Genomic DNA, 56526 nt, shown 5'->3' on the forward strand with positions numbered 1-56526 from the left:
ATCCGAAATCGGCATCATCGCAGAGCCAATGATCCCAAACGCATGTTCAATACCATGCATCTGCAAAACCTTAACAAAGGCCTCTTCCGTCGTCATCTTCATAGGGGTGTTCTCCAAGCAAGAGTGAGAAAACCGGGCACCGGGACCCGGGGGTTGATATGGTTTTGGCGTAAGGGTGCGACCTGCGTTAGGGCCAGACGCGTCTGCGGAATATGTCCAGTGCGATCTCAGGCAGACCGGATGGCATCCGCGATCAGTTCGACGCCGGGGCCTATGCGGTTGGTCGAAATAGAAGAGTACCCGAGGCGGTAGAAATTCTGCGGCCTGTCGGGCCCCGAGAAAAACGGAGCACCCGGTTCGATATGAACACCCTGGTTCTGCAGCTTTAGCGCAAGCTGCGTTGTGTTGACGTGCTCGGGGGCCGACATCCACATTGATGAGCCACCCATTACGCCCCGCCCGGCCACTGTCAGCCCGCTTTCTTCGATGGCTTTGTCCATCGCATCGCGCCGCTCTTGCAGGGCTTTCGACATACGTCGGATCTGAGCGTCGTAATGGCCCAATGACAGAAAATACGCTGCCGTGCGCTGAATATGACCCGGAGGGTGGCGCAGGACCAACGAGCGAAGAGCACGTGCTTCGCGGATGAAAGGCTCGGATCCGACCATGTATCCAAGCCGCAATCCCGGAAACAGCGACTTGGAAAAACTGCCGACGTAAATCACGCGCCCATCCCGATCCATGGACTTGAGTGCAGGCGAAGGTGCGCTGCGAAAGGCCATTTCGAATTCATAGTCGTCCTCGACAACCATTGCATCCAGATCGCGTGCCCGATCCAGTAGCTTGTTGCGGCGGTCGATCGGCATCGTCGCGGTTGTCGGGCTTTGATGGCTGGGGGTGGTAAAGATGACATCTGCTTCGTCGGGGATCGCTTCTGGTGGCAAGCCGTCGCGATCGACGCTCAGGGGGGTCACAGCGCAGTCCCAGTGGTTCAAAAGGCTTCGCAGCGCGTAGTAGCAGGGATCTTCGATTACGGCCGTGCGTTTGTGTGTCAGCAAGATGCGTGAGGCCAGCCAAAGCGCGTTCTGCGCGCCCAGGGTGATCAAGATCTCTTCGGGGCGGGCGACGATACCACGGCGCGGCAGGGTGTGGCGCGCGATGAATTCGATTAGCAACGGATCATCCTGATCCACGTAATCCCCTGTCAGCGAATCGAAGTCTTTGTGCCCCAATGCGCGAACCGCGCATAATCTCCAGTTGGCGTGATCAAACAGGGTTCGGTCGGCCTGACCGTAGATGAACGGATAGCGGTATTCGCGCCAATTGCTGGGTTTCGGCAGGACGTCGCTGTCCAGAAAGCGGCGCGCCAATGCCCTGTCCCAGTCGACAGATTCCGTGCCGCGCTGCACGGGCGAGTATTTGGGCGGAACCGGTGCGTTTTGCGAGACGTAATATCCTGACCGGCCCTTTGCCGTCAGATAATCATTGGCCAGCAACTCGGTATAGGCAAGCGTCACCGTGATGCGGCTGACGCCCAGATGTGCGGCCAGCTTTCGCGAGGATGGCAGTTTTTCCCCCACGTGAAAGCGACCGGACAGAATGCCCTCGGCAATCATCTGCTGGATCTGGGCCTGCAACGTGCCCTGACCGTTGAGCTCAAGAAAGAATGTTTCGACCGATATCCCCATGCCTGCTTATAGGTTGGACTTAAGGCAGGGGCAATCTGGACTTACAGTGTCATGAAAAATTTTCCCAAGGTGGGTTGACCAGGGTCCTTTGTGAAACTACAAAACTAGAGATCTAGTTTAATGGAGGCAACTCATGTGGGAAACTGCTGCTGCCGGATTTTCCGCCATGGGTTCGGAAGCCCGGCTGAAAGTCCTCAAGACGCTAGTGCGGGCTGGTGAGGCCGGTCTGACCGTTGGCGAAATCCAGAACCGGACGGGGATTGCCCCGTCGACTTTGGCGCACCACCTGCGGTTTCTTGCAGCCGGAGGTGTGGTTGAGCAGGAAAAGATCGGTCGCACCACGATCAACCGGGCCTGTTATGACGAATTGAAGACGCTGGCGCAGTTCATTCTTAGCGAATGCTGCGCTGACGCGGTTGGAAAGGCGGCCAACGATGGCTGAATTGACGCAATCCCCCCGAACGACCGCCAAAGGTGCGCTTGAGATGATCAAGACGCCCTGGGCATTGATCGTCGCCATTCTTGTGGCGGTGGCCGTTCTCGACCCCGGCAACCTGCGTGAGGTTGCGAGTTTTGCAGTCAGGGCCTTAGCGCATACAGGACAATACATCTTGTTTGCCGTGCTTCTGTTGTCATATCTCAAGGCAACCGGGGCCGAGGTGATGGTGGCGCGCGCTTTTGAAGGGCGCGAAACCCGGATGATCTTTCTGGCCGCCCTGTTCGGCGGCCTCGCACCATTTTGTTCTTGCGAAGTCATTCCCTTTATTGCGGGCTTGCTTGCACTCGGAGCGCCGCTGTCGGCCGTGATGGCGTTCTGGCTCAGCTCGCCATTGATCGACCCACCGACGCTTTTGATTACGGCAGCCGCGCTGGGGTGGCCCTTTGCCATCGGTAAAGCGGTTGCAGCCGTTGCGCTTGGCCTGTTCGGCGGGTTCGCGGTTCGGTTGCTGATGCGGCAGGGGGCGTTTGCGCAGCCTTTGCGCGAATACAAGCCTGCCGGGTGTTGTGGATGTGGTCCGAAAGCGGATGACACGCCGGTCTGGAAGTTCTGGCAAGAGCCCGAGCGTCGCGTTCGGTTCCGTTCGGAATTCGTGCACAACGGGCTGTTCCTGCTGAAGTGGCTGGCGCTGGCCTATGTGCTCGAAGCTTTGTTGGTCAACTATGTGCCTGCGGACCTGATCGCTGGCGTCGTTGGCGGAGAAGGCGTGCTGCCGATCATTGTCGCCGCGCTGGTGGGGATGCCGGCCTATCTGAACTCTTACGTCGCGCCGCCGCTGCTGGCGGGTCTGATCGATCAGGGCATGACCGCGGGGGCTGCGATGTCGTTCATGGTTGCGGGAGCCGTCAGTTCCATACCGGCGATGGCCGCAGTCTGGTCATTGGTCAAACCGCGCGTGTTTGCCGCCTACCTGAGCCTTGGTGTGGGGGGCGCAATAATCGCAGGTATCATCTTTCAGGTGGTTTGAATGAAAAAGCTGCCCGATGTCAGCATCGGGTGGCCTTATTTCGTTGGTTATCTCGATCAACCGGATTCGCAGAGGCTGGGCAGTTTGAATCGATACCGGGCTTCACCGCTTTTAACGTAAACGCGTTTTTCCACGCAGGCCGTCGTTCCAACGGTTTGTGAAATCTGCGACTCGGTCGACGTAATCGACGTGGCCGATCCATCGGGCAGGCGAACCGAGGCCACGACGCCGTTCTTCAGGTCCCCGTTCACCGGCGTCGCGGACAGAACCGGTACGATCAGGAAAGCCTCGTGCTCGTGTTCGCCTTCGTCCCCCAACAGAAACAAGGTGGTAACGATGGCAATCATGACAATACCGCCCGCCAGACCCAGCCCCCATGTCCTGAGAAAGGCATAGATCGTTACGGCGCGGTGCGGGCCGAAAATCGCAGAAAGTATGTTCAGCATGACAAGTCCGTCAAAAAAGCCCCAGCCGTTCCGACCGGGGCTGATTGCCTGTTACAGACGAGGATCATCCTCGTCTTCATCATCCGCCCCGCCTTTGGGCAGGTTAAAGAAGCTGTCGGCGTCGATAACAGGCTCGTCGTCTTTTTCATCCGACCGGTCATCGGACAGCGAGAAGGTCTCCAGACCTTCGATCGCGGTCGGGATTTTCGGCGCGGCATCCATTTCGAGCGACTGCTCGGTCGAAACCAGCTTGCGACGCTCGTCATCGCTCATCACGCCGCCTTCGGCCGCTTTCTTGGCTGCGGCCTTCTGCACGATCGCATCCAGTTCGGACTGTTTGCACAGGCCCAGCGCAACCGGGTCGATCGGCTGCATGTTCGAGATATTCCAGTGGGTGCGCTCGCGGATCGACTGGATGGTCGGCTTGGTGGTGCCAACCAGCTTGGCGATCTGGCCATCGCTGAGTTCGGGGTGGAACTTGACCAGCCACAGGATCGAGTTCGGACGGTCCTGACGCTTGGACAGCGGGGTATACCGCGGGCCACGGCGCTTTTCTTCGCCGGATGCCGCCGGGTTGAACTTGAGCTTCAGCTTGTGCAGCGGGTTGTTCTGCGCGGCGTCGATCTCATCCTGGGTCAGCTGGTTGTTTGCGATCGGGTCAAAGCCCTTTACGCCTGCGGCCACATCGCCATCGGCGATGCCCTGCACTTCCAGTTCGTGCATCCCTACGAAATCCGCGATCTGCTTGAAGCTGATCGTGGTGTTGTCCACCAGCCATACGGCGGTTGCCTTGGCCATAAGCGGTTTTGCCATCAGCCCGTCTCCTATACATACATCTTTCCCGTCGCCGGAATTCGGCGGCCCCTTGGTCTTGGGGCAGGTTTCCGTTGTCGGGGAACTTGGCCCGTATATAGTCGCCACGCAGCAAGAAGGGAAGAGGCGAATGCGCTGGGTCGTATTGTGGGTCTTCAGCGCGATGACAGCGCTGGCCGAAGGTGAAAAAGCAGGTGAGTTCGACTATTACGTCCTGTCTCTCAGCTGGTCGCCCAACTGGTGCGCCCGTGAAGGGGACGCGCGCGGGTCAGACCAATGTGACGACCGGCACGACCACGGATGGATCCTGCACGGGCTCTGGCCGCAATTTCATCAGGGCTGGCCATCCTTCTGCCGCTCGCCCGAGGCGCCGCCAACACGCCGCATGACGCGGGAAATGGAAGATATTCAGGGTAGTGCGGGCCTTGCATGGCATCAGTGGAAGAAACACGGCACCTGTTCGGGGCTATCTGCGCCCGACTATTTCGCCCTGTCCCGGCGTGCCTATGACGCTGTCGAACGCCCGCAGGTCTTCCGCAAGCTGGACGCATCCGTCAAACTGCCGGCTTCGGTGGTCGAGGATGCGTTTTTGAAAGCCAATCCGGAACTGGAGCGCGATATGATCACGGTCACCTGCAAACAGGGCTATATCGAAGAGGTCCGCCTATGCCTGTCGCGCGACCTTGATCCGGTGCCATGCGGCCGCGATGTAATTCGCGACTGCACCGCCAAGGACGCGCTGTTCGATCCGATTCGCTAGAGCTTCTTGTTCTGGCAGTCCCGCGCATAGTCCAGCGCCTTGGCGGTGCCTTTCAGATCAATCGCCATCACCACCTCACCTGCGGGATTGTAAACCGTCATCGTCTTGTTCTGGGCAATCGCGGTGACGAAATTCCGGTCGGTAAAAAACACCGTCGCACCGGGCACTTTGCGTTCATTGAACCCGATAGCGGTGGCATCAAAGCTCTTGCCGTCCAGTTCGAACCGGATGGGATAGCTCTCACCTTGCTTAATGTCGCCCCAGGCCTTGTTGTAAACGGCGAAATACCCGCGATTATCCAACGCGTCATAGCCCAGCCGCACGACCGAGAGGTCCTGATAGACCGTCTGGATCAGGCACCCGTTCCCAAGCGCGGGGTCCATCATAATGTTCCAGCCTTCGACGAAGCCCTTGTCGACCAGTTCCTGCGACAGGGCAGCGGTTGCGGTGAAGGCGGCGAAGGTAATGGCGAGAAGGCGGGTCATGGGCGGCTCCAAAATAATCGCTGAGTTTACCTATCCTTAGAGTAGTTCCATGGTCATCCAAAGTCGCTTTTTTGTCACCGCGACTGTTCTGACAACGATGATGAGTACAACATGAGTTTCGAACCCAAGCAATTTGTTCAGGTCACTATGGTTTCAACTCCGTTTGAAAGATGAAACACGCAACCCTGAGTTCGGGGTAGCTGTAGCAACTTGTCCAGATCGAGACCCAACCAAAGCCCTCTTAGCACCAAGGACGTGACGCCGTGGGTTACTATGATCGCAGGTTCATCTTGTTCCTTCAGAAATGAGTCTACTCTACCGCAGATATCATCAAAGCTTTCTCCACCCGGGCTGCGGAAGAACCAATGAAAGCTTTCATAGGAACAATCGATTTGCTCTCGGATGAAATCACGCGTTGCGCCTTCCCATTGCCCAAACGCGATTTCCATAAGCCGTTCATCATGTATCAACTCATGATGAGGCGTTGTTGCCAAGCGGGCGGTATGCATTGCTCTCTTTTGCGGGCTGACGAAAACGCGCAAAGGTGCATTCGGTATTCGCCTGAGTATCTCATTTTGTTTCCGGGCCTGAGACTTGCCAATTTCCGTCAACGGCGAATTCTTGCGCCCTTGGAACTTCCCCAGTGTGTTCCATTCGGTTTCGCCATGTCGCAGCACAAAAAGATCTGGATAATTGTTCAAGATGTGTACCTGAATTGAATACCGTTTGAGATGCCGTTCGTGCTGACTCTTTATCAGGGACGTTGATTTATAGATGCTGACCTAAATTTCCTTGCGCGCCCGGAGCGCCGCCGTGATCGTTCCGTCATCCAAATAATCCAACTCTCCGCCGATGGGCACGCCTTGCGCCAGTGAGGTCAGGCGCACCTGACCTTCCAGCTGGTCCGCGATGTAATGGGCGGTGGTCTGACCGTCGACGGTGGCGTTCAGGGCAAGGATCACTTCGGTGATCCCTTCGGCCAGGACCCGATCCTTGAGGCGGGGAATGCGCAGCTCGTCCGGGCCGACCCCGTCCAGTGCAGACAGCGTGCCACCCAGCACGTGATAGCGGCCTTTGAAGACGCCTGACCGCTCCATCGCCCAGAGGTCGGCGACGTCCTCGACCACGCAGAGTTCGCCGGTCGCTCGGGCCTCACTATTGCAGATGTCACAGATATCGGTGGTGCCTACGTTGCCGCAATTCAGGCATTCGCGGGCGGTGACGGCCACTTGCTGCATAGCGTCTGACAGGGGCGTCAGCAGCAAGGCGCGTTTGCGGATCAGGTGCAGCACCGCGCGGCGGGCCGAGCGCGGGCCCAGCCCCGGCAGTTTGGCCATCAGGTCGATCAGATTGTCGATTTCGCTGTTCGTTCCCATGGCCTGTCCTGCTTTGCGCCGGAGGGAGCCTCCGGCGGGAGTATTTGGGAAAAGATGAAGCTTAGAACGGTAGCTTGATGTCTTTGGGCAGGCCCATGCTTTCGGTCAGCTTGCCCATCTCTTCCTGTGAACGTTCGGCAGCTTTGGCCTGAGCGTCCTTGATCGCGGCCAGGATCAGGTCTTCGACCACTTCCTTGTCGTCGCCGTTGAAGATCGACGGATCAATGTCCAGCCCCTTGAGTTCACCCTTGGCTGTAGCTGTTGCCTTGACCAGTCCTGCACCGGATTCGCCGACAACCATCATGTTGTTCAGTTCTTCCTGCATTTCGGTCATCTTGGTTTGCAGGTCTTGTGCGGATTTCATCATCTTGGCCATGTCGCCCAGACCGCCAAGCCCGCCGAGTCCTTTCAGCATCAGTCGTCTCCTGTGTTTCTGTTTGGTTCTAAATACGGACCGCAGGCAGGCGGCACAAGAGGTCTCCCGCCTGTCCAGATCAGAGCGTCGCGGACCGATCATTTATGCGCTTGCATTCCCTCCCTCAGTTGCATGGTGGAGGGGCGTGAGTATGCTGGTTTCTTGAAGCGTGGACCTGCGGGCTGAGGGGCTAATCCTCTTCGAAGGGGTCCCATTCATCTTCGACCTCGGGAAGGGCCTCGGTCTCAACCTTGGCGGCGCGCTGCTCCGGTGTTTCGATCCGAATGATCTTTGCCTTGGGGAATTGCGTCAGAACGGCCTGAACCAGCGGGTGTTCTTCGGCCTCGGCTTTCAGGGCAAGTTCGGCCCGGTCCCGTACTTCCGCAATGGTCGCCGCATCTCCGTCCGAGACAATGGAGACGGCCCACCGATTGCCGGTCCATCGTTGCAGGGCAGAGCCCAATCGCGACGCCAAATCCGACGGTGCCTGAGGCGTCGGGGTGAATTCGATCCGGCCGGGCTGATACGACACAAGGCGCACGCCGCTTTCCACCTCGACAAGCAGTTTCACATCGCGGTTTGTGCGGATCAGTTCCACCACATGCCCGAAGGTTGGATAGCGGGCCAGGGCCGTCTGTGCATCCTGCGACAGTGCGGCAACCGGTGCGCCACCCGCTCCGCGCGGGGGCGATGTATAAGCAGGCGGCGGGGTCGCGTTGGATTGCGTTGCCACCGGGGCCTGTCGCGACATTGACATGCCTCCGCCCGGCCCGCCGGGAGGCGGAGGCGGGGTGTCTTGCAGCCGTTTGATCAGCTCTTCGGGGCTGGGCAAATCAGCGACATGCGTCAGCCGGATAACGGCCATCTCGGCGGCCATCATCGCGTTGGGCGCCGCAGAGACTTCTTCCAGCGCCTTCAGCAGCATCTGCCACATCCGGGTCAGAACCCGCATCGGCAAAGCCTCGGCCATGTGCTGGCCCCGTGTGCGTTCGTCGGGGGAAACCGTCGGGTCTTCGGCCGCGTCAGGTGTGATCTTTACGACGGACACCCAATGCGTGATTTCGGCCAGATCGCGCAGCACGGCCAGAGGGTCCGCGCCTTCCGCATATTGCCCGCTCAGTTCAGTAAGCGCCCCTGCCGCGTCACCGCGCAGGATCATGTCCATCAGGTCCAGAACCCGACCACGATCCGCCAGACCCAGCATCGCACGGACCTGATCCGCCGTCGTCTCTCCGGCCCCGTGCGAGATTGCCTGATCCAGCAATGAGGTCGCGTCGCGGGCCGACCCTTCTGCAGCGCGGGTGATCAACGCCAGCGCGTCGTCGGCGATCTGCGCGCTCTCGGCCCCGGCGATCTTGCGCAGCAGGCCGATCATGTCTTCGGGCTCGATCCGGCGCAGGTCAAAGCGCTGACACCGCGACAGAACCGTGACCGGCACTTTGCGAATCTCGGTGGTCGCGAAGATGAATTTCACATGTGCGGGCGGTTCTTCCAACGTCTTGAGCAGCGCGTTGAATGCGCTGGTCGAGAGCATGTGAACCTCGTCGATGATGTAGATCTTGTAGCGCGCACTGGCGGCGCGATAGCGTACACTGTCGATGATCTCGCGGATATCGTTGACGCCGGTACGGCTGGCGGCATCCATTTCCATCACATCGACATGGCGGCCTTCCATGATGGCGACACAATGTTCGCACTGACCGCAGGGTTCGGTTGTGGGGCCACCGGTTCCGTCGGGTCCGATGCAGTTCATGCCCTTGGCGATGATCCGCGCCGTGGTCGTTTTACCCGTCCCGCGAATGCCGGTCATGATAAAGGCCTGCGCGATCCGGTCGGCCTCGAAAGCGTTTTTTAGGGTGCGCACCATGGCATCCTGACCCACCAGATCGGCAAAGGTTTCCGGACGGTATTTGCGGGCGAGAACCTGATAGGCGGGGCTGGGCGTGTCTGTCATGTCTTCTCGCTCGGATTCGGTGCTTCGGCACAGCGTAGTGGCGGCGGCAGTCCGCGTCCACTGTGGGGCGCGATGATTTTTTGTTTCAGGAACGGGCTGGTTTCCAACTAAACTGGACCAGCGGATTTAATGACTCATTTCTTAAAGAGTACCTTGGGGGAGGACGCACTTCATGTCGCAGTTGGTCATCTTTGCTCTGCAGGTCGGAGGCGGGACGCTTGCCCTTACTTCAATGCCCGGTCGTGGCGGGGATTACGCCACCGATCTGGATACGATTGCGGCGTGGAAACCGGGCCTTGTGATTTCAATGACGACGGATGTCGAAATGCTTCAGGATGGCGCGCAGCACTTTGGCAGCGACATCCAAAGCCGGGCCAGCCGGTGGGTTCACCTGCCGATCGAAGATTTTGGAGCGCCAACGCAAGCGGTTCAGAAGGCCTGGCCAGAGGTCAGCGCCACGGCCCGACATGCACTGTCGGGTGGTGGCCGGGTCCTAGTGCACTGCCGTGGTGGGTGCGGCAGGTCCGGGATGATTGTTCTGCGACTGATGGTTGAATGCGGTGAACGCGCCAGTGACGCACTGGACCGCCTGCGGGCCGTACGCCCGTGCGCTGTCGAAACCGATGCGCAGCTGGCCTGGGCGTCCCGGATCACGCCGGCACAGGTGGAAGTGGGATCAAGCTGAAAGCTGCTGAGGTGCGTAACCGAATTTCGGGGGTCGGATCGTTGAAACCTCGATCATGGCGCAAGGCGGGTTCGCGACAATGCCCGAGGGCAGCGTGCTGAATTTAGGTCCGAAGATCAAATCGGCATAGGCATCCAGATCCCGAATTGCTGTATCAGGGTGCGCCCCGCAGAAAACGCGAACGCTGTCGGATCGCGCTCGGATCGCTGCCATGCACCCCTCCGCGCAATGTGACAGCGCGCTGTAACCTTCAAATTCGAAATCCTCGCTGGTGGCCGAAACCGCCTGCGCCATGGCTTCGGAAATCGAGCGGGCCAGTCGCGCCAAAGCCGGGCAGGTTTTGCCCGTCCGCTGGCACACAGTTGCGCTGTATTCGTGTGATTTTGTCTTCCAGATCATCCTGCGCCCTCCGCGCGTGGTGGGCTGGATATTGGAGCAGGTGGGACAGCATCTCGCTGTCAGGACCTGCCCGGACACCCCGCCCGAGTTTCGGTTTCAGTTCCGATGGCAGGTCTCCTGACTTGCGGGTCATTGCTCTGCCGACCTTCCCAGCCCATGGGCCAGTGGTATTTCGGCATTGCTTACCGCTTACAGTTGCGGGGGCAGTCGCGGACTTGGTTGATATCTGTGTGACCAGACAAACCGCACCGTGTTCCCTTTTCATCCCGACCTCTTGTGGGGGCCGGAAACCATCACACAACCGCTAGCGCCTGATCGCGTTCCGAGTCAAGCCGATCTTTAGGCCGGACGTTTGGTCATGCTGGATGCGGATTATGTTCCGGCTTAGTGTCGTCGGCATCGAAGGCAGGCAAACCGATTGTTTCAGCGAAAGCCGGGGATCATGTTGGATACGGAACAGACGGTGTTGATCGAAGATTTCCGCTTTCCGTCAGGGTCCGTGACCTTGTCGGCGCGGTTGCATCGGCCAGTGGGTGAGCCGGAAACCGTTGTCGTGCTGAACAGTGCCACGGGTGTGCCGCGTGACTATTATCAACACTTTGCGCGATGGCTGGCTACCGAGCGGGGGATAGCTTGCCTGACCTATGACTATCGGGACTACGGGCTTTCTTTGGTCGGCCGCCTGAAAGACGCAACTGCAACAATGGCGGATTGGGCGTTGATCGACATGCCAGCGGCACGGGCCGAAATGCGCAGGCGGTTTCCAAAGGCGCAGCAGTGGACCATCGGCCATTCCGTCGGCGCGATGCTGGGGCCGGTGCAGCCGGATATCGACCAGATCGACCGAATGATCGGTGTGTGTTCGGGGCTGGTGACTTTGAAAGATCACCCATGGCCCTATCGGGGGTTGGCAGGGCTGTTCTGGTATGGCCATGCACCGCTGATGGTGCGGGCGCTTGGGTATCTGCCCGGCAAAGCGATCGGGTTTGGTTCGGACCTGCCCGCCTCGGTCTACTGGCAATGGCGCAAATGGTGTACAGCTCCTCTTAGCTACATTCCCGAGATCGGGCAGAATTTGCCTGATGCGCATTGGGGCAGTTCTGGAACACCTGTGGATCTGTTCACGTTCGAAGATGACCAGATGGCTCCGCCCGAGGCAGTTTGGCGCCTTGCCGATCTGTACGGCCCCGAGGCCAGACGCCACCTTCTGAAGCCTGCTGAATTCGGACTGCCGGAAATAGGCCATATCGGAGCATTTGCCCGTCGCAATGCAGCGGTCTGGCCGCGCCTGATCGCCTGATCAGACGCGACGCAGGTTTTCCTAACACCTTGCAGTTATGGCCGTTTGCGAAGCTTCTTGTCCTGCATGACACCGCGCACCATCTTGCCGAACGCCTTGTCCCGCGCCCGCGATTGGGCAACGGTTTCCGAGTTTCGCTGATCTTCACGCCGCAGCTTGCGCCAACGGTCCAGCCGCGCCGGATCAAGCACGCCTTCGTCGATTGAGTTCTGCACGGCACAGCCGGGCTCGGTCTCGTGCTGACAATCCGAAAAGCGGCAGCTTTGGCTAAGCTCTGTGATGTCCGAGAATACGTCGTCGATCCCGTCCTGAGCGTCCAGCAAGCGCAATGCGCGCATTCCGGGCGTGTCGATCAACCATCCACCGTTTCTCATCGGGTGCAACGCACGCACCGTTGTCGTGTGCCTGCCCCGTGCGTCGTCTTCGCGAATTCCAGACGTGGCGAGGTTTTGATCTGTCATGGTGTTGCTGAGCGTCGTTTTACCCACGCCCGACGACCCGACCAGCGCGCCGGTCTGGCCTTTGGGACACCATGCCAGAACCTTTTCGACATCTGCCGGATCCCGAGCGTTGATCGCCAAAACCGTCAAAAACGGGTCCAGAGATTCCACTTGTCCCGAGAAACTTCCGGGATCATCCGACTGGTCAGCTTTCGTCAGGACAACGACCGGATAACATCCGGCCTGGTGCGCAAGAACCAGATAACGTTCCAGTCGGGGAAGGTTGAAGTCCGCATTGCACGAGCTGACAATGAACAATACATCGACATTGGCCGCAATCAGTTGGGTTGCGGCGCCTGTACCGGCAGCTCTGCGTTGCAGCAGGCTGCGCCGGTCCAGAAGGTGGCGCACGCGGTTTTCGGCGTCTGCAATGACCCAATCTCCGACGGCATATGAACCGGTCGGATTATCCGGTGTCAGCAAAGGGATTTCACCATCCGGGCTCAGCCCGATCAGACGGTCCCGATGTACCGATGCGATACGAAAGGGCGTGTCAGAAGGAAAAGCTGCGTGTTGCGCTGCAAAGTGAGAGGACCATCCCAGGTCCGAAAGCGTATAAGACATTTATCTGCCTGTTTTCAGAAACAACAATGCCAACGGATAGCAATCGCGCATCCGCAGGTCGTGTGTTCAGGCAGTCAGGTGATTCCGGTGAATCAGAACCAGTCTGCCCGAAGGGTTTTCAATACAATCATAAAGCCCTCCTGCGGCTATGGTTCACGAAGTGAGAGGTTGGACATCGACCCAAGCGGGGCTCGTTGTGGCTGCTTCCTTCCGGACCTGACCAGGTTGGCGAGGCGCTCGCCCGCGCCAACCTCTCGACTCCGGATATAGGGAAGGCATCGGGAAAAGACAACCCGTCAGAGCGTCAGGCGGATTCGTTCAAATCCCCTGCCATCCGAGCCCAGCAGCACGGGATCGAACCTGCGTAACTCATCCAGATATTTCAGGGCGCCCGGACCTGTTCGAAGAATTGTCGCCACGCCCCGCTGCGGCATCAGCGAGAACGGGTAGGGCTGCTTGGCGATCGGATCGGGCGGAAGGTGCTGTGACAGGTAATCCCGCACAAGGTCCTTGATGCTCAACGGTGGCAGGCTGATCTGCTCTGTCGTTGTCGCATGCGCAAAATGCCCGCCTCCGCTGGCGCGGTAATTGTTCAGCGCCATAACGAATATCTGCTCCGGTCGAACGGGATGGCCTGCATATGTCAGATCACTGATCCGCCTGTGGTCGGGATGGATCATTTTCCCCTGCGCATCGTATCGCGGCGGCTGCGTGGGGTCGATCTGATAAGACAGTCCAAACACGATGTCGAAATTGTACCCGGCCCGTTCAGGGTTGATCAGTTCGGGTTCGGAACCAGACTTTAACTGGTTGAATACGCTGGCTGACATCTCCAACCAGTCCAGCAGGTGCGCACCGCTGATCCGGATTGCGCGCAACTCGTTGGGAAACACATGCAGATCCGCGACATGGCGTAGACATATCTCTCCGGCGGGTACCTCGGTATAATGGCGGGGTCCTGCGCGCCCGCCGGATTTGGCAGGCGAAACAACCGACAATGTCGGCAGACCCGCCAGATCGGTTCCCTGCAAGAACGGGCGCAGTGCGGCGGCTTGCGCTGCAGCTACAAGGGTCAGCCCGCGATCCGGCGCACAGCAACTGAAATAGCTGTGTAATGTATCCGGGATATGTGCCACCGGTGCGGCAACGGATTGACGGGTCATACGATGCGCCACCTCACACAGGACCGCAATTTCACTGTCTTCCCCGACGGCTGTGCCGTTGCTGATAACCGGACGCAGTTCGACGCGGCTATCCCGGATTTGCACTTTGCCGTCCGGCCCGGCGGTCACGGCCAAATCGATAACCCCCAGGTAAGAGCCCGCTGATCCCGGCATGACAACGGGCGTTCCATGTACCAGCCCCGTCAGGTGATCGACCATCGGGGTATTGGCATGGCCCTCTCCTGGAAGTGTCAGGTGAGTGTGCCCGGCTACAATGGCATCGATGCCTTTGATCGCGGCCAAGGGTATCACGGCGTTTTCCATCCCCGCCACCGGTGCGGTGCCCCCAAGGCCGGAATGAGCAAGCGCCACGATGATATCACACCCCTCGTCGCGCAATGTCTGCGTCAGGGACTTTGCCGCAACCAGGATATCCTCGACGACGATATCGTCATCCAGATTATGCGCCTCCCAACAGGCCGTTTGCGGCGGAAGAACCGAGAAGATGCCGATGCGAACAGGAATGTCTTTACCGTTCAAAGACACAGTGCGGTTCAGAACGATATGCCGCTGCCAGGGCTGAGGTCCGCGCGTGCGATACAGGTTGCTGCAAATAACCGGGCAGGGGGCTTGCGTCAGGATGTTGTCCAATGTCGCCAGCCCGAACCCGAAATCATGGTTGCCCAGCCCGATCGCGTCATAATCCAAGGCTTTGAACGCCTTCATCATCGGATGGGCAGTGCCACTTTTTGCTGCCCAATCGCCCATTGGGGTTCCCTGCAACGAATCCCCGTTGTCAAACATCAGCACCAGCGCGTCCTTGGCCTCTTGCCGGGCTGCGCGGATCAGGCTGGCGGTGCGTGTCAATCCAATCGTCTGGTCTGGCGTGTCAGTGTAATAGTCAAAACCGGTCAGGTTCATATGCAGGTCGGTTGTGGCCAGAATGCGAATTTTCCCACTGTCACCAATGGGCTGTACCTGCGTCGAGAAGGGGATCTTCACTTTGAGTATTCTGCTATTGAATGTGGGTATTGATTAAATCCATCAAAATTCACTCTAGATGATTTTTCCGAGGCCACCATGCGGCTTTTCGGCGGCAGGCTGGCGGATTTTCTGCCCCTGAATAGCCATTGCAACACAGGCCGAGACGTGGCAGCCCTGTGCGCAAGACCAAAAGGAAATCCAATGAAAAACGCAGAGCAGGTAACCTTCGGGGGGTCGGGCCTTGATCGGGCGGCGCAGTATCGCGGAGATGCGAACAAGCTGGCCGAGGCGATGCACAACCCGGCCGCGCAGTGTGTCTTGCTATGGCGCGGAAAGCTGCTGGTACAGGGTGAGGGGCTGGACCAGCTTGCGATGATCCCGATGACGCACCCGCTGATTAGCAATGGTCCCGGCGGCGTCATTGAATCCCCGGTGTTTTTGGGTCTGTGCGCTGACAGTTCCCCCGTGTTTGCCGTTGATATTTCCGCATGGACAGCCGAGGGGCTGGATCTAACAGGTCTGGGCGCGTTCGTGGACAAGTCCGAACAACAGCACCCGGAGTTACCGCAAGGCCACGTGTTTGCCGAGCTGCGCCGGATCATGACACGGCTGTCGGCACGCGACGCGGAACTGGCGGCCACGTCTAAGGCAATAATCGGGTGGCATGAAACACATCGCTATTGCGCCCGATGTGGTGCCGCCAGCGAGGTGTCGCAGGGGGGATGGCAGCGCAGTTGCCCGTCCTGTGGCGGGCAGCACTTTCCGCGCACCGATCCGGTTGTGATCATGTTGATCACGCATGGAGACAGCGTGCTGATGGGCCGGTCTCCGGGTTGGCCTGATGGGATGTTTTCCTTGTTGGCGGGATTTGTTGAGCCCGGCGAAACACTTGAGGCAGCAGTGCGCCGCGAAGTGATGGAAGAGGCGGGCGTGCCGGTGGGTGCGGTTTCGTACCTGTCCAGTCAGCCCTGGCCATTTCCGGCGTCATTGATGTTTGGATGTGCAGGTGAGGCGCTGTCACGCGACATCGTGATCGACCCGGTCGAAATAGAAGAGGCGATGTGGGTCAGCAAACCCGAAATGATGCAGGCCTTTGCCGGTGATCATCCCCGGTTGTTGCCGGCTCGCAAGGGGGCTATCGCTCATTTTCTGCTTCAGAACTGGCTTGCAGATACTCTGGACTGAGGAAACATTGGCTCAGCAATAAAACAGCAAAGGTCATTATGCAGTTTTCAGCGCGAGAAGATATCGAGGCCCCCATCCAATCGGTATTCGACATGGTGTCGGATTTTGAACGATTCGAGCGTATGGCAATGCGCCGTGGCATCGATGTGCGCCGTTTGGGCGGTGGCACAGCGGTGACGGCCGGAACCGAATGGAATACGGAGTTCAAGCTGCGCGGAAAGCCGCGTCAGATGTCGGTGGTGATGACGGATTTCGACAGGCCTTCGCAAATGCGATTTGACGCTGCCAGCAAGGGCATTACCGGGTTCACGACCGTGGATTTTCTGGCCCTGTCCCCGCGCCGGACTCGCCTGAGCGTTGAAATGTCACTCGCCGCCAAGTCCCTGCCGGCACGGTTGCTGTTGCAATCCATGAAACTGGGGCAATCCAGATTTCGCAAGCAGTTTCAGGTGCGTCTCAGCGAATTCGCACGCGAGTTGGAGCAGAGGCACCTGCATGGGGCGTGAACGGCGTCTGCCGGGCTGATTGGGGCAAGGCTTGGGAATGAAACCTCGGATGTCGCACATTATTTTCTGCACGGCGCATCAAGCAGTGGAAAATCGACGATCGCACAGGCATTGCAGCTGAAGACAGAGAAGCCGTTCTGGCATATTTCGATCGATCACCTGCGCGATTCTGGTGTTCTGCCGCTTGAACGCTATCGCCGTGACGAGTTCGATTGGACCGACGACAGATCGGCTGTCTTTGATGGGTTTCATCAGTCGCTGGCTGCTTATGCGGCCTCGGGCAACAATCTGATTTTGGAACATATTCTGGATACGCCGGGGTGGGCCAAAGATTTGCGCGACCTCTTCCGTCCGTTCGATGTTCTTTTCGTAGCTGTCCATTGCCCGGTTCCCGAGTTGAACGCGCGCGAACGATTGCGCGGCAACCGTCCGGTGGGAAGCGCCCAACGTGACCAATCCATGATCCACGCTGGCAGAGTTTACGATATCGAGATTGATTCGACGGACGGCATCGAAGCCAACGTGCAGGCAATTCTTCAAGCATGGCGCAATGACCTGCGCCAATCGGAATTCAGCCCGCTTTTCGCGTGACGCGTCAGCCGCGCGGATGTGCTGCCGGATAGACGCCCAGAACTTCGACATTGGTCGTGAAATGCTCAAGCTCGTCCATGGCCAGCTGCACGTTGCGGTCTTCGGGATGCCCGACGATATCCGCGTAAAACTGCGTCGCGGTAAAGGAGCCGTCGACCATATAGCTTTCCAGCTTGGTCATGTTGATCCCATTGGTGGCAAACCCGCCCATCGCTTTGTAAAGCGCAGCAGGGATGTTGCGGACCTGAAACACAAAGCTGGTGATCATCCCATGATCGCCCCGGCGGGACAAATCCGTTTCGCGCGACATGACAAGAAAGCGGGTCGTGTTGTCGTCATTATCCTCGATATGGCGGGCCAGAACGTTCAGGTTATAGATCTCACCGGCCAGCTCGCTGGCCAGCGCGGCTGAATGCGGATTGCCTTCCTCGGCCACTTCGCGGGCGGCGCGGGCGTTATCGGGGCTGACGCGGCCGCGAATGCCGTGTTCCTTCAGGAAACCCGCACATTGCGGCAGCAGTACCAGATGCGAATGCGCCTCGGTTATGTCTTCCAGTTTTGCACCCGGCACGGCAAGAAGGTTGATATGAACCCGGACAAAGGCCTCATCGATGATATGCAGCCCGCTGTGGGGTAACAGCCGGTGAATATCGGCCACCCGCCCATAGGTCGTGTTCTCGACCGGAAGCATTGCCAGATCCGCATCGCCTGAGCGGACCGATTCGATCACATCCTCGAAGGTGCGGCAGGGCAGGGCTTCCATATCTGGCCGAGCGTTGCGGCAAGCCTCGTGACTGTAGGCGCCGGGTTCCCCCTGAAAAGCAATGCGATTGGTCATTTGGTCGATTCCATGCAACAAGTTCGCGATTTGGTCGTTTCGTCGCGGTGTCTATACCTTGCCTCTCGCAAGGGGAAGCCTTAGACAGCTGCCCAGACAGCTGAAATGGACTCGCGATCAATGTTCGACACGATGACAGTAACCAAGGCCGCCGCAGGCCTGTTCGGCACATTCCTGGTGCTGCTTCTGGCCAAGTGGGGGGCGGATGTCCTCTATTCTTCCGGTGGCCATGGCTCGGCTGAGGCCGCCTACATTATCGAAACCGAAAGCTCGGGCGAAAGCGCGAACGGCGAAGAAGTGGTCTTTGAAGACCTGCTGGCCGCCGCAGACGTCGAGAGCGGCGCAAAAGTGTTCCGCAAATGCACCGCGTGCCACAAGCTGGAAGACGGCGCAAACGGCACCGGCCCCTACCTGTACGGTGTGGTTAATCGCCCGGTCGCCTCCGCCAACGGCTTCACGGGGTACTCGGCCGGTATGCAGGCGCATGGTGGCAACTGGACACCTGAAGCACTGGATGCCTTCCTGACCAAGCCCGGCAATTATATCTCGGGCACATCGATGAGCTTTGCCGGCCTGAAAAAGCCGCAAGATCGCGCTGACGTGATTGCCTATCTGCAGACAATCGGCAACTGATTGCCTGACCGATCAGAACCATTCAAAGCCGCTGCCGCAACGCAGCGGCTTTTTTGTCTGAAGAAACCTTCACAAAGTGCTCACGCATTCTAAACTTGAATCTGCACGTGCTGGCACTTTAGCTAGCGGTAACGACATTGACGGTGACAATGACCGAGAGGATGAGCCACATGATATCCCTGATGCCTGCTGCACGTGATCCTAAGGTAAGGCCATGGGTTGGCATTGTGGGGCTCTGTGCCGCGCTGATTGTTCCGCATACAGCACAGGCACTGGATGAGGGGGTCACCCGCAGCCACGGGTATTCGTATTTCGGAAATCTGGATTACCCGGCGGATTATGCGCATCTGAATTATGTGAATCCCGACGCCCCCAAGGGTGGCGAGCTTTCGCTGGCAGCCTCTGGAACGTTCGATTCCCTCAACCCCTATTCGCGAAAGGGGCGCGCCGGTGCGCTGACCACATTGCAATATGATCGCCTGTTTGAAAGTGCCGAAGACAGTGTCGGGCAGTATTACGGTGTAGTTGCGGAAAGTCTGGAATATGACGAAGGGCGCAATTACGTCATTTTCCATTTGCGCCCCGAAGCAACTTTTTGGGATGGCACGCCGGTCACGGCGGAAGATGTTGTCTACAGCCACCGTTTGTTCATCGAACAGGGCCTGCCGTCTTATGCGCAGGCCGTTGGCCGTATGGTGACAGGAGCCGAGGCGTTGGATGACCATACCGTAAAATTTACCTTCAATCCCGAAGTCACGCGCCGCAGCCTGATCGAAACCGTCGGCTCAACTCCTGTTTTCTCAAAAGCATGGTTCGAGGCGGATGAGACACGGCGATTGGATGAACCGCGGCTGGAAGTGGCGGTGGGCTCTGGCCCCTACAAGCTCGACAGCTACGACATCAATCGCCGCATCGTTTACAAACGCCGGGACGATTATTGGGGCAAGGACCTGCCTTTCAATGTCGGGCGCAACAACTTTGATACAATCCGGGTTGAGTATTTCGCCGATCAAACGGCGGCTTTCGAGGGTTTCAAGGCGGGTGAATACACATTCCGGATCGAAAGTGATCCCAAGCTTTGGGCGACCGGGTATGATTTCCCAAAGCTGGATGAAGGCACAGTTATTCGGGATGAGATCGCGGATGGCAGCCCGCCGACACCTTCGGGCTTTGTCTTCAACCTTGGAAAGCCGCAATTTGCCGACAAGAATGTTCGCAAGGCCCTGGCCCTGGCCTTCAATTTCGAATGGACGAACGAGTCATTGTTGTTCGGCCTGAACACGCCGCGGGATTCTTTCACGCAAGGAACCCCGATCGAGGCGCAAGGCCTGCCCGAAGGGGCGGAGCTGGCGTTCCTGCAGGCGCTTGGCGACGTCGTTCCCGAAGATGTCCTGACGGAACCCGCTGTTGTGGCGCACGAATCAAACCCTGCACGCCTGAATGACCGAAAAAACCTGCGCAAAGCTGCCAACATGCTGGACGAGGCAGGTTGGTCCGTCGGTGAAGGCAATATTCGTCGCAATGCCGAAGGGCAGACTTTGAAGGTGAATATTCCATATCCTTCAAACCTGCCGACCTCGACTGCAACGATGATCGAAACCTATGTCCAGAACCTGCAATCCATCGGGGTGGATGCCTCGACCGAGAAAGTGGATCCGGCGCAATACACGTTGCGCAGCCGCGAGCGGGATTATGACATGGTCTATTCCACGCGCTACGGATCGTTCTTGTCTACCGGGGGCGGTCTGAGCCAGATGTACGGATCGGAAGAAGCGGCCTTTAGCCTGTTCAATCCGGCAGGTCTGGCCAGTCCCTTGGTCGACGCAATCATCGAAGCGTCCTTTGAGACTGACAATCAGGCCGATCAGGACACGGCGTTGATGGCTTTGGATCGCGCCTTGCGGTACGAGTTTTTCGTAATCCCCGTGGGATACATCGCAGAATACTGGACAGCATATTACGATATGTACGAATACCCGGAAAACCTGCCGCCCTATTCGCTGGGTTATCTTGATCTGTGGTGGATCAATCCGGAAAAACAGGCTGCGTTGAAAGCGAAAGGCGCGCTGCGATAACATGGGCGCCTATATACTAAGACGCTTATTGCTGATCATTCCGACCCTTCTGGGTATCATGATCGTCAACTTCACGCTGGTCCAGTTCGTACCTGGCGGGCCGGTCGAACAGATCATCGCGCAAATCGAAGGTCAGGGTGACGTGTTCGCCGGGTTCGCCGGTGGGGGCGACGCCGGAGCGGGTTCCGAACCGGCGGGCGGTGTCTTCGACGACAAATATGTCGGCGCACGCGGCCTTCCGCCCGAGTTTATTGCCGAACTTGAAAAAGAATTCGGCTTCGACAAGCCCCCGCTTGAACGGTTCGTGATCATGATGGGCAACTATCTGACGTTTGATTTCGGCGAGAGTTATTTCCGCTCGATCAGTGTGATCGACCTGGTGCTGGAAAAGATGCCGGTCTCGATCTCGCTGGGGCTGTGGTCGACCCTGATTGCCTATCTGGTCTCGATCCCGCTGGGTATTCGAAAGGCGGTCAAGGATGGATCGCAATTCGATACCTGGACAAGCGGGGCGATTATTGTGGCCTATGCCATTCCGGGCTTTCTGTTTGCGATCCTGCTGCTGGTGCTTTTTGCTGGCGGGTCATACTGGCAAATCTTCCCGCTGCGCGGCCTGACGTCGGACAATTGGGATAGCCTGAGTTTCTTTGGCAAGATGACGGATTATTTCTGGCACATAGCACTGCCGACGATTGCGCTGACAATCTCGGCCTTTGCGACACTGACCCTGCTGACCAAGAACTCGTTTCTGGATGAGATCAAGAAACAATATGTCATGACCGCCCGTGCCAAAGGGCTGAGCGAGCGCAAGGTTCTCTATGGTCATGTCTTCCGCAACGCGATGCTGATCGTGATTGCAGGGTTCCCGGCCGTGTTCATCGGGGTGTTTTTTGGCGGGTCGATCATCATCGAGACGATCTTCTCGCTGGATGGTCTGGGCCGATTGGGGTTCGAGGCCGCCGTGGCCCGCGATTACCCGGTGATCTTCGGCACGCTGTTCATCTTCGGTCTGATGGGGCTGGTCGTTGGCATCATCAGCGACCTGATGTATGTGCTGGTCGACCCGCGCATCGATTTCGAAAAGCGGGAGGGGTAAATGGCTTTGTCCCCGCTAAACCAGCGCCGCTGGAGCAACTTCCGCCGCAACAGACGGGCCTTCTGGTCGCTGATCATCTTCGCGGTATTGTTCGGCCTGTCGTTGTTTGCCGAGTTCATCGCCAACGACAAACCCATCCTTGTAAAGTATCGGGGAGAGTACTTTACGCCGGTTTTCAACTTCTATGCCGAAACCGAATTTGGCGGTGATTTCCAGACCGAAGCGATCTATCGCGACCCCGAGGTTCAGTGCCTGATCGACAGCGGTGGATTGGAAGACTGTTTCGATGATCCCGAAGGCATCATCGAACAGATCGACGCCGGTACATTCCAGGCCGAGGGTTTTGAACGCGGCTGGTCGCTCTGGCCGTTGATCCCTTATTCCTTCAATACCTCGGTGGACCGGCCCGGCGCGGCGCCCCTGCCGCCCAACGGCCAGAACCTGCTGGGTACCGATGATACCAAGCGCGATGTGCTGGCCCGCGTGATTTACGGCTTTCGCCTTTCGATCCTGTTCACTCTGCTTGTGACGGGCGCGGCAAGCCTTATCGGGATTTTCGCGGGCGCCATACAAGGGTTCTTTGGTGGGTGGCTGGACCTGATCTTTCAGCGGATCATCGAGATTTGGTCCGCAACCCCGTCGCTTTATGTCATCATCATCATGTTTGCGGTGCTGGGGCGAAGTTTCTGGTTGCTGGTCGCGCTGATGATCCTGTTCAGCTGGACCGGGCTGGTTGGTGTGGTGCGCGCCGAGTTCCTGCGGGCGCGGAACCTTGAATATGTGCGCGCCGCGCGGGCGCTGGGCGTGGGCAACATGACGATCATGTTCCGCCATATGCTGCCCAATGCGATGGTGGCCACGCTGACCTTCATGCCGTTCATCGTCACCGGAACCATCGGCGGGCTGGCTTCGCTGGATTATCTGGGCTTTGGCCTGCCATCCTCGGCCCCCTCGCTGGGAGAGCTGACCTTGCAGGCCAAGCAGAACCTGCAGGCCCCATGGCTGGCCTTCACCGCCTTCTTCACCTTTGCCATCATGCTGTCGCTGCTGGTCTTCATATTCGAAGGCGTGCGCGATGCGTTTGATCCCAGAAAGACCTTCTCATGAGCTTGCTGGATGTGAAAAACCTCAAGGTCTCGTTCCGTCAGGATGGGCAGATCAACGCGGCGGTCAAAGGCGTGTCCTTCACCGTGGACCGCGGGGAAACCGTCGCGCTGGTGGGTGAATCCGGATCAGGAAAATCCGTGACGGCGTTATCGACCGTTTCCCTGCTGGGCGACAGCGCGTTGGTCGAAGGCTCGGTCACCTATGACGGGCAAGAGATGATTGGCGCCTCGGAACAACGTCTGATGGATGTGCGGGGCAACGACATCAGCTTTATCTTTCAAGAGCCGATGACATCGCTGAACCCTTTGCACACGATCCAGAAACAGATGGCTGAATCGCTGGCCCTGCATCAGGGTGTGGCTGGTGATGTGGCACGGGACAGGATTGTCGAATTGCTGACCAAGGTCGGTATCCGCGATCCTCAAGACCGGCTGGACAGCTATCCGCATCAGTTGTCGGGCGGTCAGCGGCAGCGGGTGATGATCGCCATGGCCCTTGCCAACAAACCGGACATCCTGATCGCGGATGAGCCGACAACGGCACTGGATGTGACCATTCAGGCGCAGATCCTCGAGCTGCTGGCTGAATTGCAGAAATCGGAAAACATGGGGATGCTGTTTATCACTCATGATCTGGGCATCGTGCGCCGCATCGCCGACCGGGTCTGTGTGATGAAAGACGGCGAGATTGTCGAGACCGGCGTGACGGCCGAGATATTCGAAAACCCGCAGCACCCCTATACCCGCAAACTACTGGCGGCAGAACCGTCGGGTCAGCCTGAACCCGTTGCCACAGATGCGGAAGAGGTCGCACGCACCGACCACCTTAAGGTCTGGTTCCCGATCCAGCGCGGGTTTCTGAAGCGTACGGTTGGATATGTGAAAGCGGTGAACGACGCGACCCTCAGCGTGCGCGCGGGTGAGACGTTGGGGATTGTTGGCGAAAGCGGGTCGGGCAAGACCACACTGGCACTGGCCATAATGCGGCTGATTGCGTCCGAGGGTGGCATCACCTTTCGCGATCAGGACGTGCGCAAATGGTCCACGCGGGAACTGCGCCGGTTGCGCAAGGACATGCAGATCGTGTTTCAGGACCCGTTTGGCAGCCTCAGCCCGCGGATGACCTGTCAGCAGATCATTGCGGAAGGTCTGGCCATTCACAAAGTCGACCCGGACCGCGCGCCACGCGAACTTGTGGCCGAGGTGATGACCGAAGTGGGGCTTGATCCGGCAACGATGGATCGATACCCGCACGAGTTTTCCGGCGGTCAGCGTCAGCGCATCGCCATTGCCCGCGCGATGGTTCTGCGGCCCAAACTGCTGGTCTTGGACGAGCCAACCAGCGCGCTGGATATGACCGTTCAGGTTCAGATCGTCGATCTGCTGCGCAATCTGCAACAGAAATACGGGCTGGCCTATCTGTTCATCAGCCATGACCTGAAAGTGGTCCGTGCCATGTCGCACAACGTGATCGTCATGCGAAACGGCGATGTGGTCGAAATGGGCGCGGCAGAGGATTTGTTCGAAAACGCCCAGACCGACTATACCCGCGAGCTGATTGCAGCGGCGGGATAGCATGAAAAAACAAAGAAATGACTACGTCGGTAAGGCATTCTTCGTCGGGATTTCTTGCTTAGTTGCATTCAGCAGCCAAGAGTTCCGAACCTCTTTCAAAGCTCAAGTTGGTCTAGGTCTCGCAGTTTTCGCGGTTTTGTTTGGCGCGTCGCTTTGGGAATGGCTCAAGTCCAAGTGGTGACTGTACAGAGATAGGGTCGAAGGCACTTGTGCCTTCGACAGTCTCAACACCGACTGAGTAAACGTGGGCAAGTTAAGCGCTTGCCTTTTCTTTGGTCGCCGCTTTCGGCACAGGCCCGCGCAGTTCCTCGTAGTGATCAAAGCTAAGCTTGACCCACCCGGTCCCGCGCGTGGCACTGGCAAGGGTGCGGTGCAGTTCGTCCTCGGCAACGGCGGGCAACTGGGCGTTGAATATCTCCCAGCCCGTCGCATTCGGGTTGCCCTCAAATCCCAGAACCTGCCCCTGAAGGGTGCTGATCGTTGGCACAAGATCGCCCACAAAAGCCGAGGGCAAGTGTATCTCGGCGCTCAGGATTGGTTGCAGGACGACAGGTTTGGCTTGTGGCAATGCCTCGCGCACCGCGTTCTTTCCTGCGGTCCGGAAGGCATAATCCGAACTGTCCACATTGTGGTGTTTGCCATCGCTCAGGGTCACTTTGACATCAACTACGGGAAAGCCTTCGGGGCCTTGTTCCAATGCGTCCTTGGCTCCGTGTTCCACAGACGGGATGTAGTTCTTGGGAACGGCACCGCCCTTGACCACCTCATCGAACTGGAACCCCGATCCGCGCGGCAATGGCGCAACCGAAATCACCACATCTGCAAATTGCCCTGCACCGCCGGACTGTTTGCGATGGCGATGGCGATGCTCAACCGTTGTGCGAATGGTTTCGCGATAGGCGGTTTCCACCTGTTCCGCCTCGATCTCGATCCCGAAATCCTCGGCCAGCTTGGCGGTCACGCGGCGCATATGCTGCGGACCTTGCGAGCCAAGGATCGAATGGCCGCTCATCTCATCCTGTTGCAGGTGCAGGCCCGGATCGATTTCGGCCAGACGGCTCAGGGCGTTTGACAGGCGCACATCGTCCCGCTCATGCGCGGGCGAGACGACCTGACGATGCGCAACCGGATGAGAAGACGCCCATTCCGGCAGTTCCGTCGCAGAAGAACTGTCATAAATGTATCCGGGGTTGAGGTGATCGGATTTGACTGCCAGTCCGATCTGCCCGGCCTCCAGCGTGGCGATCTGGGTCTTGGCGTCCAGAGTTGTCAGGTTGCCGACCGTTTCACCGCCCAACGCCTCATGCGCTTTTACCCCGTCCCCAAGGCCGCGCAGAACGATGATCTTTCCGATATGCTTTTTGACATCCGCAAAGCCCGCGATGGCACGGGCGCTTTCGGCGGCCTCGTCCCGTCCGGCGGCGATATCAAACTCGGGGGCCTCATGACGCAGCGCTTTCATCAGGCGCGTCAGCCCGTTGCCGTGGCTTGCGGCGCCCAGACAGGCGGGGATCAACTGATGATTCTGCAGAACTTGCGCGGCCAGCTCATAAACCTCATCGCTTGGGGGCTGTTTGTCTTCAATCAATTGTTCCAGCAGGTGATCATCGAAATCGGAAAGCGTCTCAAGCAACTCGGTCCGGGCTTCCTGCTCGCGATCCTCGACAGATTTGGGTAGCTCAATCAGGGCCGACGGCTGGCCCTCCTGATATTTCCACGCCCGTTCCGAGATCAGATCGACCGCGCCGATGATCGTGTCGCCCTCGCGGATCGGAACCTGACGCAGGGCGATGTGGTGCGTGCAATAGGTTTGCAGCGCCGCGATGATGTCGCGGATGCGGCCATTGGGGTTATCCATGCGGTTGATGAAAAGAAAACAGGGAATGGCCGCCTCTTCCACCAGCCGAAGATAGGGCGCGCACAGCACGGCGGCATTTGGATCGGGTGGTACCACGATAACGGCAGCATCCGAGATTGCCATGGCAGGGCCGACATAAGCGAGGGAATCGCCACCCCCATCCACGTCGATCGCGCACCAGGGCTCGTCCAGGTAAGAAAAACCGTGCAAGTGCACGGTTCCGGAAACATCGAATGTGGTCGGGCGCCCGTCGAGGCGGCTGATGGCCTCGACCAGGGTAGATTTGCCCGACTGGCTGGGCCCGAGGACGGTGAATACGCGCATGAGTGTTGTCCCTCTTTCAGGTTGCAGAATGGCTGCACGAAAAGGGCCATCCGACGCAGTCGCGTCAGCTAGGACTGTCTGTAATTTGCCCGCCTCAGGCCGCAGGGCGAAACATCACCCCACAGCTTGAGTGTGGGAAAAACCGCAGGCGTGCGTCAAGCCCCCGATGTGTTTTGTGCTTTCCGGGCTGAATGTTGCCCGCAAAAAGAGAGGTCAGATCGCCGAGCTGTGCCCGGCTTTGCTGAGGTCGTATGCGTCAAAGCTGCGGGCAACCATCCGGGTCAGCGCGCGCGCCTCGGGGGGGATAAACAGCCCCTCGTCGCTGATTTGCAGCAGCCCGTCGAATGAGGCGTTGGCAGCGCGATACATGTCGTTCAGCGCTGCGACCGAGATATCGTGATCGCGCAGGATTTCAGCCGAATCGATCCGGAAATCGCACATCAGCGCTTCGATCAGACGGGCGCGCAGAATATCCTGACCTTTGAACAGGTGCCCGCGGGATGTCGAAAACTGCCCGTTGCGAATGGCCTTGGTATGAGCAGACGTAGCCGGGGCATTCTGCGCATAGCCTTGTGGAAAGCGCGAGATCGAGCTGGCCCCGACACCGATCAGAACATCGGCCAGGTCGTCGGTATAACCCTGGAAGTTCCGCTTCAGACGACCCGCGCGCAGGGCATGGGTCAGCCCGTCATCCTGCGTGGCAAAATGGTCGATGCCGATCTCGGCGTAGTTGTCCCACAGGAACAGGCGGCGGGCAGTGTCGAACAGTTCCAGCCGTTGTTCGGGCGTTGGCAGTGCGTCCGACGGGATCAGCTGCTGCCGTTTGGCCATCCACGGAACATGGGCATACCCATAAAGCGCCACGCGATCCGGGCTGAGCGACAGAAGCTTCTGCACGCTTTCCGTCATCCGGGCCTTTGTCTGGTGTGGCAGCCCGTAAAGGATGTCCGCGTTCAGGCTGGCAATGCCACGTGCGCGGATCATGTCGATAGCGTCGCGCGTGGTATCGTAGCTTTGAATGCGGCCGATGGTTTTCTGGATTTCATCGTCGAAATCCTGCACCCCGATCGAGGCACGGTTCATGCCCGCCTCTGCCAGCGCATCCAGACGCGCCTCGTCAATCTCGTTCGGATCGATTTCAACCGAGAATTCGGCATCCGGCCCCATGGGGACGATCCCCAGAATGTGCTGTGCCAGATCGCGCATCAGCTGGGCGTTCAGCAACGTCGGCGTACCGCCGCCCCAGTGCAGGCGCGACAGCACCACACCCGCGGGCAGGCGCGCCGCCAGCAGGTCCAGCTCGGCTTTCAGAACATCCACATAGGCAATCACCGGATTGTCGGTTTGTGTGCCTTGCGTTCTGCAGGCGCAAAACCAGCACAGCCTGCGGCAAAACGGGACGTGGATATAAAGGGATATGGCGCTGCCGGGTTTGATTCCCGAAATCCAGTCGCCAAACATGTCCGCCCCCACGTCATTGTTGAAATGGGGCGCTGTGGGATAGCTTGTGTAACGCGGTACTTTCGCGTCAAAAAGTCCAAGCTTTGCCAATTGTGGTTTCACTATCATGACGATACCCTTAGGGGGCAGGCGACTTAGGTGCTTTGACGGAGATCAAGTGGAAACGCAGATGACAATTAAAGCACAGTTTGATCACTCCAATTGCGAAGACTGCCCGATACGACATCGCGCGGTCTGCGCCCGCTGTGACGCGGACGAGCTGGAAGCGCTTGACGGCATTAAATATTACCGCAGTTTCGAAGCGGGTCAGACCATCATCTGGTCGGGTGACCAGATGAATTTCGTCGGCTCGGTCGTATCGGGAATCGCATCGCTGACGCAAACCATGGAAGACGGTCGCACCCAGATGGTCGGTCTGCTTCTGCCCAGCGATTTCGTCGGTCGACCGGGGCGCGACGTTGCACCTTATGATGTACAGGCGACAACAGATGTCGTGATGTGCTGTTTCCGCAAGAAACCATTCGAAGAGCTGATGGACGAAACGCCACACATCGCGCATCGCTTGCTACAGATGACATTGGACGAGCTTGATGCCGCCCGCGAATGGATGCTGGTTCTGGGTCGCAAGACAGCGCGCGAAAAGATTGCCAGTCTGATTTCGATCATTGCCCGGCGGGATGCGTCGATTGGCCAAAAGGGCCTGTCGGGACAGATCGTGTTCGATCTGCCCCTGACCCGAGAAGCCATGGCGGATTATCTGGGACTTACGCTTGAGACGGTCAGCCGTCAGATTTCAGCTCTGAAAAAGGAAGGTGTGATCTTGCTGGAAGGCAAACGTCACGTGACCATCCCCGATCTTGGGCGGCTCATGGAAGAAGCAGGCGACGATTCCGATGGCGGGTTTCTGGTCTGACCGGTCTTTCGCTCGGCAGAACTCGCTTACCGCGACCATCCGGTCGGTTCACGAACTAACATAGGAGTGTGGCATGGGGTTCAGCAGTCTGTTGGCAATGCTGTTCATTGGCGCAATCGCCGGATGGCTGTCGGGAAAGATCATGGAGGGCCGTGGGTTCGGCCTGATCGGCAACATTATCGTCGGCATCGTCGGTGCGTTCCTGTCGGGCATGATCTTTCCGGCGCTAGGATTTTCTGTTGGCGGGGGCCTGTTGTCGTCGATCTTTTTCGCGACAATTGGGGCCGTGATCCTGTTGTTCCTGATCGGCCTCATCCGCCGGGGGTGAAAAAAGCCGCCTGTCGAGGCGGCTTTTTAACTTGATTGGATCAGTGCGCCAGAAACACCGGAACCGAGGATTGTTCCAGCATGTTCCGGGTCGCCCCGCCCAGAATGGCTTCGCGAAAGCGGGAATGACCATAAGCACCCATCACGATCATGTCCGATTCGGTATCCGTCGCGTGGCGATTAAGGATATCCGAGACGCGGGTCATGGTTTTGCTGAGCACGTCGATCTCGCATTTGACACCATGGCGGGCCAGCATCTGGGACAGCATCCCACCCGGGTCTGACCGGTCCGGCCCATGCTGTGGCGGGTCGATGACTACAATACGGACGATCTCGGCCTGTTTGAGGAAGGGCAGGGCCCGCCGGATGGCGCACATGGCCTCGACGCTTTCGTTCCAGGCGATCATGATGTTGCCCGGGGCTTTCAACGGCGCGCCGCTGTCGGGAACTACAAGAACCGGGCAATGTCCTTCGAACATGGCCGCTTCGATAATGGGTTCGGCCTCGGCCCCGCGACCTTCACCATACGGATGTGGCAGGATCACAAGGTCGGAAAACCGGGCCCGGTGCGCGACGTGGCGCCCGATATCGGCAATTTGTGCAACGCCGTGTTCGGCGGACCAACGCACACCGGATTTGCCGAGATAGTCATTGGCAAAGGCCAGCAAATCCTTTGCCTCGGCATTGGCCCGGTTCAGCGTTTCCTGAACGATCAAAGCATTGGCACCCGCATAATAGTAACCTGTCTGACTGCGATCGACGCCCAGACACAGGACTTCGGCATGGGCATCCTGAGCCTCAGCCAGGGCCACAATCTGCGCCAAAGCAGCCTGTGCAGTCTGCGTTTCGGTCATGACTGTGAGAAGAGATTTGTACGCCATTTTGACCTCATGTTTCGGGCAATTGGTCTCATGTGACCTGTTAGCCCTTTTCTACTACCATGCGTGTCATAGAAAACGCTGGACTGTCTTGATACAGATCAAAGCAATGAAGGTGGCCGTGCTTCAGAACGGCAGCCAGTCAAATGGGTTTCGCGCGTCACAAGAATCAAAAACGTGCGGAGCATGGCAAAGGGACGCAATATGTCGAATTACATCAAGCTGATCGTGCTTGGTCTGATCGCGCTGTTTGCAGCGATCGGAACCAATTATGCACGCGATTTGGCGTATCAGGTACATGCGCTGCTGGTGATGCTCATCGCCGGTGGCCTGTTCATCTGGACGCTTCGAAACACTGACGAGCCAGATATTCAGATCGACCGCTCGGGCGAATACATGGATGGCGTGATCCGCTATGGCGTGATCGCAACCGCCTTTTGGGGCGTGATCGGGTTCCTTGCAGGGACCTTTATCGCGTTTCAGCTGGCGTTTCCGGTGCTGAACTTCGAATGGGCGCAGGGTTATCTGAACTTTGGTCGTCTGCGTCCGTTGCACACCTCGGCAGTCATTTTTGCCTTTGGCGGCAACGCACTGATCGCAACCTCGTTCTACGTGGTTCAGCGTACCAGCGCGGCGCGGCTTTGGGGCGGCAACCTCGCGTGGTTCGTGTTCTGGGGCTATCAGCTGTTCATCGTGCTGGCCGCGACCGGCTATGTGCTGGGCGGAACGCAGTCCAAGGAATATGCCGAACCTGAATGGTATGTCGATCTGTGGCTGACCATTGTCTGGGTCGCCTATCTGGCTGTCTACCTGGGTACGATCATCAAGCGGAAAGAACCCCACATCTATGTGGCCAACTGGTTCTATCTGGCCTTTATCGTCACCGTCGCCATGCTGCATCTGGTCAACAACATGACCATCCCGGTCAGCATCTGGGGTTCGAAATCGGTCATCGTCTGGTCAGGCGTGCAGGATGCCATGATCCAGTGGTGGTATGGCCACAACGCTGTGGGCTTCTTCCTGACCGCGGGTTTCCTGGGCATGATGTACTATTTCATCCCGAAACAGGCCGAACGTCCGGTGTTTTCCTACAAGCTGTCGATCATCCACTTCTGGGCGCTGATCTTCCTGTATATCTGGGCCGGTCCACACCACCTGCACTATACCGCGCTGCCTGACTGGGCGTCGACGCTGGGCATGGTGTTCTCGGTGATCCTGTGGATGCCGTCCTGGGGTGGTATGATCAACGGTCTGATGACCCTGTCGGGGGCCTGGGACAAGCTGCGCACCGATCCGATCATCCGCATGATGGTCATCTCGGTCGGCTTCTACGGCATGTCCACCTTTGAAGGTCCGATGATGTCGATCCGTGCTGTGAACAGCCTCAGCCACTACACCGACTGGACCATTGGTCACGTGCATTCGGGCGCGCTGGGCTGGAACGGCATGATTACCTTTGGCGCGCTGTACTTCCTGGTGCCTGTCCTGTGGAAGCGCGAGCGTCTGTACTCGCTGCAAATGGTCAGCTGGCACTTCTGGCTCGCCACGATCGGCATCGTGCTTTATGCCGCGTCGATGTGGGTCACCGGTATCATGGAAGGCCTGATGTGGCGTGAAGTGGATGCAAACGGCTTCCTGGTGAACTCGTTCGCTGACACCGTGGCCGCCAAGTTCCCGATGTATGTGGTGCGTGCTCTGGGTGGCGTGATGTTCGTCGCTGGCGCCGTGATCATGTGCTACAACCTGTGGATGACTGTGCGGAAAGCGCCGGCCAAAGAGGCCAGCCTGACCGTCGCGGTCCCGGCTGAATAGAGGGAGGGCCGGAGCAATGGCAATTCTCGACAAACATAAGATCCTCGAGACCAACGCGACCCTCCTGCTGATCTTCAGCTTTCTGGTCGTGACCATCGGTGGCCTGGTGCAGATCACCCCGCTGTTCTATCTTGAGAACACCATCGAGAAGGTGGAGGGCATGCGCCCTTACACCCCTCTCGAAATGGCAGGGCGTGAGATCTACATCCGCGAAGGCTGCTATGTCTGTCACAGCCAGATGATCCGCCCGATGCGGGACGAGGTCGAGCGCTATGGCCACTACTCGCTGGCGGCTGAATCGATGTATGACCACCCGTTCCAGTGGGGATCAAAGCGTACCGGGCCTGATCTGGCGCGTGTCGGTGGCCGCTATTCGGATCAGTGGCAGATGGACCACCTGCGCGACCCTCAGTCTGTGGTGCCTGAATCGGTGATGCCGAAATACGGCTTCCTCGAACATCGCAAGATCGACGGCAAGTATATCGGTGACATCATGGCGACCAATGCGGTTGTCGGCACCCCATATACCGAGGAGATGCTGGAAAACGCGGTTGCCGATTTCAGCGCGCAGGCCGATCCTGACAGTGACTACGACGGTCTGCTCGAGCGGTACGGTGACAAGGTCAACGTGCGCAACTTCGATGGTCAGCCTGAACTGACCGAAGCCGATGCGCTGATCGCCTATTTGCAGATGCTGGGTACGCTGGTCGATTTCTCGACCTTTACCCCGGATGCAAGCCGTTAACAGGAGGGTGTGATGGAAGAATACACACTGCTTCGACAGTTCGCGGATAGCTGGATGCTGCTTGTGTTGTTTGCCTTCTTCGTTGGCATCGTGATCTGGGTTTTCCGCCCCGGTGCCAGCAAGGAATACAAGGACACCGCCAACATCCCCTTCCGGCATCAAGACAAACCCGCCACACCCAAGGAGGCGCGGCAATGAGCAAGACACCTGATAAACAGCCGGGCGATCCTAATACAACCGGGCACAGCTGGGACGGGATCGAGGAATTCGACAACCCCATGCCGCGCTGGTGGCTATGGACTTTCTACGCCACCATCTTCTGGGGCGTGATCTATACGATCATGTTTCCGGCCTGGCCCCTGGTCCATGGCGCGACAGCCGGTGTGCTGGGATGGTCAACCCGTGAAAACGTACAGCAGGACATGGTTGCCTTCGAAGAGGCAAACGCGCCTTGGAACGCCAAGCTGGTGGAAACTTCGCTGGAAGATATCGCCAAGGATGCAGAGCTTCAGCAATATGCCGTGAACTCGGGCGGTGCGGTGTTCCGGACCTGGTGCGCACAATGCCATGGTTCGGGTGCGCAGGGTGCGCCGGGTTTCCCGAACCTGCTGGATGATGCCTGGCTGTGGGGCGGAACGCTGGACGATATCGTCTACACCGTCAGCTACGGTGTCCGGAACGAAGAAAGCGACGATGCGCGCTATTCCGAGATGCCGGCATTTGGCGAAATCCTCGAACACGACGAAATCACGCAGGTGGTTCAGTACGTCATGTCGCTGAGCAATGCCCAGACCGACGATGCGGCGGCGCAGGCAGGTAAAGTTGTCTTCGAAGACAACTGTGCGGCCTGCCACGGCGAGGATGGCACAGGTGATATCTTCCAGGGTGCGCCGAACCTGACTGACGCGATCTGGCTTTACGGTGGCAGCGAAGAAACGCTGACGGAAACCGTAACTTACAGCCGCTTTGGTGTCATGCCGAACTGGGATACCCGCCTGACCGAGGCGCAGATTCGCGCCGTATCTGCCTATGTCCACCAGTTGGGCGGCGGTCAGTAAAATATAAAGAACACCTTCGGGCGGTTCGCCGCCCGAAGGCTGGGGCACCGGCTGTTCCATCTGTTCGCGCGTTTCCTGAACAGCCGGTGCTTTTTTCCAACAATAAGGCCACTTAAACCTGTGGTCCAGATTCAGGTTTACTGTTCCCTGCGTCAAAAGTTGCTCGGATCCACCTCGCGCGGGTTTTTAATCCACCAATGACCTTCCGGCAGCCAACGGCGTTTGTGGCGACCCGGCTTTGGCGCATCGCGAATATGCGGTGCATTGATCCGGGTTGCGGTCATGAAAGATCTGGCAAAAACAGTCAGCATGGTTGGTCTCCTCTGCATGGGTATCTCTGCAATAAAGATTGACCTTTGAGGTGCTGAATGCGACTCAAATACCATTCCATGGTGTAAGTCAGGGTTACATATGAATTGGTTGTCGCTTCCCCCGTTGGCCGCGCTGAGGGCGTTTGCGGCATTTTCTGAGAAGCGCAATGTGGTCGAAGCTGGGGCTGCGCTAAACGTAAGCCATGCGGCGATTAGCCAACAGTTGCGCGTACTTGAGAAGCATCTGGGTGCTGCCTTGCTGGATCGAACCGGCAAAGCCCTGACCCTGACCGCCGATGGTGAACACCTGGCCCGAGCCCTGCAACTGGGGTTTGGCGCGATCGAGGCGGCAGTGGGGGATTTGGCGCGGTCTGGTCAGGATCGCCCGGTCCACGTGTCGCTGACATCCTCTTTTGCAGCCTCATGGCTGATGCCGCGCCTACCGGCCTTTCGCGATACCCACCCCGAGGTGAACCTGATCCTTGATCCCACCGCGGAAATTGTCGAACTGCGACCGGGTGGGATCGATATTGCCATTCGGTACGGCCCCGGCGGTTGGACCGGTGTGCAATCTGAAATGCTGTTGCAGTCGCCCGTGGTCATCGTCGCCGCCCCGAAACTGCTGGGGGAAAAGACATCATGGACTCCGACCGAGCTGGCCCGGCTGCCCTGGCTTGAGGAAATCGGAACCACCGAGGCGACGACCTGGCTGGCCGAACACGGTGCTGGTCCCGAACGCGGCGCCGGGCGCACCGAGTTGCCGGGAAACCTGGTACTGGACGGACTGAGGGCCGGGCAGGGGGTCACTGTCACAGTGCGACATTTCGTCGAGCCGGACATCAAGGCCGGTCGTATTGTCGAGCTTTATGCAGAGCCGGATACGCGCGGTTACCATATTGTGACGCCAAATTCGGCACTTAGACCCGCAGTCAGGACATTTGTGACGTGGTTGAGGCGTCAGGCTCGGGAAATGTGATAAAAGGTGTCTGTACGATGCGCGTTTTGACCCATGTCAAAGTTGCTATGCACGTGATCTGGAAGAACACACACTCAGAAGAGCCAGTACCGGAGCCAGCCTGTGAGCGATTCCAACCCCACCCCCAGCCTATACGCCGCACGAGAACCGATCTTTCCGAGACGCGTTTCCGGGCCATTTCGAAACCTGAAATGGATCATCCTCATCGTGACACTGGGCATTTACTACGTTACGCCCTGGATCAGATGGGATCGTGGCCCCAGCCTGCCGGATCAGGCCGTGCTGCTGGATCTGGCAAACCGGCGCTTCTATTTCTTCTGGATCGAAATCTGGCCGCACGAGTTCTATTTCGTGGCGGGCCTGCTGATCATGGCGGGGCTGGGTCTGTTTCTGTTTACTTCTGCGCTGGGGCGGGTCTGGTGCGGGTATGCCTGCCCGCAAACGGTCTGGACTGACCTTTTCATTCTGGTCGAGCGCTGGATCGAAGGTGACAGGAACGCCCGTCTGCGCCTGCATCGTCAGGAGAAGCTGGATTTCCGCAAGGCACGGCTCCGGGTGACGAAATGGGTAACCTGGTTCCTGATCGGTCTGGCCACCGGCGGTGCCTGGGTGTTTTATTTTGCGGATGCGCCGACGCTGCTCCGCGATCTTGTGACGGGTAACGCGCATCCCGTCGCTTACACGACGATGCTGGTTCTGACCGGCACGACCTTCTTTTTTGGCGGGTTCGCCCGCGAACAGATTTGTATCTACGCGTGTCCTTGGCCGCGCATTCAGGCCGCGATGATGGATGAAGACACGCTGGTCGTGGGATACCGCGAATGGCGCGGCGAGCCGCGCGGCAAAGGCAAGCGAACAGCCGATTCCGAGTTGGGGGATTGCATCGACTGCATGGCCTGCGTGAATGTCTGCCCTGTTGGGATCGATATCCGGGATGGTCAGCAGCTTGAATGTATCACCTGTGCCCTGTGTATCGACGCGTGTGATGACATGATGGCCAAGATCGGCAAACCGCGCGGGCTGATCGACTATATGGCGCTCAGCGACGAGCCGCGCGAACGCTCAGGCCAACCGCCCAAGAATGTCTGGAAACACATCTTCCGGCCCCGCACGATCCTGTACACCTCGTTGTGGTCACTGGTGGGGTTTGCGCTGCTGTTCGCCCTGTTCATTCGCTCTGACATCGATCTGACCGTAGCGCCCGTGCGCAACCCGACCTTTGTCACCCTGTCAGACGGCACCATTCGGAACACCTATGATGTCAGACTGCGCAACAAGCACGGCGAGGACCGCCTGTTCAAGTTGTCTCTGGCGGGCGATCCGTCGATGCGACTGGAAATTGAGGGAACCAAGATCGATACTGTGAATGTCACGGCGGATACGGCACAATTGACCCGTGTATACATTGTGGCATCCCGCGACAGCGGTCCGGCGGCAGCAGAAGCGACACCAGTGCGGATCTGGGTCGAAGACCTCAGCAGCGGCGAACGCGCTTACAAAGACACCACGTTCAACGGACGGGGGAACTGATCATGGCCGAACGTAAATTCACCGGAAAGCACGCTCTGGCGGTGTTTGTCGGTGCCTTTGGCGTGATCATCGCGGTGAACCTTGTGCTGGCTTATAATGCGGTGAAAACGTTTCCCGGGCTGGAGGTCAAGAATTCCTACGTTGCCAGCCAAGAGTTCAACGATCGCCTGAAAGAGCAGCAGGCATTGGGCTGGACGGTTCGGGCAGAAACCAAAGGTGGCCTTCTGATCCTGCATATTACGGACGCGACCGGTGCACCGGTTCAGGTCAGCGAGTTGCAGGCGGTGGTTGGCCGCGCAACCCATGTGCGGGACGATTTTGCACCGGATTTCACCTTTGACGGAGCGGCCTATGCCACACCTGCCACGCTGGGCAAGGGCAACTGGAACATCCGGTTGGTCGCGCGTGACGGCAGTGGTGCCGAGTTTTCGCAGCGCGTTCCGCTGTACGTGAAAGGGTAGCCGATGACGGCGCAGCTTTCATCCGGTACGGCGGCCTGTCCGGGGTGTCTGGCAACCCCGGCAGAGCCCGCGCGCCCGATTCCGGACGATGTGCAGATCGCCTTGTCGCTGCCGGGCATCCACTGCTCGGCCTGTATCGCGACGGTCGAACGTGAACTGAACGCCCATCCCGGTGTCGAAGACGCGCGCGTCAACCTGACTTTGAAACGGGCGATGATCAAAGCCGCGCCGGATACCCGCGCGGCCGATCTGATCCCGGTGCTTGAACGGGCAGGTTTCGAAGCGCACGAGCTTGACCCCGGCGCTTTGTCGGCAACACAGGCGGACAAGGCGGGACGTGACCTGCTGATGCGACTGGCCGTCGCCGGGTTTGCATCCATGAACGTGATGCTGTTGTCGGTGTCGGTTTGGTCCGGTGCAACAGACGCGACGCGCGACATGTTCCACTGGATTTCCGCTGCAATCGCGCTGCCTGCCATTGCCTTCTCGGCTCAACCGTTCTTTGCCAACGCTTGGAGCGCCCTGCGGGTGTGGCGGCTGAACATGGATGTGCCGATCACGCTGGCGATCCTGCTGGCGCTGGTCACATCCCTGTGGGAGACCGCGCTGAGCGGAGAGCACGCCTATTTCGATGCCGCGCTGACCCTGACATTCTTCCTGCTGGCGGGCCGGTATCTGGACTACCGCACCCGCGCCGCAGCCCGATCCGCCGCAGAAGAGCTTACCGCTCTGGAAGTGCCGCGCGCGATCCGCATCGTGGACGGGGTGGAGGCCGAAGTTGCGGTGGCCGATCTGAAGGTCGGTGATCTGATCCTTGTGCGCCCCGGTGGCCGAATGCCGGTGGACGGTCAGATCGTGTCTGGTCAGTCCGAACTGGACCGCTCGCTGTTGACGGGGGAAACCCTGCCGGTATTTGCCGAAGCCGGCCAGCTGGTCAGCGCGGGCGAGGTCAACCTGACAGGTCCGCTGACCCTGCGCGCCACAGCAGTGGGTCAGGATACGTCGCTGCACCGGATGGCGGATCTGGTGGCCATCGCAGAATCGGGGCGGTCCCGCTATACCTCGCTGGCCGACAAGGCCGCCAAGCTTTATGCGCCCGGTGTCCACATCCTTTCGGCGCTCAGCTTTGTGGGGTGGTACATCTATTCGGGCGATTTGCGCACCGCTCTGAACATTGCCGCGGCGGTTCTGATCATCACCTGTCCCTGCGCCTTGGGTCTGGCTGTTCCGGCAGTGACCACCGCTGCCTCGGGCCGGTTGTTCCGCAAGGGTATGCTGATCAAGCACGCAACCGCGCTCGAACGGTTGTCCGAGACCGACACCGTGGTGTTCGACAAGACGGGCACGCTGACCTCGGGTGCGCCGGAACTGGTCAATCTTGGCGATCACACCCGCGCACAGGTCGAGGTTGCGCTGGCCCTGGCCGAGGCCTCTGCGCATCCCTTGTCGGTATCATTGGCCAAAGCCGCGCGACAGGCCGGGATCAAACCTGCAAATGTTCGGGACATAACCGAAGTGCCGGGATACGGCACCGAAGGGGAATACCGCGGTCAACCTGTTCGTTTGGGCCGGGCCGCATGGGTTGGCGCACAGCAGGGCGCGGAAACGTCCGCCTGGCTTGCAATTGGCGACGATGCGCCCCTAGCATTCCGTTTCTCGGACGCGCTGCGTCCGGGCGCGGACGAGGCAGTGGAAGCGTTGCGCGCGTCAGGCAAGCACGTGCTGCTGATCTCAGGGGATTCGATGGGTGCCGTGCAATCATTGGCCGAGAAGCTGGGAATAACGGATTGGGTCGCCGAGGCTTTGCCGCAGGACAAAGCACAGCGCATTCAGGACCTCAGGGGCCAGGGCCGCAAAGTTCTGATGGTGGGGGACGGCCTGAACGATACGGCTGCTTTGGCGGCGGCACATGTGTCGATCTCTCCGGCCTCGGCGCTGGATGCGGCGCGGGTTGCCTCGGACATCGTTCTTCTGGGCAATGACCTTCTGCCCATCGCGGATGCCTGCGATACGGCCATCAAGGCCACCCGTCGCATCCGCGAGAACTTTCAGATCGCAACCGTTTACAACGTGATTGCCGTTCCGCTGGCCGTGATCGGACTGGCGACACCGCTGATCGCGGCCTTGGCGATGTCGACCTCGTCGATTACCGTATCGCTGAACGCATTGCGGCTGAGGTAACCCTGATGGAAGTGCTTGCCTATCTGATCCCGATTTCCCTGTTTCTGGGGGGCGTTGGTCTGGTCGCCTTTATCTATACCGTTCGTTCCAATCAGTACGAAGACCCCGATGGCGACGCGCGCCGCATCCTGAGTGACGAGTGGGACGACAAACCCAAACCCTGACCAATCGCCCGATACGCACAGAGTTCATCCAAGCGCCCTTGAAATTGCCGCAATGCCCGGCTATGTCCGGCCCATCCGCAAGCAGAGAGAACACGCCAAATGGCCACCACCAACCCGATCCAGTTCATTCAGCAAGTCCGTGCCGAAGTTTCCAAGGTCGTCTGGCCGACCCGGCGCGAAGTGCTGTTGACCACGGTCATGGTCTTCATCATGGCGGCGCTGACAGCTGTGTTTTTTGCTTTGGTCGATCTGGGTATCCGGGGCGGCCTTCAGCTGATTCTGGGCGCTTTCGGCTAAGCCGGTTCAGGCGGCGGCAAATACGACTGCCCCTTGCACCTCGCGCGATGTCAGAGTAGGTGACGCATATTCGGAATGGGCGTGTGGCGATTCGGGTCACGCGCCGCTTTTTATTCCGGATGACGTGACAGGATTTAAATGACGGGTGTGTCCGCAATATGTGATGCCCCGAAGACAAACAAGGACGACAGGTTCATGGCGAAACGGTGGTACTCGGTCAGCGTTCTTTCGAATTTCGAAAAGAAGATCGCAGAGCAGATCCGCACGTCGGTGGCTGAACAGGGCCTTGAGAACGATATCGACGAAGTTCTGGTTCCCACCGAAGAGGTGATCGAAGTGCGCCGGGGCAAGAAGGTCACCACCGAACGCCGCTTTATGCCGGGTTACGTGCTGGTGCATATGGAAATGTCGGATCAGGGCTATCACCTGATCAACTCGATCAACCGCGTCACCGGCTTTCTGGGTCCGCAGGGCCGCCCGATGCCGATGCGCGACGCCGAGGTGAACCAGATCCTCAACCGCGTTCAGGAAGGCGAAGAAGCGCCCAAGCTGATGATCACCTTCGAGATCGGCGAGAAGGTCAAGGTCAACGACGGCCCGTTCGAGGATTTCGACGGCATGGTCGAAGGCGTGGACGACGAGGCGCAGAAGCTGAAAGTATCGGTCTCGATCTTCGGCCGCGAAACGCCAGTTGAGCTGGACTTTACTCAGGTCACGAAGCAAAGCTAAGCGCGCTTCCAAAGAAATTCGAAACGCCGCGATGTGAAAGCATAGCGGCGTTTTCAGTTTCAGCCCTGCACGGGCCTATACAGTTTTCAGATGGGCTTACTGCGACTGAACCATGGCTGCGCGCAAAAGCTGCGGGCGGTCGGTCTGGGACGGCAGGAAGACCGCCTGCGACCCGGCATCCAGCGCCGAAAGGCTTGCATCATACCATTGCATCGCAAGATCGCGGCGCGCCTGAATACCAAAGCCTTCGCGCAGATGGTGACCGACCAGTTCTCCGTATGCGGGTTCACCCATGGCAACCAGCATCAGCGCAGACCCAACTGCGGTATCCATGTTGTCCTGACGATATCCCATCGCAAGGCAGACCTTGCTGGTTGCGGCAAGATCAGCAGGGCTAAGACCCGAATCCAAGGCAAGCTTGCGCACCTGGGTTTCAGCCTCTGATTTCGAGTTGATAGACAGCGCGTCAACTTGCGGTGCCAACATGTCGCCAAAGGCGGCGCACTGGTCTGCGACCTGATCGGGTGTAAGACCCTGAATGCCCTGCATCAGCTCTTCGCCCTGTGCCATCGCATAGCTGCGGGCAAGGCAGAACTGCTCGCTGAGCGCAAAGTCAGGATCGGACATGTTAGACAGGGTCGTATAGCCGCCATTGGTCGACGTTTGCAGCATGACCCCGCTGCACCGATTGGCCAGCGACGGGCCTCCGGTTCCGCCGGAAAACAGGCTCGGCAGGCTGGCTGTCGTGGTTTCAGTGGCGCTCGTTGCCGGTTCGGCCTGTTGAGGCGTGATAACCGGGATGGCCGGTGCCTGGGTCTGAGGTGCCGCCGCCAAGGCAGAGCCGGTTTGCACCTGTTGGCGATAGGCCATCAAGAGCGGTTGACCCGAAAGCTGGGTTGCCGCCTGCCCACCGCTTGTCGCCCAGTAATAGGCCTGCATCAGAAAGTCATACTGATAGGGCTGGAAGTCATAGCCATTCACAGGATAGCCCATGGACACCTGGTAGCGTTCGATCGCCGACCGGGTTCCATGCCCGACCTGCCCATCGACACGCCCGGCGTTATAGCCGAAATAGTTGAGCGCGGTCTGCGTTTGCGCCCCTTGCGAGGTCGATGGAATGCCCGACCGGTAGGTCTGGCTCGAAGACCGGGACTTTTTCTTTTGCTGGTCTTTGCCGATCGCGTATCCGACGACCCCGCCAACGACAGCACCGCCGATAAAGTCGCCCGCATCGGCCCGCGCGGTCTGGGGAACGGCGGCCGCGAAAGACAGCGCAGCGATTAGCATAGTGAATAAACGAATAATCATGACGAACCTCCGAACAAATTTGTTCTGCCCAAGTATAGCATAGCTACGGCATGGCTCGGTCATTTATGCTACTTCAAAGATCGACGCCCTGAGGAGATTACCGCCGGGCGACGGATTCACCGATATTGCTCAAGCGATTTAAGCCTTTAACATCCAGTGATACCTTGGGGTTCATGCCGACTTGTAACTCCTTGGGTTGGCCGGAAAGGGTGGCAGTTTCTTGCCCACGGGTTTCAATGATGTGGTCATCGACTTTAAACTCGATTCGGTGATCCCGAATTGAAAGGCAGGCCACTTGCCAACCCCCATGATCCCCTGTAAACGCCGCCTCTATCGTCTTCGGGCGAGATTCTCTCGTGGGAGGTTACCGGGGTCGCGATCCCGGGCCGGACCACGCAACAAAATCCGGGTGAGACGCGTTTCACCCTAGTTGAAAGGAAAACCAGATGGCCAAGAAGCTTGCTGGTACAATGAAACTGCAGGTTCCTGCAGGTCAGGCGAACCCGTCGCCGCCAGTTGGTCCGGCGCTGGGTCAGCGCGGCATCAACATCATGGAATTCTGCAAGGCGTTCAACGCCAAGACCGCAGATATGGAGCCCGGCGCGCCGTGCCCAACCGTGATCACCTACTATCAGGACAAGTCCTTCACCATGGACATCAAGACGCCGCCCGCGTCTTACTACCTGAAAAAAGCTGCTGGTCTTAAGCCGGTCGGTAAGCGTAACCGCCCCCGCGGCGCGGAAAACCCAGGTCGCGAGACCGTGGCAACCGTGACCTCCAAGCAGGTTCGTGAAATCGCCGAAGCCAAAATGAAAGATCTGAACGCCAACGACGTCGAAGGCGCAATGCAGATCATCCTGGGCTCGGCCCGCTCCATGGGCATCGAGGTGAAGTAAGATGGCAAAACTCGGTAAACGTACCCGCGCTGCGCGCGAAGCCGTCGCTGGCAAGGAAAACCTGTCGGTGGACGAAGCTGTTGCCCTGGTCAAAGCCAATGCAACGTCGAAATTCGACGAGACCATCGAAATCGCGATGAACCTGGGCGTTGACACCCGTCACGCAGACCAGATGGTGCGCGGCGTTGTCGGACTGCCGAACGGCACAGGCAAAGACATGCGCGTTGCTGTCTTCGCACGTGGCGCGAAGGCTGATGAAGCGAAAGAAGCAGGCGCGGATATCGTTGGCGCAGAAGACCTGATGGAAACCATTCAGGGCGGTACCATCGAATTTGATCGCTGCATTGCAACCCCGGACATGATGCCGATCGTCGGTCGTCTGGGTAAGGTTCTGGGCCCCCGCAACCTGATGCCGAACCCCAAGGTTGGCACCGTGACCATGGACGTGAAAGCAGCCGTGGAAGCAGCCAAAGGCGGTGAAGTTCAGTTCAAGGCGGAAAAAGGCGGCGTTGTGCATGCCGGTGTTGGCAAAGCGTCGTTTGACGAAGCCAAGCTGGTCGAAAACATTCGCGCCTTCGTCTCGGCTGTTGCCCGGGCCAAGCCGTCGGGTGCCAAAGGCACCTACATGAAGAAAATCGCGCTGAGCTCGACCATGGGCCCCGGCGTGACTGTTGATGTGGCAGAAGCTTCGGGCGAATAAGCCGGATCTTCGTCAAAGCAATGTTGCGGGCGGTCCCTTGGGGCCGCCCGTTTTCTATTAGCTGAACTGCAACGCTGTATGACTGGCTGTATCGCCGGTCAGGGTGAAAAAGCTCCGGTCTTCAATGGGCGTCCATTTTCCTGTGCCCTTGTCCAGCGGCTCGGACGCAATGACCTTGCCGCCGTGGTCCAGACCTTCCCCGAAATACAGGGACGGGCTGCGCTGATCGCTGGAATACCGAAACGCATACAGGCTCTGCCCATCCGAAAAGGCGACGGCCATGCGATCCGGTTGCGTCCGATGACCTCCAAGCGCATCGATCTGACGCAAAGTTGCGACAACAGCGTCCTGCGGCGCATCATCCAGCCCGTTGGCCAGCAGCAGCAGAAACAGAAGCTCAGAATCCGTCGACCCGCGCCGCGCCGCATAAAGTTCGTCCGGCAGAGAGGATTCAAGCTGTCTGCGCAAACGCCCGAACTCTCCGATCTGACCATTGTGCATGAAGGACCATTTGCCAAATGTAAAAGGGTGGCAGTTCGCGCGCGACACTTCCCCGAACGTCGACGCGCGGACATGGGCCAGAAACAGCGAGGATTTTATCATCCTGCAAAGATCGACCAAATTGCCATCCGACCACGCGGGCAGGACATCCCTGTACAGGCCAGGGCGATCCTGATCCGCGTACCAGGCCATACCGAAGCCATCGCCATTGACGGCAAGTTTTGCCTCGGCGGCGTGCTGGCTTTGCTCCAGCAAGGAATGCTGTGGCCGGATGACGATGTTTTCAAGCGGGATACTTGGTCCGCAATAGGCGGCAATTCTGCACATTTGTCCTGATTCTTCTTGTTTCTGAGAAAAATTGTCGGGTTATAGTCTTGAACTTGGAACAATGTCACGAACTATTTTGCCGTCAGCCCTGAAGTTCGACCAAATCAATTGCTCGTCACCGCACTTTATCTTGTGGTTCTGGTCATCCCTTGTTGCGTCTGATTTATCCCAATTTACCTCTTGGAAACCCCGGCCATCTGTCCTAAGTAGACCTGCGGAATAAAGCGTGCGATTCGTCGTGCGCTTTATTTTGTTTCGTCCAAGACGGTGGGTGGTGCCATCTGGCCCCTTAATTCCCTGCCTGAGACGGGTAAGACCAAAGAATTCTGAGGGTCCCACCCTCGGGCGAATTTTGGCCAATCCCGTAACAACGGACCTGAACGCCGGGGCGCAAGCCGCGGCAAATATGAGCCGGGGTGAGAACTCACCCCTAACTTGGAGAGAACTGTGGATAGAGCCCAGAAAGAGAAAGTGGTCGAGGAACTCGGCCAAATCTTCGAAAGCTCTGGCGTCGTAGTGGTTGCTCACTACGCCGGTCTGACAGTTGCCGAGATGCAGGACCTTCGCGCACGTGCCCGTGACGCGGGTGGCTCCGTGCGTGTTGCCAAGAACAGGCTCGCCAAAATCGCCCTCGAGGGTAAGCCGTGTGCAAGCATGGCCGACCTGCTGACAGGGATGACCGTTCTGACCTATTCCGAGGACCCCGTGGCAGCAGCCAAGGTGGCCGAGGACTTCGCCAAGGATAACAAGAAATTTGAAATCCTCGGCGGTGCTATGGGCGAGAACGCTCTGGACCGCAAAGGCGTTGAAGCCGTTTCGAAAATGCCGTCTCGCGAGGAGCTTATTGCTTCGATCGTGGGCTGCATTGGCGCACCTGCTTCGAACATCGCCGGCGCGATTGGCGCACCTGCAAGCAATATCGCAAGCATCCTTTCCACCATCGAAGAGAAGGCGGAAGCTGCGTAAGCGGTTGGCACTGAATGATCTGCGTAGGGTACCTACCCTGACGTTGGAACACACATTGTAAACGGAAAGAGCTGATAAAATGGCTGATCTGAAAGCACTCGCAGAAAGCATCGTGGGTCTGACCCTGCTGGAAGCACAAGAACTGAAAACCATCCTCAAAGACGAATACGGCATCGAGCCCGCAGCTGGCGGCGCCGTAATGGTCGCAGCAGCTGGTGGCGACGCCGGTGGCGCAGCTGAGGAAGAAAAAACCGAATTCGACGTCGTTCTGAAGAACGCCGGCGCTTCGAAAATCAACGTGATCAAAGAAGTTCGCGGCATCACCGGTCTGGGCCTGAAAGAAGCCAAGGAACTGGTCGAAGCTGGCGGCAAGATCAAAGAAGGCGTGTCGAAAGACGAAGCCGAAGACGTCAAAGCCAAGCTGGAAGCAGCTGGCGCCGAAGTCGAGCTGGCCTAAGCCTGGTCTCAGGCGCATCGCTGATGCGCCGAAAATTTTGGCTGGATCCGGAGAAATCCGGGTCCAGCCGAACCTGTCTTAGAAAGGGCCTCACAGAATGGGGCGTTTTCTAAGACACGGTTTTCGGATCGGGAGGCCGCCTTCGGGACGGTGGCCACGAATTGATCCGGACGTGTTGTCTCGATTGTGCAAGATGCCGGGGCCCGACGGTGTCTTTGCCCGCTGAGAACATCGAAAGGTGACATCTGACATGGCTCAAACGTTCCTTGGCCAGAAACGTCTTCGTAAATATTACGGCAAAATCCGCGAAGTGCTGGAGATGCCGAACCTCATTGAGGTACAGAAATCTTCTTATGATCTTTTCCTGCGCTCCGGCGATGCAGAACAGCCCACAGACGGCGAAGGCATCAAAGGCGTGTTCCAGTCGGTTTTCCCGATCAAGGATTTCAACGAAACCTCCGTTCTGGAGTTCGTGAAATACGATCTGGAAAAACCCAAATACGACGTCGAAGAGTGCATGCAGCGCGACATGACCTACAGCGCACCGCTGAAGGTTACCCTGCGCCTGATCGTGTTCGATGTTGATGAGGACACCGGCGCGAAATCGGTAAAAGACATCAAGGAACAGGATGTCTTCATGGGCGATATGCCCCTGATGACCCCGAACGGCACCTTTGTCGTCAACGGCACCGAGCGTGTGATCGTCTCCCAGATGCACCGCTCGCCCGGTGTGTTCTTTGACCACGACAAGGGTAAAACCCATTCCTCGGGCAAGCTGCTGTTTGCCTGCCGCATCATCCCGTATCGCGGCAGCTGGCTGGACTTCGAGTTTGATGCCAAGGATATCGTGTTCGCCCGTATCGACCGCCGCCGCAAACTGCCTGTGACAACCCTGCTTTATGCGCTGGGTCTGGATCAGGAAGCGATCATGGACGCGTATTACAAAACCGTGTCCTACAAGCTGGACAAGAAGAAGGGCTGGGTCACGCCGTTCTTCCCCGAGCGTGTTCGCGGCACCCGTCCGACCTATGACCTGATCGACGCGAAATCAGGTGAGGTGATTGCCGAGGCAGGCAAAAAAGTCACCCCGCGCGCGGTCAAGAAGCTGATCGACGAGGGCACCGTCACAGAACTGCTGGTTCCGTTCGATCACATCGTTGGCAAGTTTGTCGCCAAGGACATCATCAACGAAGAAAACGGCGCGATCTATGTCGAAGCCGGTGACGAACTGACGCTGGAATATGACAAGGATGGCGACCTGATCGGCGGTACCGCGAAGGAACTGATCGACGCGGGCATCACCGATATTCCGGTTCTCGACATCGATAACGTCAATGTCGGACCCTACATGCGCAACACCATGGCGCAGGACAAGAACATGAACCGCGAAAGCGCGCTCATGGATATCTACCGCGTCATGCGTCCAGGTGAGCCGCCCACCGTCGAAGCGGCGTCGGCCCTGTTCGACACCCTGTTCTTCGACAGCGAGCGGTATGACCTGTCCGCTGTTGGCCGCGTGAAGATGAACATGCGCCTGGCTCTGGACGCACCGGATACCCTGCGCACCCTGCGCCGCGAAGACATCGTGGCCTGCGTCAAGGCTCTGGTCGAACTGCGCGACGGCAAAGGCGACGTGGACGATATCGACCACCTCGGCAACCGTCGTGTGCGTTCGGTCGGTGAACTGATGGAAAACCAGTACCGCGTCGGTCTGCTGCGCATGGAGCGCGCGATCAAAGAGCGTATGTCGTCGGTCGAGATCGACACCGTCATGCCGCAGGACCTGATCAACGCGAAACCGGCTGCTGCTGCTGTGCGTGAATTCTTCGGCTCGTCGCAGCTGTCGCAGTTCATGGACCAGACCAACCCGCTGTCGGAAGTCACCCACAAACGCCGTCTTTCGGCGCTTGGCCCCGGTGGTCTGACGCGTGAGCGTGCGGGCTTTGAAGTGCGCGACGTGCACCCGACCCACTATGGCCGGATGTGCCCGATTGAAACGCCGGAAGGCCCGAACATCGGTCTGATCAACTCGCTGGCCACCTTCGCCCGCGTGAACAAGTATGGCTTCATCGAAACACCTTACCGCGTCGTCAAGGACGCCGAGGTGACCGATGAGGTTCACTACATGTCCGCGACCGAGGAAATGCGTCACACCGTGGCGCAGGCGAACGCGACGCTGGACAAGAACGGCAAGTTCATCAACGATCTGGTTTCGACCCGTCAGGCAGGCGACTACACCCTTGCCCCGCGCGAGAATGTGGACCTGATCGACGTGTCGCCGAAACAGCTGGTTTCGGTCGCGGCTTCGCTGATTCCGTTCCTTGAAAATGACGACGCCAACCGCGCTCTGATGGGCTCGAACATGCAACGTCAGGCGGTTCCGCTGCTGCGGGCCGAGGCACCGCTGGTCGGTACCGGGATCGAGGAGAAGGTCGCAATCGACTCAGGCGCTGCGATTCAGGCGAAACGCGCCGGCATCATCGACCAGGTCGATGCCCAGCGTATCGTTATCCGTGCCACCGAGGATCTGGAACTGGGTGACGCTGGCGTTGACATCTATCGTCTGCGTAAGTTCCAGCGCTCGAACCAGAACACCTGCATCAACCAGCGTCCGCTGATCAAGGTGGGTGACACCGTCCAGAAGGGCGAGGTCATTGCCGACGGTCCGTCGACCGATATGGGTGAACTGGCCTTGGGTAAGAACGTGGTCGTCGCGTTCATGCCGTGGAACGGTTACAACTACGAAGACTCGATCCTGATCTCGGAACGTATCGCGCGTGATGACGTCTTTACCTCGGTCCATATCGAGGAATTCGAAGTCGCCGCCCGTGACACCAAGCTGGGCCCGGAAGAGATCACCCGCGACATCCCGAACGTCGGTGAAGAAGCGCTGCGCAACCTCGACGAGGCGGGCATCGTTTACATCGGCGCGGATGTGGAGCCGGGCGATATTCTGGTCGGCAAGATCACTCCGAAGGGCGAAAGCCCGATGACCCCGGAAGAAAAGCTGCTGCGCGCCATCTTTGGTGAAAAAGCATCTGACGTGCGCGACACCTCGTTGCGCGTGAAGCCGGGCGACTACGGTACTGTCGTCGAGGTCCGCGTCTTCAACCGTCACGGCGTCGAGAAAGACGAGCGTGCGCTGCAGATCGAGCGTGAGGAAGTCGAACGTCTGGCCCGTGACCGGGACGACGAGCTGGCGATCCTTGACCGCAACATCTATGCGCGTCTGCAAGGTCTGATCCTGGGTAAAACCGCTGTCAAAGGCCCGAAAGGTGTCAAGGCAGGGTCGGTGATCACCGAGGATCTGCTGGACACCCTGACCCGTGGTCAGTGGTGGCAGCTGGCGCTGGAAGGTGAGCAGGACGCACAGATCGTCGAGGCCCTGAACGAGCAATACGAAGTGCAAAAGCGCGCTCTGGATGCCCGTTTCGAGGATAAGGTCGAGAAAGTCCGCCGTGGCGACGACCTGCCGCCGGGTGTGATGAAGATGGTCAAAGTCTTCATCGCCGTGAAGCGCAAGTTGCAGCCGGGCGACAAGATGGCCGGTCGTCACGGGAACAAAGGTGTGATCTCCAAGGTTGTTCCGATGGAAGACATGCCGTTCCTGGCCGATGGGACCCCGGTCGACTTCTGTCTGAACCCGCTGGGTGTGCCTTCGCGTATGAACGTCGGTCAGATCCTTGAAACCCACATGGGTTGGGCCGCGCGCGGTCTGGGTCTGAACATCGATGAGGCACTGGGTGAATACCGCCGTTCCGGCGACCTGACCCCGGTGCGCGAGGCGATGAAGCTGGCCTATGGCGAAGATGTCTACGAAGAAGGCATCACTGGCATGGACGAGGAAACGCTGATTGAGGCAGCGGGCAACGTGACCCGCGGTGTTCCGATCGCAACCCCGGTCTTTGACGGTGCCAAAGAGGCTGACGTCAACGACGCGCTGGTGCGTGCGGGCTTCTCGGAAAGCGGTCAGTCGGTTCTGTTCGACGGTCGTACGGGTGAGCAATTTGCACGTCCGGTGACCGTGGGCATCAAGTACCTGCTGAAACTGCACCACCTGGTGGACGACAAGATCCACGCGCGTTCGACCGGGCCGTACAGCCTGGTCACCCAGCAGCCGCTGGGTGGTAAGGCGCAGTTCGGTGGTCAGCGCTTTGGTGAGATGGAAGTCTGGGCTCTGGAAGCTTACGGCGCCGCCTACACCCTGCAGGAGATGCTCACCGTGAAATCGGATGACGTCGCCGGCCGGACCAAGGTCTATGAGTCGATCGTCAAGGGCGAGGATAACTTTGAAGCGGGCGTACCGGAATCGTTCAACGTTCTGGTGAAAGAAGTCCGCGGCCTCGGCCTGAATATGGAACTCCTGGATGCGGAGGTCGATGAGTGACGAAGGGATGCCGGGCTGAAGCCCGGCCTACCATCTGATCCGGCGTAGGCCGGGCTTCAGCCCGGCACTGCGTGAACCCCGCACCCTCTAACTCTGAGGTAAAGAGATGAACCAGGAAATCACCAACAACCCGTTCAACCCGCTGACGCCCCCGAAGGTATTCGATGAGATCAAGGTCTCGCTGGCGAGCCCTGAGCGGATTCTGTCTTGGTCCTATGGCGAGATCAAGAAACCCGAAACCATCAACTACCGGACGTTCAAGCCTGAGCGTGACGGTCTGTTCTGCGCGCGTATCTTTGGCCCGATCAAAGATTACGAGTGTCTGTGCGGCAAATATAAGCGGATGAAGTATCGCGGCGTTGTCTGCGAGAAATGCGGTGTGGAAGTCACCCTGCAGAAAGTCCGCCGCGAGCGTATGGGCCATATCGAACTGGCAGCGCCCGTCGCACATATCTGGTTCCTGAAATCGCTGCCGTCCCGCATCGGTCTGATGCTGGACATGACGCTGCGCGATCTGGAACGCGTTCTGTACTTTGAAAACTATGTCGTCATCGAGCCCGGTCTGACAGACCTGACCTACGGCCAGATGCTGACCGAAGAAGAGTACATGGACGCGCAGGATGCCTATGGCATGGACGCGTTCACCGCCAATATCGGTGCTGAAGCCATCCGTGAGATGCTGGCCCAGATCGATCTGGAAGCCGAAGCCGAGCAGCTGCGCGCTGATCTGGCCGAAGCCACTGGCGAACTTAAGCCCAAGAAAATCATCAAGCGTCTGAAGGTTGTCGAATCCTTCCTCGAGTCGGGTAACCGCCCCGAGTGGATGGTGATGACCGTGATCCCGGTCATTCCGCCGGAACTGCGTCCGCTGGTTCCGCTGGATGGTGGCCGTTTCGCGACCTCGGATCTGAACGATCTGTATCGCCGCGTCATCAACCGGAACAACCGTCTGAAGCGTCTGATCGAACTGCGCGCGCCTGACATCATCGTCCGCAACGAAAAGCGGATGCTGCAGGAATCCGTGGATGCTCTGTTCGACAACGGCCGCCGTGGCCGCGTGATCACCGGCGCCAACAAGCGTCCGCTGAAATCGCTGTCGGACATGCTGAAAGGCAAGCAGGGTCGTTTCCGTCAGAACCTTCTGGGGAAACGCGTCGACTTCTCGGGTCGCTCGGTCATTGTGACCGGTCCGGAACTCAAGCTGCACCAGTGTGGTCTGCCCAAGAAGATGGCGTTGGAGCTGTTCAAGCCGTTCATCTACTCGCGCCTTGAAGCCAAAGGTCTGTCTTCGACCGTGAAACAGGCGAAGAAACTGGTCGAGAAAGAACGTCCCGAAGTGTGGGATATCCTCGACGAGGTGATCCGCGAACACCCTGTCATGCTGAACCGTGCGCCGACGCTGCACCGTCTTGGCATTCAGGCATTCGAACCGGTCCTGATCGAAGGCAAGGCGATCCAGCTGCACCCGCTGGTCTGCTCGGCCTTCAACGCCGACTTTGACGGTGACCAGATGGCCGTTCACGTGCCGCTGAGCCTTGAGGCACAGCTGGAAGCCCGTGTTCTGATGATGTCGACAAACAACGTTCTGTCGCCTGCAAACGGCGCGCCGATCATTGTTCCGTCGCAGGATATGATCTTGGGTCTCTACTACGTGACCCTGGAACGTGAAGGCATGCCGGGCGAAGGCAAGGTCTTTGGCTCGATCGAAGAAGTTCAGCACGCGCTGGACGCGGGTGAGGTGCATCTGCACTCGAAAATCACCGCGCGGATCACGCAGATCGACGAGGAAGGCAACGAAGTTCAGAAGCGCTATGAGACCACTCCGGGCCGTCTGCGTCTGGGTGCGTTGCTGCCGATGAACAACAAGGCGCCGTTCGATCTGGTCAACCGCCTGCTGCGGAAGAAAGAAGTGCAGCAGGTGATCGACACTGTCTACCGCTACTGCGGTCAGAAAGAGTCGGTTATTTTCTGTGACCAGATCATGTCGATGGGCTTCAAGGAGGCCTTCAGGGCCGGTATCTCGTTCGGCAAGGACGACATGGTCATCCCGAACGACAAGTGGGGCATCGTCGATGACACTCGCGACCAGGTGAAAGACTTTGAACAGCAGTACATGGACGGCCTGATCACTCAGGGCGAAAAGTACAACAAGGTTGTCGATGCCTGGTCGAAGTGTAACGACCGTGTGACCGAGGCGATGATGAGCACCATCTCGAACGTCGCCAAGGCCGAAGACGGGTCTGACATGGAACCGAACTCGGTCTACATGATGGCCCACTCCGGTGCGCGGGGCTCGGTCACTCAGATGAAACAGCTGGGCGGTATGCGCGGCCTGATGGCCAAGCCGAACGGTGACATCATCGAGACGCCGATCATCTCGAACTTCAAGGAAGGTCTGACCGTTCTTGAATACTTCAACTCGACCCACGGTGCCCGTAAGGGTCTGTCGGATACCGCTCTGAAGACGGCGAACTCGGGTTACCTGACCCGTCGTCTGGTGGACGTGGCGCAGGACTGCATCGTTCGTGAGATCGATTGTGGCACCGAGCGCGCAATCACTGCCGAAGCTGCGGTCAACGATGGTGAGGTTGTCGCCTCGCTGGCCGAGCGTATCCTGGGCCGTGTGGCGGCTGACGATATCCTGCGTCCGGGTACGGATGAGGTGCTTGTTGCGGCTGGTCAGCTGATCGACGAACGTATGGCAGACACCATCGACGAAGCGGGCGTTCAGTCGACCCGCATCCGCTCGCCTCTGACCTGCGAGTCCGAGGAAGGCGTCTGTGCCACCTGCTACGGTCGTGACCTTGCTCGCGGAACCATGGTGAACACGGGTGAGGCTGTCGGCATCATCGCCGCCCAGTCCATCGGTGAACCCGGTACACAGCTGACGATGCGGACCTTCCACATCGGTGGTGTTGCGCAAGGTGGTCAGCAGTCGTTCCAGGAAGCCAGCCAGGCTGGTGTCGTATCCTTCGAGAACCCGCAGATCCTGGTCAATGCCGCAGGCGAAAGCCTTGTCATGGGCCGGAACATGAAGCTGGTGATCAAGGACGATCACGGCGAAGAGCGCGCCAGCCACAAGCTGGGCTATGGCTCCAAGCTGTTCGTCAAGGAAGGCACCAAGGTGGCCCGCGGCGACAAGCTGTTCGAATGGGATCCCTACACCCTGCCGATCATCGCCGAGAAAGCCGGTACCACCAAATACGTCGATCTGGTTTCGGGCCTTGCCGTCCGTGACGAGACCGACGAAGCAACCGGCATGACCCAGAAGATCGTGATCGACTGGCGCGCCGCCCCCCGTGGCAGCGACCTCAAGCCCGAGATCATTCTGGTCGGTGACGATGGCGAACCGGTCCGCAACGATGCGGGCAACCCGGTTCACTATCCGATGTCGGTGGATGCGATCCTGTCGGTCGAAGATGGCCAGAAGATCGAAGCCGGTGACGTTGTTGCGCGTATTCCGCGTGAAGGTGCCAAGACCAAGGACATCACCGGTGGTCTGCCGCGTGTGGCCGAACTGTTCGAAGCCCGCCGTCCGAAAGATCACGCGATCATCGCAGAAGCCGATGGTTACGTGCGCTTTGGCCGCGACTACAAGAACAAGCGCCGCATCAGCATCGAACCGGCTGACGAGTCGCTGGAACCCATCGAGTACATGGTACCCAAGGGCAAGCACATCCCTGTTGTCGAAGGCGACTTCGTTCAGAAGGGCGACTACATCATGGACGGTAACCCGGCCCCGCATGACATCCTGTCCATCATGGGTGTCGAGGCGCTGGCGAACTACATGATCGACGAAGTGCAGGACGTGTATCGTCTGCAAGGCGTGAAGATCAACGACAAGCACATCGAAGTCATCGTGCGCCAGATGCTGCAGAAGTGGGAGATCCTGGATTCAGGCGACACCACCCTGCTGAAAGGCGAACATGTCGACAAGCAGGAGTTCGACGCAGCCAACGAAAAGACCATCGCCCGCGGTGGTCGTCCGGCACAGGGCGAGCCGATCCTTCTGGGGATCACCAAGGCTTCGTTGCAGACGCGTTCGTTCATCTCGGCGGCGTCGTTCCAGGAAACCACCCGCGTACTGACCGAAGCGTCCGTGCAGGGCAAAAAGGACAAGCTGGTCGGCCTGAAAGAGAACGTCATCGTTGGTCGCCTGATCCCCGCCGGTACCGGTGGGGCAACTCAGGCCGTCCGCCACATCGCCCAGTCGCGCGACAATGTGGTGATCGAAGCCCGCCGGGAAGAGGCCGAAGCGGCCGCTGCCCTGGCTGCGCCGATCATGGATGATGATCTGGTCGGGGATGAGCTGGACGTTCTGGTGGAAACACCCGAAAGCCGCGAGTAATCGCCCGATTGACAAGTTTAGGAAGGCCCCGCGATTTCGCGGGGCCTTTCGTTTTTGCAGGGCTGAAACGCGCACCACGCTTAAGGCGGTTCCAGACCACTGGAATATCGCGCTCGCCGTATGAGACCTGCAATAACAGTAGGGTTTTTCTGGTTTAGCCTAAACTGTGCTACCATCCGCCATGAGTTCACACAGGTGACGGGGGTGGATGATGAGAGCTGTCACAAAGTTGTCGCGCGTATTTTCGGTTTTCGGTCTGGGCCTGATGGCCGCCTGCACGGACTATGCCTATGTGGGGATGCCACCGGGCCAGCCATCGCGTGAGATCGTGATCCCGAACGGCACGACGCGCCTGATCCCGATATCCGGCTCGATCGTCGGGCTGGCATATGATGAGCCGCGACGGCGGATCTTCCTGCGCAATCTTCCCGGTACCCAGCTACAGGAGCTTGACCGAAATGGCCGTGTCCTGCGTACCTTTGCGGCACAGCGGGTTCCGGCCGGATGCGGTGGCATCACACCTGACGAGTTTCCCATCAAAGAATGCGGGTTGGCCGTTCGGGGAAGCGACGGGCATCTGTTCCTCGACCATCCGAACGGGGTGATGATCGCGGAACTGACCCGCGACGGGCAATTTGTGCGCAACATAACCCTCAGCCAACCGCAAGGGCCGATTGGCGGGCTGGCCTTTGATGAAACGACCGGCACGTTTTATGTGCTGTTCATCCGCAATCGCCTGATCGCCGAGGTGGATTTGAACGGCACGGTGCTTAGGACAATCCGGGCGACCAATCCATCGGTCGGCGCAGCGGTGCAGATCGAACGCTTTGGCCTTGGCATCAATTCCAAACGCCGCGAGCTTTATGTTGCGCTTCAGAACGGCAACCAGCTTGGCGTTCTGGACATGTCCGGCGGGTTGATCGCAACGCACATGCTCAGCGCCGGGGTGGCTGTGGAAGGGATCGGAGGTGGTCGGGTCTCTGGTCTCTGATAGGGGCTCAGAAGGCGTTTTCGACCCGCTCCCAACGCGTCGGAGCGTAATTCTTGCGCTGATCTGATTTGATGCGTTGACAGGCAGCCGTCCGATTGGGCCAATGGCCCGATCACTCTGCGCAGGGCCAAATCTGACATGAACCCAAACACCAAAGGTGCCTTGCTGATGATGGGCAGCATGGCGGCCTTCACCCTGAACGACACTTTGGTCAAGGTCGCGCTTCGGGATCTGCCATTGTTCCAACTGGTGGCCATGCGGGGCGTCCTGGCCGTTTTCCTTGTCTACGGTCTTGCCCGTTATCTGGGGGCGCTGCACCTCAATTTCTCAAACCACGACCGGTGGCTGGTTGCGCTGCGCAGTCTGGCCGAACTGTCGGCTACCTTCTTTTTTCTGACAGCGCTCAAGAACATGCCGCTTGCCAATGTGACGGCCATTCTACAGGCGCTGCCTCTGACCGTGACTCTGGGCGCGGCGCTGGTCTTCTCCGAACAGGTCGGCTGGCGGCGCATATTGGCGATTGCCATTGGTTTTGGTGGCATGGTTTTGATCGTCAGACCCGGTCCTGACGGCTTCAGCCTGTATTCCATCTACGCGCTGATAGCAGTGGCTTCGATCACGGTTCGCGATCTGGTGACGCGACGCATGTCGCCCCAGGTTCCGTCAATGGTGGTGACGTTGGCGACGTCTCTTTCCATCACCGTGGCCGCAGCGATTGCTTCGGTGTTCGAAGGATGGGTTCCGGTTTCCGGCGCTGCGGGTTCTCTGGTTGCGGCGGCGGCCGTGTTCGTCCTGATGGGCTATCTGTTCAGCGTCATGGTCATGCGTCAGGGCGATGTCGGGTTCATCGCGCCGTTTCGCTATTCCAGCCTAATCTGGGCCCTGGGGCTGGGTTGGGCCGTATTCGATGAATGGCCTGACGGTTTGACCATGCTGGGTGCAACTCTGATCGTGGCCGCCGGACTGTTCACGCTGTTCCGGGAACGCGCACGCCGGGAAGCGGCGTGAACCTGCGTG

Annotated in this window: 52 protein-coding genes, 1 other RNA gene and 1 riboswitch; of the genes, 34 read left to right on the forward strand and 19 right to left on the reverse strand. The window is 58.7% G+C overall.

What is annotated here, in order from left to right; all coding sequences use genetic code 11:
• Positions 1–227: 227 nt before the first annotated feature.
• A complete protein-coding gene (gene pdxR / locus ACR0AP_RS18690; protein WP_267363605.1) occupies positions 228–1688 on the reverse strand; it encodes a MocR-like pyridoxine biosynthesis transcription factor PdxR in 1461 nt (486 codons plus the stop codon).
• 133 nt (positions 1689–1821) lie between these two features.
• Between pdxR and ACR0AP_RS18695 the strand changes: the two genes are divergently transcribed.
• Both ACR0AP_RS18695 and ACR0AP_RS18700 read left to right on the forward strand, forming a co-directional pair.
• Positions 1822–2130 carry an ArsR/SmtB family transcription factor gene (locus ACR0AP_RS18695; RefSeq protein WP_209507696.1) on the forward strand — a complete coding sequence of 103 codons (309 nt, stop codon included), beginning with the start codon at positions 1822–1824 and terminating at the stop codon, positions 2128–2130.
• On the forward strand, positions 2123–3154 hold the full coding sequence (locus tag ACR0AP_RS18700) for a permease (RefSeq protein WP_480508545.1): 1032 nt from the start codon (positions 2123–2125) through the stop codon (positions 3152–3154). The genes ACR0AP_RS18695 and ACR0AP_RS18700 overlap by 8 nt, the downstream gene beginning before the upstream one ends.
• A gap of 56 nt (positions 3155–3210) precedes the next feature.
• Here ACR0AP_RS18700 and ACR0AP_RS18705 read toward each other — a convergent pair whose 3' ends face one another.
• Together ACR0AP_RS18705 and ACR0AP_RS18710 are read right to left on the reverse strand one after the other, a co-directional pair.
• Positions 3211–3600 carry a hypothetical protein gene (locus ACR0AP_RS18705; RefSeq protein WP_480508547.1) on the reverse strand — a complete coding sequence of 130 codons (390 nt, stop codon included), beginning with the start codon at positions 3598–3600 and terminating at the stop codon, positions 3211–3213.
• Positions 3601–3651: 51 nt separating this feature from the next.
• Positions 3652–4413, reverse strand: coding sequence for a DUF1013 domain-containing protein (locus ACR0AP_RS18710; RefSeq protein ID WP_480508549.1), 762 nt, complete (start codon positions 4411–4413; stop codon positions 3652–3654).
• A gap of 130 nt (positions 4414–4543) precedes the next feature.
• On the opposite strand from ACR0AP_RS18710, the gene ACR0AP_RS18715 reads away from it, so the two are divergent.
• Complete coding sequence (locus ACR0AP_RS18715) at positions 4544–5173, forward strand: ribonuclease T2 family protein (RefSeq protein WP_480488860.1); 630 nt, start codon at positions 4544–4546, stop codon at positions 5171–5173.
• Here ACR0AP_RS18715 and ACR0AP_RS18720 read toward each other — a convergent pair.
• From ACR0AP_RS18720 to ACR0AP_RS18740, 5 genes are all read right to left on the reverse strand, one after another.
• Complete coding sequence (locus ACR0AP_RS18720; protein ID WP_480484671.1) at positions 5170–5658, reverse strand: hypothetical protein; 489 nt, start codon at positions 5656–5658, stop codon at positions 5170–5172. The genes ACR0AP_RS18715 and ACR0AP_RS18720 overlap by 4 nt on opposite strands.
• A gap of 137 nt (positions 5659–5795) precedes the next feature.
• Positions 5796–6335 carry a histidine phosphatase family protein gene (locus ACR0AP_RS18725; protein ID WP_480508595.1) on the reverse strand — a complete coding sequence of 180 codons (540 nt, stop codon included), beginning with the start codon at positions 6333–6335 and terminating at the stop codon, positions 5796–5798.
• A gap of 105 nt (positions 6336–6440) precedes the next feature.
• Positions 6441–7034 carry a recombination mediator RecR gene (gene recR, locus ACR0AP_RS18730; protein ID WP_480484672.1) on the reverse strand — a complete coding sequence of 198 codons (594 nt, stop codon included), beginning with the start codon at positions 7032–7034 and terminating at the stop codon, positions 6441–6443.
• 61 nt (positions 7035–7095) lie between these two features.
• Positions 7096–7449: a YbaB/EbfC family nucleoid-associated protein gene (locus ACR0AP_RS18735; RefSeq protein ID WP_209507712.1), complete on the reverse strand. Its 354-nt coding sequence runs from the start codon at positions 7447–7449 to the stop codon at positions 7096–7098.
• Positions 7450–7639: 190 nt separating this feature from the next.
• Positions 7640–9403, reverse strand: a complete 1764-nt coding sequence (locus tag ACR0AP_RS18740; RefSeq protein ID WP_480508551.1) for a DNA polymerase III subunit gamma/tau — start codon at positions 9401–9403, stop codon at positions 7640–7642.
• Between the two features lie 172 nt (positions 9404–9575).
• Between ACR0AP_RS18740 and ACR0AP_RS18745 the strand changes: the two genes are divergently transcribed.
• Positions 9576–10088 (forward strand): protein-tyrosine phosphatase family protein, encoded by a 513-nt coding sequence (locus ACR0AP_RS18745; RefSeq protein WP_209507716.1) that lies wholly within the window; start codon positions 9576–9578, stop codon positions 10086–10088.
• Here ACR0AP_RS18745 and ACR0AP_RS18750 read toward each other — a convergent pair.
• Positions 10080–10487, reverse strand: a complete 408-nt coding sequence (locus tag ACR0AP_RS18750) for a hypothetical protein (protein WP_480508554.1) — start codon at positions 10485–10487, stop codon at positions 10080–10082. The two genes, ACR0AP_RS18745 and ACR0AP_RS18750, sit on opposite strands and share 9 nt — an antisense overlap.
• Before the next feature lie 90 nt (positions 10488–10577).
• Positions 10578–10796, reverse strand: a riboswitch (cobalamin riboswitch).
• A 133-nt stretch (positions 10797–10929) separates the two neighbouring features.
• Here ACR0AP_RS18750 and ACR0AP_RS18755 point away from each other — a divergent pair.
• Positions 10930–11787 carry an alpha/beta hydrolase family protein gene (locus ACR0AP_RS18755; RefSeq protein ID WP_480508556.1) on the forward strand — a complete coding sequence of 286 codons (858 nt, stop codon included), beginning with the start codon at positions 10930–10932 and terminating at the stop codon, positions 11785–11787.
• Positions 11788–11822: 35 nt separating this feature from the next.
• Here ACR0AP_RS18755 and rsgA read toward each other — a convergent pair whose 3' ends face one another.
• From rsgA to ACR0AP_RS18770, 3 genes are all read right to left on the reverse strand, one after another.
• Positions 11823–12851, reverse strand: coding sequence for a ribosome small subunit-dependent GTPase A (rsgA, locus tag ACR0AP_RS18760; protein WP_480508558.1), 1029 nt, complete (start codon positions 12849–12851; stop codon positions 11823–11825).
• A gap of 158 nt (positions 12852–13009) precedes the next feature.
• Positions 13010–13108, reverse strand: an RNA gene (ffs, locus tag ACR0AP_RS18765) — signal recognition particle sRNA small type.
• A 39-nt stretch (positions 13109–13147) separates the two neighbouring features.
• Positions 13148–15016 carry a bifunctional 2',3'-cyclic-nucleotide 2'-phosphodiesterase/3'-nucleotidase gene (locus ACR0AP_RS18770; protein WP_480508560.1) on the reverse strand — a complete coding sequence of 623 codons (1869 nt, stop codon included), beginning with the start codon at positions 15014–15016 and terminating at the stop codon, positions 13148–13150.
• A gap of 183 nt (positions 15017–15199) precedes the next feature.
• On the opposite strand from ACR0AP_RS18770, the gene nudC reads away from it, so the two are divergent.
• The 3 genes from nudC to ACR0AP_RS18785 all read left to right on the forward strand — a co-directional run bounded on the left by nudC (position 15200) and on the right by ACR0AP_RS18785 (position 17280).
• Positions 15200–16183 carry an NAD(+) diphosphatase gene (gene nudC, locus ACR0AP_RS18775; RefSeq protein ID WP_480508562.1) on the forward strand — a complete coding sequence of 328 codons (984 nt, stop codon included), beginning with the start codon at positions 15200–15202 and terminating at the stop codon, positions 16181–16183.
• A 38-nt stretch (positions 16184–16221) separates the two neighbouring features.
• Positions 16222–16689 carry an SRPBCC family protein gene (locus ACR0AP_RS18780; protein WP_480508564.1) on the forward strand — a complete coding sequence of 156 codons (468 nt, stop codon included), beginning with the start codon at positions 16222–16224 and terminating at the stop codon, positions 16687–16689.
• A 66-nt stretch (positions 16690–16755) separates the two neighbouring features.
• Complete coding sequence (locus ACR0AP_RS18785) at positions 16756–17280, forward strand: chloramphenicol phosphotransferase CPT family protein (protein WP_480508597.1); 525 nt, start codon at positions 16756–16758, stop codon at positions 17278–17280.
• A 4-nt stretch (positions 17281–17284) separates the two neighbouring features.
• On the opposite strand, the gene ACR0AP_RS18790 is transcribed toward ACR0AP_RS18785, so the two are convergent.
• The gene (locus ACR0AP_RS18790) at positions 17285–18118 is read right to left on the reverse strand and encodes a prephenate dehydratase (protein ID WP_209507731.1); all 834 of its coding nucleotides are present in this window, start codon (positions 18116–18118) and stop codon (positions 17285–17287) included.
• Positions 18119–18238: 120 nt separating this feature from the next.
• On the opposite strand from ACR0AP_RS18790, the gene ACR0AP_RS18795 reads away from it, so the two are divergent.
• From ACR0AP_RS18795 to ACR0AP_RS18815, 5 genes are all read left to right on the forward strand, one after another.
• On the forward strand, positions 18239–18751 hold the full coding sequence (locus ACR0AP_RS18795; protein WP_267363544.1) for a c-type cytochrome: 513 nt from the start codon (positions 18239–18241) through the stop codon (positions 18749–18751).
• 170 nt (positions 18752–18921) lie between these two features.
• The gene (locus ACR0AP_RS18800) at positions 18922–20826 is read left to right on the forward strand and encodes an extracellular solute-binding protein (RefSeq protein WP_480508566.1); all 1905 of its coding nucleotides are present in this window, start codon (positions 18922–18924) and stop codon (positions 20824–20826) included.
• Between the two features lies 1 nt (position 20827).
• Positions 20828–21922 carry a microcin C ABC transporter permease YejB gene (locus ACR0AP_RS18805; RefSeq protein WP_480508568.1) on the forward strand — a complete coding sequence of 365 codons (1095 nt, stop codon included), beginning with the start codon at positions 20828–20830 and terminating at the stop codon, positions 21920–21922.
• Positions 21923–23029: an ABC transporter permease gene (locus ACR0AP_RS18810; RefSeq protein ID WP_267363535.1), complete on the forward strand. Its 1107-nt coding sequence runs from the start codon at positions 21923–21925 to the stop codon at positions 23027–23029.
• Positions 23026–24603 (forward strand): ABC transporter ATP-binding protein, encoded by a 1578-nt coding sequence (locus ACR0AP_RS18815; RefSeq protein WP_480508570.1) that lies wholly within the window; start codon positions 23026–23028, stop codon positions 24601–24603. The genes ACR0AP_RS18810 and ACR0AP_RS18815 overlap by 4 nt, the downstream gene beginning before the upstream one ends.
• Before the next feature lie 253 nt (positions 24604–24856).
• On the opposite strand, the gene ACR0AP_RS18820 is transcribed toward ACR0AP_RS18815, so the two are convergent.
• Together ACR0AP_RS18820 and hemN are read right to left on the reverse strand one after the other, a co-directional pair.
• On the reverse strand, positions 24857–26785 hold the full coding sequence (locus tag ACR0AP_RS18820; RefSeq protein WP_480508572.1) for an elongation factor G: 1929 nt from the start codon (positions 26783–26785) through the stop codon (positions 24857–24859).
• Between the two features lie 213 nt (positions 26786–26998).
• On the reverse strand, positions 26999–28354 hold the full coding sequence (hemN, locus tag ACR0AP_RS18825; RefSeq protein ID WP_209598280.1) for an oxygen-independent coproporphyrinogen III oxidase: 1356 nt from the start codon (positions 28352–28354) through the stop codon (positions 26999–27001).
• A 61-nt stretch (positions 28355–28415) separates the two neighbouring features.
• On the opposite strand from hemN, the gene fnrL reads away from it, so the two are divergent.
• Together fnrL and ACR0AP_RS18835 are read left to right on the forward strand one after the other, a co-directional pair.
• Entirely contained in the window at positions 28416–29159 is a 744-nt protein-coding gene (fnrL, locus tag ACR0AP_RS18830) for a transcriptional regulator FnrL (protein WP_480508574.1), read from the forward strand.
• 73 nt (positions 29160–29232) lie between these two features.
• Positions 29233–29487 (forward strand): GlsB/YeaQ/YmgE family stress response membrane protein, encoded by a 255-nt coding sequence (locus tag ACR0AP_RS18835; RefSeq protein ID WP_267363530.1) that lies wholly within the window; start codon positions 29233–29235, stop codon positions 29485–29487.
• A 40-nt stretch (positions 29488–29527) separates the two neighbouring features.
• Here ACR0AP_RS18835 and ACR0AP_RS18840 read toward each other — a convergent pair whose 3' ends face one another.
• On the reverse strand, positions 29528–30367 hold the full coding sequence (locus ACR0AP_RS18840) for a universal stress protein (RefSeq protein ID WP_480508576.1): 840 nt from the start codon (positions 30365–30367) through the stop codon (positions 29528–29530).
• Positions 30368–30568: 201 nt separating this feature from the next.
• On the opposite strand from ACR0AP_RS18840, the gene ccoN reads away from it, so the two are divergent.
• From ccoN to ccoP, 4 genes are read left to right on the forward strand one after another with little or no spacing between them, the layout of a single operon-like run.
• A complete protein-coding gene (gene ccoN / locus ACR0AP_RS18845; protein ID WP_480508578.1) occupies positions 30569–32176 on the forward strand; it encodes a cytochrome-c oxidase, cbb3-type subunit I in 1608 nt (535 codons plus the stop codon).
• Between the two features lie 16 nt (positions 32177–32192).
• Positions 32193–32921 carry a cytochrome-c oxidase, cbb3-type subunit II gene (ccoO, locus tag ACR0AP_RS18850; RefSeq protein ID WP_209507754.1) on the forward strand — a complete coding sequence of 243 codons (729 nt, stop codon included), beginning with the start codon at positions 32193–32195 and terminating at the stop codon, positions 32919–32921.
• A 12-nt stretch (positions 32922–32933) separates the two neighbouring features.
• Positions 32934–33119, forward strand: a complete 186-nt coding sequence (locus ACR0AP_RS18855; RefSeq protein ID WP_209507756.1) for a cbb3-type cytochrome c oxidase subunit 3 — start codon at positions 32934–32936, stop codon at positions 33117–33119.
• Positions 33116–33979 carry a cytochrome-c oxidase, cbb3-type subunit III gene (ccoP, locus tag ACR0AP_RS18860; RefSeq protein WP_480488888.1) on the forward strand — a complete coding sequence of 288 codons (864 nt, stop codon included), beginning with the start codon at positions 33116–33118 and terminating at the stop codon, positions 33977–33979. Before ACR0AP_RS18855 ends, ccoP begins: the two co-directional genes overlap by 4 nt.
• A gap of 152 nt (positions 33980–34131) precedes the next feature.
• Here ccoP and ACR0AP_RS18865 read toward each other — a convergent pair whose 3' ends face one another.
• Positions 34132–34290, reverse strand: coding sequence for a hypothetical protein (locus tag ACR0AP_RS18865; RefSeq protein ID WP_480488890.1), 159 nt, complete (start codon positions 34288–34290; stop codon positions 34132–34134).
• Between the two features lie 100 nt (positions 34291–34390).
• On the opposite strand from ACR0AP_RS18865, the gene ACR0AP_RS18870 reads away from it, so the two are divergent.
• From ACR0AP_RS18870 to nusG, 7 genes are all read left to right on the forward strand, one after another.
• Positions 34391–35266 (forward strand): LysR family transcriptional regulator, encoded by an 876-nt coding sequence (locus tag ACR0AP_RS18870; RefSeq protein ID WP_480488892.1) that lies wholly within the window; start codon positions 34391–34393, stop codon positions 35264–35266.
• Between the two features lie 102 nt (positions 35267–35368).
• Positions 35369–36796, forward strand: coding sequence for a cytochrome c oxidase accessory protein CcoG (gene ccoG / locus ACR0AP_RS18875; RefSeq protein ID WP_480484692.1), 1428 nt, complete (start codon positions 35369–35371; stop codon positions 36794–36796).
• A gap of 2 nt (positions 36797–36798) precedes the next feature.
• Positions 36799–37257, forward strand: a complete 459-nt coding sequence (locus ACR0AP_RS18880) for a FixH family protein (RefSeq protein WP_209507766.1) — start codon at positions 36799–36801, stop codon at positions 37255–37257.
• Between the two features lie 3 nt (positions 37258–37260).
• Complete coding sequence (locus tag ACR0AP_RS18885; RefSeq protein ID WP_480508581.1) at positions 37261–39438, forward strand: heavy metal translocating P-type ATPase; 2178 nt, start codon at positions 37261–37263, stop codon at positions 39436–39438.
• A gap of 5 nt (positions 39439–39443) precedes the next feature.
• Positions 39444–39602, forward strand: coding sequence for a cbb3-type cytochrome oxidase assembly protein CcoS (gene ccoS, locus ACR0AP_RS18890; protein WP_209507770.1), 159 nt, complete (start codon positions 39444–39446; stop codon positions 39600–39602).
• 99 nt (positions 39603–39701) lie between these two features.
• Positions 39702–39899: a preprotein translocase subunit SecE gene (secE, locus tag ACR0AP_RS18895; RefSeq protein ID WP_170427365.1), complete on the forward strand. Its 198-nt coding sequence runs from the start codon at positions 39702–39704 to the stop codon at positions 39897–39899.
• 195 nt (positions 39900–40094) lie between these two features.
• On the forward strand, positions 40095–40628 hold the full coding sequence (nusG, locus tag ACR0AP_RS18900; protein WP_209507773.1) for a transcription termination/antitermination protein NusG: 534 nt from the start codon (positions 40095–40097) through the stop codon (positions 40626–40628).
• 96 nt (positions 40629–40724) lie between these two features.
• On the opposite strand, the gene ACR0AP_RS18905 is transcribed toward nusG, so the two are convergent.
• A complete protein-coding gene (locus ACR0AP_RS18905; protein WP_480508583.1) occupies positions 40725–41936 on the reverse strand; it encodes a peptidoglycan-binding domain-containing protein in 1212 nt (403 codons plus the stop codon).
• A 446-nt stretch (positions 41937–42382) separates the two neighbouring features.
• On the opposite strand from ACR0AP_RS18905, the gene rplK reads away from it, so the two are divergent.
• On the forward strand, positions 42383–42832 hold the full coding sequence (gene rplK / locus ACR0AP_RS18910) for a 50S ribosomal protein L11 (protein ID WP_010440985.1): 450 nt from the start codon (positions 42383–42385) through the stop codon (positions 42830–42832).
• Between the two features lies 1 nt (position 42833).
• Positions 42834–43532 (forward strand): 50S ribosomal protein L1, encoded by a 699-nt coding sequence (gene rplA / locus ACR0AP_RS18915; RefSeq protein ID WP_209507781.1) that lies wholly within the window; start codon positions 42834–42836, stop codon positions 43530–43532.
• A gap of 57 nt (positions 43533–43589) precedes the next feature.
• Here rplA and ACR0AP_RS18920 read toward each other — a convergent pair whose 3' ends face one another.
• Positions 43590–44360 (reverse strand): class II glutamine amidotransferase, encoded by a 771-nt coding sequence (locus ACR0AP_RS18920; protein WP_480508585.1) that lies wholly within the window; start codon positions 44358–44360, stop codon positions 43590–43592.
• A gap of 447 nt (positions 44361–44807) precedes the next feature.
• On the opposite strand from ACR0AP_RS18920, the gene rplJ reads away from it, so the two are divergent.
• From rplJ to ACR0AP_RS18950, 6 genes are all read left to right on the forward strand, one after another.
• The gene (gene rplJ / locus ACR0AP_RS18925; protein ID WP_209507785.1) at positions 44808–45326 is read left to right on the forward strand and encodes a 50S ribosomal protein L10; all 519 of its coding nucleotides are present in this window, start codon (positions 44808–44810) and stop codon (positions 45324–45326) included.
• A gap of 79 nt (positions 45327–45405) precedes the next feature.
• On the forward strand, positions 45406–45783 hold the full coding sequence (gene rplL / locus ACR0AP_RS18930) for a 50S ribosomal protein L7/L12 (protein ID WP_209507787.1): 378 nt from the start codon (positions 45406–45408) through the stop codon (positions 45781–45783).
• 250 nt (positions 45784–46033) lie between these two features.
• Positions 46034–50170 (forward strand): DNA-directed RNA polymerase subunit beta, encoded by a 4137-nt coding sequence (rpoB, locus tag ACR0AP_RS18935; RefSeq protein WP_480508587.1) that lies wholly within the window; start codon positions 46034–46036, stop codon positions 50168–50170.
• 106 nt (positions 50171–50276) lie between these two features.
• The gene (rpoC, locus tag ACR0AP_RS18940; protein WP_480508589.1) at positions 50277–54518 is read left to right on the forward strand and encodes a DNA-directed RNA polymerase subunit beta'; all 4242 of its coding nucleotides are present in this window, start codon (positions 50277–50279) and stop codon (positions 54516–54518) included.
• A 211-nt stretch (positions 54519–54729) separates the two neighbouring features.
• Complete coding sequence (locus ACR0AP_RS18945) at positions 54730–55509, forward strand: hypothetical protein (protein WP_480508591.1); 780 nt, start codon at positions 54730–54732, stop codon at positions 55507–55509.
• A 138-nt stretch (positions 55510–55647) separates the two neighbouring features.
• Positions 55648–56517: a DMT family transporter gene (locus tag ACR0AP_RS18950; RefSeq protein ID WP_209598266.1), complete on the forward strand. Its 870-nt coding sequence runs from the start codon at positions 55648–55650 to the stop codon at positions 56515–56517.
• Positions 56518–56526 lie beyond the last annotated feature (9 nt).

The organism is Ruegeria sp. AF7 (assembly GCF_056541885.1).

What these genes read in the sequence shown, in the direction of transcription:
- pdxR (WP_267363605.1), bottom strand. Translation starts at nt 1,688, where the DNA reads ATGGGGATATCGGTCGAAACATTCTTTCTTGAGCTCAACGGTCAGGGC.
- ACR0AP_RS18695 (WP_209507696.1), top strand. Translation starts at nt 1,822, where the DNA reads ATGTGGGAAACTGCTGCTGCCGGATTTTCCGCCATGGGTTCGGAAGCC.
- ACR0AP_RS18700 (WP_480508545.1), top strand. Translation starts at nt 2,123, where the DNA reads ATGGCTGAATTGACGCAATCCCCCCGAACGACCGCCAAAGGTGCGCTT.
- ACR0AP_RS18705 (WP_480508547.1), bottom strand. Translation starts at nt 3,600, where the DNA reads ATGCTGAACATACTTTCTGCGATTTTCGGCCCGCACCGCGCCGTAACG.
- ACR0AP_RS18710 (WP_480508549.1), bottom strand. Translation starts at nt 4,413, where the DNA reads ATGGCAAAACCGCTTATGGCCAAGGCAACCGCCGTATGGCTGGTGGAC.
- ACR0AP_RS18715 (WP_480488860.1), top strand. Translation starts at nt 4,544, where the DNA reads ATGCGCTGGGTCGTATTGTGGGTCTTCAGCGCGATGACAGCGCTGGCC.
- ACR0AP_RS18720 (WP_480484671.1), bottom strand. Translation starts at nt 5,658, where the DNA reads ATGACCCGCCTTCTCGCCATTACCTTCGCCGCCTTCACCGCAACCGCT.
- recR (WP_480484672.1), bottom strand. Translation starts at nt 7,034, where the DNA reads ATGGGAACGAACAGCGAAATCGACAATCTGATCGACCTGATGGCCAAA.
- ACR0AP_RS18735 (WP_209507712.1), bottom strand. Translation starts at nt 7,449, where the DNA reads ATGCTGAAAGGACTCGGCGGGCTTGGCGGTCTGGGCGACATGGCCAAG.
- ACR0AP_RS18740 (WP_480508551.1), bottom strand. Translation starts at nt 9,403, where the DNA reads ATGACAGACACGCCCAGCCCCGCCTATCAGGTTCTCGCCCGCAAATAC.
- ACR0AP_RS18745 (WP_209507716.1), top strand. Translation starts at nt 9,576, where the DNA reads ATGTCGCAGTTGGTCATCTTTGCTCTGCAGGTCGGAGGCGGGACGCTT.
- ACR0AP_RS18750 (WP_480508554.1), bottom strand. Translation starts at nt 10,487, where the DNA reads ATGATCTGGAAGACAAAATCACACGAATACAGCGCAACTGTGTGCCAG.
- ACR0AP_RS18755 (WP_480508556.1), top strand. Translation starts at nt 10,930, where the DNA reads ATGTTGGATACGGAACAGACGGTGTTGATCGAAGATTTCCGCTTTCCG.
- rsgA (WP_480508558.1), bottom strand. Translation starts at nt 12,851, where the DNA reads ATGTCTTATACGCTTTCGGACCTGGGATGGTCCTCTCACTTTGCAGCG.
- nudC (WP_480508562.1), top strand. Translation starts at nt 15,200, where the DNA reads ATGAAAAACGCAGAGCAGGTAACCTTCGGGGGGTCGGGCCTTGATCGG.
- ACR0AP_RS18780 (WP_480508564.1), top strand. Translation starts at nt 16,222, where the DNA reads ATGCAGTTTTCAGCGCGAGAAGATATCGAGGCCCCCATCCAATCGGTA.
- ACR0AP_RS18790 (WP_209507731.1), bottom strand. Translation starts at nt 18,118, where the DNA reads ATGACCAATCGCATTGCTTTTCAGGGGGAACCCGGCGCCTACAGTCAC.
- ACR0AP_RS18795 (WP_267363544.1), top strand. Translation starts at nt 18,239, where the DNA reads ATGTTCGACACGATGACAGTAACCAAGGCCGCCGCAGGCCTGTTCGGC.
- ACR0AP_RS18800 (WP_480508566.1), top strand. Translation starts at nt 18,922, where the DNA reads ATGATATCCCTGATGCCTGCTGCACGTGATCCTAAGGTAAGGCCATGG.
- ACR0AP_RS18805 (WP_480508568.1), top strand. Translation starts at nt 20,828, where the DNA reads ATGGGCGCCTATATACTAAGACGCTTATTGCTGATCATTCCGACCCTT.
- ACR0AP_RS18810 (WP_267363535.1), top strand. Translation starts at nt 21,923, where the DNA reads ATGGCTTTGTCCCCGCTAAACCAGCGCCGCTGGAGCAACTTCCGCCGC.
- ACR0AP_RS18815 (WP_480508570.1), top strand. Translation starts at nt 23,026, where the DNA reads ATGAGCTTGCTGGATGTGAAAAACCTCAAGGTCTCGTTCCGTCAGGAT.
- ACR0AP_RS18820 (WP_480508572.1), bottom strand. Translation starts at nt 26,785, where the DNA reads ATGCGCGTATTCACCGTCCTCGGGCCCAGCCAGTCGGGCAAATCTACC.
- hemN (WP_209598280.1), bottom strand. Translation starts at nt 28,354, where the DNA reads ATGATAGTGAAACCACAATTGGCAAAGCTTGGACTTTTTGACGCGAAA.
- fnrL (WP_480508574.1), top strand. Translation starts at nt 28,416, where the DNA reads ATGACAATTAAAGCACAGTTTGATCACTCCAATTGCGAAGACTGCCCG.
- ACR0AP_RS18835 (WP_267363530.1), top strand. Translation starts at nt 29,233, where the DNA reads ATGGGGTTCAGCAGTCTGTTGGCAATGCTGTTCATTGGCGCAATCGCC.
- ACR0AP_RS18840 (WP_480508576.1), bottom strand. Translation starts at nt 30,367, where the DNA reads ATGGCGTACAAATCTCTTCTCACAGTCATGACCGAAACGCAGACTGCA.
- ccoN (WP_480508578.1), top strand. Translation starts at nt 30,569, where the DNA reads ATGTCGAATTACATCAAGCTGATCGTGCTTGGTCTGATCGCGCTGTTT.
- ccoO (WP_209507754.1), top strand. Translation starts at nt 32,193, where the DNA reads ATGGCAATTCTCGACAAACATAAGATCCTCGAGACCAACGCGACCCTC.
- ACR0AP_RS18855 (WP_209507756.1), top strand. Translation starts at nt 32,934, where the DNA reads ATGGAAGAATACACACTGCTTCGACAGTTCGCGGATAGCTGGATGCTG.
- ccoP (WP_480488888.1), top strand. Translation starts at nt 33,116, where the DNA reads ATGAGCAAGACACCTGATAAACAGCCGGGCGATCCTAATACAACCGGG.
- ACR0AP_RS18865 (WP_480488890.1), bottom strand. Translation starts at nt 34,290, where the DNA reads ATGCTGACTGTTTTTGCCAGATCTTTCATGACCGCAACCCGGATCAAT.
- ACR0AP_RS18870 (WP_480488892.1), top strand. Translation starts at nt 34,391, where the DNA reads ATGAATTGGTTGTCGCTTCCCCCGTTGGCCGCGCTGAGGGCGTTTGCG.
- ACR0AP_RS18880 (WP_209507766.1), top strand. Translation starts at nt 36,799, where the DNA reads ATGGCCGAACGTAAATTCACCGGAAAGCACGCTCTGGCGGTGTTTGTC.
- ACR0AP_RS18885 (WP_480508581.1), top strand. Translation starts at nt 37,261, where the DNA reads ATGACGGCGCAGCTTTCATCCGGTACGGCGGCCTGTCCGGGGTGTCTG.
- ccoS (WP_209507770.1), top strand. Translation starts at nt 39,444, where the DNA reads ATGGAAGTGCTTGCCTATCTGATCCCGATTTCCCTGTTTCTGGGGGGC.
- secE (WP_170427365.1), top strand. Translation starts at nt 39,702, where the DNA reads ATGGCCACCACCAACCCGATCCAGTTCATTCAGCAAGTCCGTGCCGAA.
- nusG (WP_209507773.1), top strand. Translation starts at nt 40,095, where the DNA reads ATGGCGAAACGGTGGTACTCGGTCAGCGTTCTTTCGAATTTCGAAAAG.
- ACR0AP_RS18905 (WP_480508583.1), bottom strand. Translation starts at nt 41,936, where the DNA reads ATGATTATTCGTTTATTCACTATGCTAATCGCTGCGCTGTCTTTCGCG.
- rplK (WP_010440985.1), top strand. Translation starts at nt 42,383, where the DNA reads ATGGCCAAGAAGCTTGCTGGTACAATGAAACTGCAGGTTCCTGCAGGT.
- rplA (WP_209507781.1), top strand. Translation starts at nt 42,834, where the DNA reads ATGGCAAAACTCGGTAAACGTACCCGCGCTGCGCGCGAAGCCGTCGCT.
- ACR0AP_RS18920 (WP_480508585.1), bottom strand. Translation starts at nt 44,360, where the DNA reads ATGTGCAGAATTGCCGCCTATTGCGGACCAAGTATCCCGCTTGAAAAC.
- rplL (WP_209507787.1), top strand. Translation starts at nt 45,406, where the DNA reads ATGGCTGATCTGAAAGCACTCGCAGAAAGCATCGTGGGTCTGACCCTG.
- rpoB (WP_480508587.1), top strand. Translation starts at nt 46,034, where the DNA reads ATGGCTCAAACGTTCCTTGGCCAGAAACGTCTTCGTAAATATTACGGC.
- rpoC (WP_480508589.1), top strand. Translation starts at nt 50,277, where the DNA reads ATGAACCAGGAAATCACCAACAACCCGTTCAACCCGCTGACGCCCCCG.
- ACR0AP_RS18945 (WP_480508591.1), top strand. Translation starts at nt 54,730, where the DNA reads ATGAGAGCTGTCACAAAGTTGTCGCGCGTATTTTCGGTTTTCGGTCTG.
- ACR0AP_RS18950 (WP_209598266.1), top strand. Translation starts at nt 55,648, where the DNA reads ATGAACCCAAACACCAAAGGTGCCTTGCTGATGATGGGCAGCATGGCG.